This window comes from Burkholderia sp. Bp8984 (assembly GCF_003853755.1).
Taxonomy (GTDB): Bacteria; Pseudomonadota; Gammaproteobacteria; order Burkholderiales; family Burkholderiaceae; genus Burkholderia.
On sequence record NZ_QTQN01000015.1, the window covers coordinates 115,344 to 158,612 of the forward strand.

The following is a 43,269-nucleotide window of genomic DNA, read 5'->3' on the forward strand; positions in this document are numbered from 1 at the left end:
AAATAGAAGACTGGCTCGCACTTCTTTCAACATGTCCCGACGCATCATTCCCCTCGCCGACGTCAGCGGGATGCCGGATATCTCCGGCGTCGCGCATACCCCTGACGGCGCCCTGGCCGACACGTTCGCCAGGCCGCTGCGCGACCTGCGCATCTCGGTGACGGATCGCTGCAACTTCCGTTGCGTGTACTGCATGCCGCGGGACGTGTTCGACAAGGACTACCCGTTCCTGCCGCACAGCGCCCTGCTCACGCACGAAGAGATCGAGCGCGTGGCACGGCTGTTCGTCGCACACGGCGTCGAAAAGATCCGGATCACCGGCGGCGAGCCGCTGCTGCGCAAGAACCTCGAGTTCCTGATCGAGCGCCTCGCGCGCCTGACGACCCACGACGGCCGCCCGCTCGACCTGACGCTGACCACCAACGGCTCACTGCTCGCGCGCAAGGCGCGTGCGCTGAAGGATGCCGGCCTCACACGCGTGACGGTCAGCCTCGACGCGCTCGACGACACGCTGTTCAAGCGCATGAACGATGCCGACTTCGCGAGCGCCGACGTGCTCGACGGCATCTTCGCCGCGCAGGCCGCGGGCCTCGCGCCGGTCAAGGTCAACATGGTCGTGAAGCGCGGCACCAACGACCGCGAGATCCTGCCGATGGCCGAGCGCTTCCGCGGCACCGGCGTGATCCTGCGCTTCATCGAATACATGGACGTCGGCACGTCGAACGGCTGGAACATGACCGAAGTGCTGCCGTCCGCGGACGTCGTCGCGCGGATCGCCGAGCAGTTCCCGCTCGTGCCGCTCGAGCCGCACACGGCGGCGGAAACCGCGCAGCGCTGGGGCTATGCGGACGGCAGCGGCGAAATCGGCGTGATCTCGAGCGTCACGCAGGCATTCTGCGGCGACTGCACGCGCGCGCGGCTGTCGACCGAAGGCAAGCTGTACCTGTGCCTGTTCGCGTCGACCGGCCATGACCTGCGCGCACTGGTGCGCGGCGGCGCGAGCGACGCCGAGATCGCGACCGCGATCGCCCGGATCTGGCAGGCCCGCACCGACCGCTACTCGCAGCTGCGCGGCAGCGCGGCCGCCGACGCCGCGCCCGACGGCGCCGGCAAGCGCGTCGAAATGTCGTACATCGGCGGCTGACGCGCGCCGCCCGCCCCGCTTTCCCGCGATGTCCGCTTCCGCCTCGCCTTCCATCACCGGCCTGCTGCTCGCGGGCGGGCGCGCGACGCGCATGGACGGCGCAGACAAGGGCCTGCAGCTGCTCGACGGTACGCCGCTCGCGCTGCACGTGCTGCGCCGGCTCGCGCCGCAGGTCGACGAGACGCTGATCAGCGCGAATCGCAACGCCGCGCGCTACGCCGAACTCGGTGCGCCGTTCGATGCGCGCATCGTACCGGACGAAACCCCCGATTTCCCCGGCCCGCTCGCGGGCCTGCTCGCCGGCATGCGCGCGGCGCGCGCACCGCTCGTCGTGTGCTCGCCGTGCGATACGCCCTATTTGCCGGCCGACCTCGTCGCGCGGCTGCACGCGGCACTCGACGCGCAGCAGGCCGACATCGCGATGGCGGTGACCGTCGACGCGCACCACGCGCGTTCGCCGCAGCCGACCTTCGCGCTGCTGCGCGCGTCGCTCGCCGACGATCTCGCGGCCAGGCTCGCGGCCGGCGAGCGCAAGGTGCGTGCGTGGTACGCACGCCACAAGACGGTCGAAGTCGAGTTTCGCGACGAGCGTGCGTTTTACAATGCCAATTCCTGGCAGGAACTTGCCGCGCTTGCCCGCCGCTGACGGCACCGGCATCCGTTCCCGCCCGCCGCATGCGCCTTCGCGCTTCGGCGCCCTCCGCGGGCCACCGGCCACGAACCCGATACGCCTCGCGGCGCAGTCCGACTGATGATCACGCAATCCTCGCCCGCCTCCCGAACCGCACCCGATTCCGCGGCCCCGCTGTCGCTCGCCGATGCGCAGGCGCTCGCGTGCCGGTTCGCGGTGCCGGTCGACGCGTGCGAAACGGTACCGCTGCATGACGCCCTCGACCGCGTGCTCGCGGCCGACGTGAATGCGCCGTTCGACATTCCCGCATACGACAACTCGGCGATGGACGGCTACGCATTCGACGGCAGCGCAGTCGCGCTGGCAGCGGCCGCCGACATCGCGCTGACGGTCGCCGGCACGGCACTCGCCGGCCATCCGTTCGATGGGGCCGTGGTGCCCGGCACGTGCATCCGCATCATGACCGGCGCGGCGATGCCGGCCGGATGCGACACGGTCATTCCGCAGGAACGCGTGCGCGTCGACGGCGACGTCATCCGCTTCGCCGCACACGAGGTCGCGCGCGGCGCAAACTGCCGCCGGGCCGGCGAAGATCTCGCGCGCGGCGCCTGCGCGCTTGCCGCCGGCCGCATCCTGCGCCCGTCCGATCTCGGCCTGCTCGCATCGTTCGGATTGCGCGAAGTCACGGTGCGCCGCCGCGTGCGCGTCGCCGTGTTCTCGACCGGCGACGAACTGCGCGAACCCGGCGAGCCGCTCGGCCGCGGCACGCTGTACGACAGCAATCGCGGGATGCTGGTCGCGATGCTCGAAAGGCTGCACATCGACGCACTCGATCTCGGGATCGTCCGCGACGATCCGGCCGCGCTCGAACGCGCATTGCACGATGCGATCGCCGCACAGGCCGACGCGGTGATCACGTCCGGCGGCGTATCGGTCGGCGAAGCCGATTTCACGCGCGACGTGATGGCGCGGCTCGGCGACGTGACCTTCGCGAGCATCGCGCTGCGGCCCGGCCGGCCGCTCGCGTGCGGCACGCTCGCGCGTGCGGGCGACGGCCGCGTGCTGTTCTTCGGGCTGCCCGGCAATCCGGTCGCCTCCGCCGTGACGTTCTACGCGATCGTGCGCCCCGCACTGCTGACGCTGGCCGGCGCGCACACGCCGCCGCCGGCGATGTACACGGCACGCAGCACGCAGGCGCTGAAAAAGCGTCCGGGCCGTACCGAATACCTGCGTGCGATCGCGACGCGCGCAGCCGACGGCCAGTGGCACGTCGCGCCGGCCGGTTCGCAGAGTTCCGCATCGCTGAGCGGCCTCGCGGCCGCCAACTGTTTCATCGTCCTGGGCCACGATTCCGCGGCAATCGACGCGGGCGCCCCGGTCGACATCCTGCCGCTCGACGGCCTGATCTGAATTCCAATCGGTATATTTCTACGGGGGCAATCCGCACATGAAGAAACAAATCTCGTCGATCGCCGCGGGGCAGACCGCGAAGGCGCTGATCCTCGTCTACCTGACGTTCAGCGTGCCGATCGTGCTGCTCGGCATCCTGGTCGCGTACATCCGCTACGGGATGGTCGAACTGAGCACGATCCTGAGCGCGCTGCTGCTGAACGCGATCCTCGGTTTCGTGCTGCTGTGGATCGCCTGCCACGCGTACAACTGGGTCGCGTCGCGCTTCGGCGGCATCGAGATCGTGCTGTCCGATCCGCCGGAGGAAGCGTGAGCGGCACACCGCTGATCCGCGCGGCGCAAGCGCGCGACGTCGGCGCGATCCTCGCGCTGATGCGCGAGCTGGCCGAGTTCGAAAAGCTCACGCACATGTTCGTCGCGAGCGACGCCGACCTGGCCGACGCGCTGTTCGGCGAACGCCCCGCCGCCGAAGCGCTGGTGGCCGAGCGCGACGGCGCGATCGTCGCGTATGCGCTGTTCTTCCACAACTATTCGACGTTCCTCGGCCGGCGCGGGCTGTATCTCGAGGATCTGTACGTGCAGCCGTCGCAGCGGGGCACGGGCCTCGGCACCGCGATGCTGCAGCACCTCGCGGCACTCGCCGTCGAGCGCCGCTGCGCTCGCTTCGAATGGTCGGTGCTCGACTGGAACCAGCCGGCGATCGACTTCTACGAGAAGATGGGCGCGACCGTGCTGCCGGAGTGGCGCATCGTGCGCGTCACCGGCGACGCACTGGACGCGCTCGCCGCACGCTGAACGCGCGCCGGCTACGCCGGTCGCCGTGTCAAAGGAAAACGGGCGCCGCGGCGCCCGTTTTTCGTTCCAGCCGGTTTCGGCTGGGTGCATCATGCGGGATGCGTCATGCGTCGTCCGCATCGGCGCCGTCGGCGGCTTCCGCGCCGAGCAGCCCGGCCGCCGTCTCGCCCGGCAACGCCTCGACCTGTTTCAGCTTGCGGTTCATCACACGGGTGCGCTGCTCGGCAGCCTCGATCGAACGCGTGACCGTCTCGAGCTGCGCCTTCGTGCGTGCGAGCACGTCGCCAAACTTTCCGAATTCGGTCTTCACCGCACCGAGCACCTGCCATACCTCGCTCGAGCGCTGCTCGATCGCGAGCGTGCGGAAGCCCATCTGCAGGCTGTTCAGCAACGCGGTCAGTGTGGTCGGCCCGGCCACCGTCACGCGATAGTCGCGCTGCAGCAGGTCGGTCAGCCCCGGGCGGCGCAGGATCTCCGCATAAAGCCCCTCGGTCGGCAGGAACAGCAGCGCGAAATCGGTCGTATGCGGGGGCGCGACGTACTTCTCGGCGATCGTGCGCGCTTCCATCCGCACGCGCGCCTCGAGCGCACGGGCCGCCTCCTCGACCGCCACCGAATCGGCACGCTCCTGCGCATCGATCAGGCGCTCGTAGTCCTCACGCGGAAACTTCGCGTCGATCGGCAGCCACACCGGCGGCGCGTCGCGCGTGCCCGCGTCGCGTCCCGGCAGCCGGATCGCGAACTCGACGCGTTCGCTGCTCTTCGGCACCGTCGCGACGTTCTTCGCGTACTGGTCGGGCGTGAGCATCTGCTCGAGCAACGCCTCGAGCTGCACCTCGCCCCAGGTGCCGCGCGTCTTCACGTTGGTCAGCACCTTCTTCAGGTCGCCGACGCCGGCCGCGAGCGTCTGCATCTCGCCGAGCCCGCGGTGCACCTGCTCGAGCCGGTCCGACACGAGCTTGAACGATTCGCCGAGCCGCTGCTCCAGCGTCGCATGCAGCTTCTCGTCGACGGTGCGGCGCATCTCCTCGAGCTTCGCCGCGTTGTTCGTCTCGATTTCCTTCAATCGCTGTTCGAGCGTCGCGCGCACTTCGCCGATCCGGCGATCGTTGGCCTCGGTCAGCTGTGTGAGCTGCCGGTTCAGCGTGTCGCCGAACAGACGCAGCGCGACCGTCTGCTCTTCGCGCGCCTGCTGCGCCTGGCGCTGCACGCTCTCGCGCATCGCGTCGAACTGCTGCGCGTTGCCCGCGACCAGCTTGCCGAGCTGTTGCGCGAAACCGTCGATCTGGTTGTTCTGCACGGTCGCGATGCTCGTCAGCTGCGTCGCGAGCGTCTGCTGAAGCTGCGAGAAACTGCCGGCCAACTCGGTGCGCGAACCACGCGCGTTCTCGACGATCTCGCCGCGCAGCTCGCGTTCGAGCCGCTCGACCGCAAGCGCCTGCGCGTGCGCGGCGTCCTCGATCTGGTCGCCGAGCACGGCCGCGTCGTCGTGGCGGCCGCCGCCGCGCACGATCGCGACGATCGCCACCGCCAGCGCGACGGCCAGCACGACGACCGCCGCCAGCAACAACATCGTCGTCATGCGCGCGGCTTCCCGATCACGTCAGGGTTGATCGGATTCGGCGGCTGCCCCGCGCGCGGCCCTTCGCCCAGCGCGGCGATCAGGTTGTCGGCCGCGAGGTTCGCCATCGCGCGGCGCGTCTTTTCGGTCGCGCTCGCGATATGCGGCGTCAGCACGACGTTCGGCACCTCGAGCAGCGCCGGGTGCACGCTCGGCTCGCCTTCGAACACGTCGAGGCCGGCCGCGGCGATCGTCCCGTCGCGCAGCGCGACGGCCAGCGCGGCGTCATCGACGATGCCGCCGCGCGCGATGTTGGTCAGCGTCGCGGTGGGCTTCATCTTCGCGAGTTCGGCCGCGCCGATCGTATGATGGTTCTCCTTCGTGTATGGCAGCACGAGCACGACGTGATCGGCGCGCGTGAGCAGCGCATCCTTCGACACGTATTCGGCGTTCAGCTCGGCCTCGATCTCGGGCGCGACCCGCGACCGGTTGTGATAGATCACCTGCATCCCGAAGCCGCGCGCGCGGCGTGCGAGCGCCTGGCCGATGCGCCCCATGCCGATGACGCCCAGCGTCGAGCCGTAAATGTCGCCGCCGAGGAAACCGTCGTACGCCCACTTCTGCCAGTGCCCGGCGCGCAGCCAGTGCTCGGATTCGGCGATCCGGCGCGCGGCGGCCATCATCAGCGCCCAGCCGAAATCCGCGGTCGACTCGTTCAGCACGTCGGGCGTGTTGGTGCCGAGCACGTTCGCCGCGTTGAATGCGGCCATGTCGAAGTTGTTGTAGCCGACCGCCATGTTCGACACGACGCGCAGGCGCGGCGCCGCCGCGAGCGCAGCCGCGCCGACCGGGTCGCCCGCCGTCAGCGCGCCGTCCTTGTCCGCGAGACGCGCGGCGAGCGCATCGGGGGCGAGCGCGTCGCCGTTGTTCCAGTCGACTTCGAAATACTGCTCGAGCCGTTCGATCACGTCCGGAAAGATCGGACGTGCGACCAGGATCTTCTGCATCGCCATCTCCGCATGCCGCGGCCGGAACGCGGCGCATCGTGCGCCGCCCGAACCGTCCGCGCTTGGTTGAAAATCGTCAGCCTACGCCGTGAAGAAGATCCACGACGTCAGCAGGAATACAGGTACCAGTATGGCGAACGCCCAGCCGAGATACGCGAAGAAGCTCGGCATCTTCACGCCGCGCGATTCCGCGATCGCCTTCACCATGAAGTTCGGCGCGTTGCCGATGTAGCTGTTCGCGCCCATGAACACCGCTCCCGCGGAGATCGCGGCGAGCGTCGTCGCGCCCGCCGTCATCAGCGCTTGCGCGTCGCCGCCCGCGAGGTTGAAGAACACGAGGTAGGTCGGCGCGTTGTCGAGGAACGACGACAACAGGCCGGTGGCCCAGAAGTACATCGCATCGATCGGCTTGCCGTCCGACCCCGTCACGAGATGGACGATCTGCGCGAACGCACCGTCCGCCCCCGCGCGCAGGATCACGATCACCGGCGCGATCGTCACGAAGATTCCCGCGAACAGCTTCGCGACCTCCTCGATCGGCGCCCAGTTGAACGCGTTGCCTTCGCGCGCGGAGCGCGGCGTCAACGCAAGCGACGCGAGTGCCACGACAACCAGCGCGACGTCGCGCACGAGATTCTGCAGCGCGACGTGCGTGCCCCACACGTCGAACGTGATGCCCGGCTTCCAGATGCCGCTCATCAGCACGAGGCCGATCACGGCCGCGAGCAGCACGAAGTTGACCTTGCCGTCGATCGACAGCGCGCCATCGTCAGGTGTCGGGTCGAGCACGACCGGCCGCTCCTCGCCGCCCTTCCGGTAGAAGTACGTATCGAGCACGAAGAACAGCGTCAGCAGCACCGCGCAGATGAACAGCATCGGCAGCGCGAGATGCGTGGTCGTCCAGAAGAAGCTCACGCCGTTCAGGAAGCCGAGGAACAGCGGCGGATCGCCGAGCGGCGACAGCGAGCCGCCCGCGTTCGCGACGAGGAAGATGAAGAAGATCACGACGTGCACGACGTGCTTGCGATTGTCGTTCGCGCGCAGCAGCGGCCGAATCAGCAGCATCGCGGCGCCCGTCGTGCCCATCACGCTCGCGAGCAGCGTGCCGAGCGCGAGGATCGCGGTGTTCAGCTTCGGCGTGCCGTGCAGATTGCCGTTGACGCAAATGCCGCCGGCGACCGTATACAGCGCGGTCAGCAGCACGATGAACGGGATGTACTCCTCGAGCAGCGCGTGCACCAGCGTTCCGAACGCCGTGCCCGCGCCGAACGCGACCGCGAACGGGACCAGAAACGCGATCGCCCATGCCGCGGCGATCTTGCCGAAGTGGTGATGCCAGAACACCGGCGCGACGAGCGGGAACACCGCGATGGACAGCAGGATCCCGGCGAACGGGATGCCCCAGAGTGCGGACAGCGTGGCACCGTCGAGCGTGGCGGCCGATGCGAGCGCGGGAACGGCGCCAAGCGCGGCTCCCGACGCCATGCCCGCCCAGGCGGCATGTCGTTTCATGCAGAACTTCCTTGTGCGAGTGAGTCGAGTGAGGATCGAGCGGACGCGATCGTCATGCACCGCGCACGACGATCGCGTGAACGCGGTACGGGCCGTGTGCGCCCAGCACGATGGTCTGCTCGATATCGCCGGTGCGCGACGGGCCCGATACGAAATTGACCGCGCGCGGCAATTCGCCGCGCTCCGCGCGAATCAGCGCGAATGCGTCTTCATGGCCCGCGACGATCCGCGACGCCGGCACGATCGCGATGTGGGTTTCCGGCAGCAGCCCGGCCGATGCATAGGTGTCGGGGCCGGACAGCAGCACCAGCGAGCCCGTTTCGGCGGTGGCGCAAAAGCAGCCGGTGAGGCCGACGAGATCGCCGTCGCGCGGCTTGCGGCATTCGACCGACAGGCCGGCGCCGGCCCAGTCGAGCTCGGCCAGCGTGCGCCATGCGACGGCCTGTAGCGGCAAGCCGTGAGCGGAAAGATAGCGGGCAGCGGCGGCGGGCGCGTCGGCCAGCGTCGCGACTTCGTCGACCGTCGTCGACAGGCGCGCCGCTTCATCGACGAATGCGGCGACGAGGTCGGCCGGCATCGGCGGCCGCGGCCCCTCGGGATGGCGGGCGAGATAGTCGGCGACGCCGTCGCGCTCCGCTGCATCGGGTTCGGGCGCGCGTCCTTGCGCCGCGCGAATGCGTGCGAGGATCTGGCGACGGGCAGCGGAAGTGTCCATGAACGGTCCTCGTGACGTTGGCGTGCGATACCGTCGGATTATACCGGCCGCCCCCGCCGCGACGCACCTCGCCGGACGGCCGACGCTTGCTACGATGCGGCGTCGTCGGCCGGCTGCGCGATGCCGAACACCTGGCGCAGGTACGCGAGATACGCCTTGTCGTCGCACATGCTCTTGCCCGGCGTATCCGACAGCTTCGCGACCGGCTGCCCATTGCAGCGGACCATCTTGATCACGATCTGCAGCGGCACGTAACCGAGATCGTTCGTGAGGTTGGTGCCGACGCCGAACGCGAGCTTGCAGCGGCCGCGGAACCGTTCGTACAGCTGCATGACCTTCGGAATGTCGAGCGCGTCGGAGAACACGAGCACCTTGGTGCGCGGATCGCAGCGGTTCGCCTCGTAGTGGCGCAGCATGCGCTCGCCCCACTCGAACGGATCGCCCGAATCGTGGCGCGCGCCGTCGAACAGCTTGCAGAAGTACATGTCGAAGTCGTTCAGGAACGCGTCCATCCCGTAGACGTCCGACAGCGCGATCCCGAGGTCGCCGCGATACTCCTTCGCCCACATCTCGAAACCGTAGGTCTGCGAATCGCGCAGCCGCGGGCCGAGTGCCTGGCAGGCCTGCAGGTATTCGTGCGCCATCGTGCCGAGCGGCGTCAGGCCGTGCTTCATCGCGTAGAACACGTTGCTCGTGCCCGCGAACTGCGGCCCGAGCCCGTCGCGCAGCGTCAGCGCGACCTCTTCGTGCCAGACCTTCGAGAAGCGCCGGCGCGTGCCGTAGTCGGCGATCTTGCAGTCGGCGAACTCGGGCTTCGCGCCGAGCAGCTTGATCTTCTCACCCAGCCGCTCGCGGCCTTCGCGATAGTCGGGCTCGCGCTGCGTGTTGCGGAAATAGACCTCGTTGACGATCGCGAGCACCGGGATCTCGAACAGGATCGTGTGCAGCCACGGCCCTTCGATCACGATGTCGATCTCGCCGTTGCCCTTCGGCGAAGGCGTGATCGAGATGTACTTCTCGTTCAGGTGGAACAGCGCGAGGAAGTCGACGAAGTCGCTCTTGATGAAGCGCATGCGCCGCAGGTAGTCGAGTTCGTCGTCGGTGAAGCGCAGCGCACACAGGCCGCGCACCTCGTCGCGGATCTCGTCGATGTACGGCACGAGATCGACGCCGGGCGTGCGACACCGGAACCGGTACTCGACGTTTGCGGCAGGAAAGTGATGCAGGACGACCTGCATCATCGTGAACTTGTAGAGATCCGTGTCGAGCAGCGAAGTGATGATCATGTTTACGGCACCGCCAATATCGTGACAGGGCCCCGGCGCACCGCGCGCCGCCCGGTCTGTCGGCCATGTTACCCGAATGCGGGCCCGACCATCGTGAAACCGCCCTGCCCGACGCGCCGGGCGCGCGGCCGCACGCGCCGCGCCCGCCGCCAGCCCCATAAACTAATCACGAAACGATATAAGCCGGAAAGCCGACCACGCCATGCGGGTTTTGCGCTTCAGTTACAATGCCGCTTTTGGCGCACACGCCACCCCATATATACCGCCAAGCAGGAGCGTTTTAATGACTCACGTTGTGACCGAAGGCTGCATCAAGTGCAAATACACGGATTGCGTGGATGTGTGCCCGGTGGATTGCTTCCGTGAAGGTCCCAACTTTCTCGCCATCGATCCGGACGAGTGCATCGACTGCGCCGTGTGCGTCGCCGAGTGCCCGACCAATGCGATCTATGCCGAAGAAGACGTTCCGGGCGACCAGCAGCAGTTCACCGCGCTGAACGCCGAGCTGGCGAAGGACTGGCCGTCGATCACGAAGACCAAGCCGGCACCGGCCGACGCGGACGAGTGGAAGGACGTGCAGGACAAGCTGCACCTGCTCGAGCGCTGATCGCGCAGCGGCGCTGCAAAAATTTTTTGGTGCGCCGCCGCTCAAAAGTGTTGACAGGTTAGCGAACACTCCATATAATCTCGTTTCTCTGCTGTTGTTGTTTGTTCCCCGATAGCTCAGTCGGTAGAGCGCCGGACTGTTAATCCGTAGGTCCCTGGTTCGAGCCCAGGTCGGGGAGCCAAAAAACAAAGGCCCGTTGAAAGTGGACGGGTTTTTTGTTGGTTACCGAACACGCAAGCAGATGTACCGATTTATTCCCCGATAGCTCAGTCGGTAGAGCGCCGGACTGTTAATCCGTAGGTCCCTGGTTCGAGCCCAGGTCGGGGAGCCAGACAGCGAAAGGCCCGTCATTCGACGGGCCTTTTGTTTTTCCGGCGCCCGCCGGTCACCGCCGCGCATGCTAGAGTTTCTGTCCCGCATTCGCATCCGGTTCCGTCGATGAAGCACCGCCTCCTTTCCGCCGCGTCGCTCGCCCTTCTGCTCTCCGCCTTTGCCACCGCGCCGCTCGCGCACGCGGAGGAAGTCGGCAGCGTCAACACCCATTTCCGCGTGACGGGCTCCGACCGCGTGGTCGTCGAAGCGTACGACGATCCGCTCGTGACGGGCGTCACCTGCTACGTGTCGCGGGCGCGCACCGGCGGGATCAAGGGCACGCTCGGCGTCGCCGAGGATCCGAGCGAAGCGTCGATCGCGTGCCGGCAAGTCGGCCCGCTCAGCTTCAAGGAGCCGCTCAAGCAGCAGACCGACGTGTTCAGCGAACGAATGTCGTTCATCTTCAAGACGCTGCACGTCGTGCGCGTGGTGGACAAGAAGCGCAACACGCTCGTCTACCTGACCTACAGCGACCGCATCGTCAGCGGCAGCCCGAAGAACGCCGTGACCGCCGTGCCGATGCCGGCCGGCACGACGATTCCGGTCAAGTAAGCCCGCGCCGGCCGGGCGCGCGAGCGCTACACTGTCGATTCGACCGCCCTCGCGCCCGACCATGTCCGCCCCCCGCCTTCTTCCGGACTCCGCACGTTACTGGCGCACGCCGCTGCTACCGGACGCGGATCTGCTCACCGCCACCTATCGCGACCATACGTTCGCGCCGCACTGGCACGACGCGTACACGATCCCCGTGATCCTCGAGGGGGCGGAGCGCTACACCTGTCGCGGCAGCGGCCATGTCGCCGAAACGGGCACCGTGCCCGTGATCAATCCCGGCGAAGTGCACACCGGCTCGCGCGCGACCGACGAAGGCTGGTGCTATCGCGTGAGCTACGTGCCGGTCGACTACATTCGCGCGCTCGCGAGCGCGATCGCGGGGCGGCCGCAGGATGCGCCATGGTTCCCGTCCGACGTGATCCGCGACACCGATCTCGCGGCACGGCTCGCGCTGGCCCACCGGATGATGGAGGCCGGCAGCGAACGCATGCCGCCGTTCCACCCCCACGAGCAGCCGGCCGCCAATGATCCGGCCGCCGCGGCACCGCGCGTCTACGATCCGCTCGCCGCCGAAACGGCGATGCTCGATGCGCTGTCGACACTGATCGCGCGCCATGCCGACGCGCGGCTGCAACCGGCGGCGCTCGCGGCAGACGAACCGCGCGTCGACGCGATGCGCGAACGGCTGGCCGCCGATCTCACGGGCACGGTCACGCTCGACGACGTCGCGCAGGCCGCCGGCCTGTCGCCGTTTCACGCGGCGCGCCTGTTCACGCGCACGACCGGGATGCCGCCACATGCGTGGCGCAACCAGCTGCGGCTGCAGCGCGCGCTTGCGCCGTTGCGCGCGGGCGTGCCGATCGCCGATGTCGCCGCGGCCAGCGGCTTCGTCGACCAGAGTCACTTCACGCGGCATTTCAAACGAATGTTCGGCGTGCCGCCCGGACGCTGGCAGGCGCGCTGACGCCCTTCCCTGCATTCGACGACGGACGGCAACCCGCACGCACGCAGCGCCATCGGCACCCGCGCGGGCGCAAGAACATACAAGCCGCCGCTGCATCACCCCGCTATCCTCCATTTCATGGAGACGCGCCCCTTGAACCCCACACCCACACCTACGCCCCCGCCTCGCCGCCCGCTCAACGAGTGGCTCGACGGCGCACGCGACACGATCCCGATGATGATCGGCGCGGCACCGTTCGGCGTGATCTTCGGCACGCTCGTCGGCGGCGGCCCGCTCGCCGCATGGCACGGCGCGCTGATGTCGCTCGCGGTGTTCGCGGGCTCCGCGCAATTCATCGCGCTCGGCCTGATCGCGGGCAGCGCGAGCTTCGTCGTCGTGCTCGCGACGACGCTGATCGTGAACCTGCGTCACCTGCTGTACAGCGCGACGCTCGCGCCGTACGTCGCGCACCTGCCGCTGCGCTGGCGCGCGACGCTCGGCGCGCTGATGACCGACGAGGTGTTCGCGGTCGCCTACGCGCACTACCGCCACTTCCCGCCCGGCGCGATCGGCCCGCACTACTTCTTCGGCTCGGGCCTCGCGATGTACCTGAACTGGCAGGTCTGGACGCTCGCGGGCATCGGCTTCGGCGCGGCCTTCCCGGGCCTCCAGTCGCTCGGCCTCGATTTCGCGATGGCGGCCACCTTCATCGCGATCGTCGTCCCGCAGCTCGGCACGCTGCGCTATCTGGCGGCCGCCGCGACGGCCGGCACGCTCGCGTACTTCTGGCAGGGCTGGCCGTACAAGCTCGGGCTGCTGGGCGCGGTCGCCGCCGGCGTCGTGGTCGGCGTCGCGCTCACGCTGCTGCACGAGCGTTCGCGCACCGCTTCACGCACGGAGGCCGCATCGTGAGCTACGCGCTGCTGATCCTCGGGATGGCCGTGATCACCTATGCGATCCGGACGACGCTGTTCCTGTTCGGCGAGCGGCTGACCTTCCCGCCGCTCGTGCGAACCGCGCTCGGCTTCGTGCCCGTCACCGTGCTGACTGCGATCATCGTGCCGATGACCGTCTCGCCGCACGGCGGCACGGCCGAGCTGACCTGGCGCAATCCGCAGCTGGTCGGCGCGCTCGCCGCCGTGCTCGTGTCGGCGACGACACGCCGGCCGCTCGTGACGATCGCGGTCGGGCTCGCGGTGTTCTTCTTCTGGCAAGGGGTCGTGATGCCGCACTGGCTGCCGGCCTGAGCGGACCTCGCCGGCCGCGCTCAAGTTTCCGCCCGGCGCGCCGATATAGGAAGTGAAGACCCGCCATCGGCCTCGGCGCGAACCGGTCCGTCGACGCCGCGCCCGCACCGGTGCGCGATGTCGGCCGCCGGCCCGCGCGGGCCGCCATCGAGACGATTCATGGGCCAGATCACCCTTTCCCTCAAGGACGACACGCTTGCGTCCCTGCGCAAGGACTACGACGCGTTCGTGCGCGTGTCGCTGAAACTCGACCCGCAGTTCGCGACGCCGTCGTTCGAGGATTTCCTGCGCGCCAAGCTGCTCGACAACATGGTGCCGCTGACCGAGCACGCCGTGCAGCGGATGCTCGAGGGCGGCCAGTACGCGTGGGCGAAGCGCACGCTCGACAAGGAATTCCCGGACGTCGTCGCGATCCTGATGCGGCAGGCCGGCGAATTCGGCTTCGGCTTCGCGTCGCGCTCCGAATGGACGCCCGACGAGCTAGCGAAGGCGTGCCGCGACTGGGCCAAGGCGATCGTCGCCGAAGCGCAGGGCGATGCGTCGCTGGTCGATCCGCTCGCGGCGCAGATCAAGAGCGCGGTCCACGACATCCAGGCGCTCGAGGAATCGATGCAGACGCCCGCGTGGCGGCTCGCGGAATCGCTGCGCCAGCGCATCTACGAGGCGAAGCTCGCGTGCGAGATGAGCGTCGGCAGCGCCGCGCGCGACAAGCTCGGCGAACTGCGCGGCCTGCTGCGGCTCGGGCTCGCGCACGGCTCGTTCCAGAAACAGGAAGCGCAGCAGATCATGGAATATCTGCGGCTGCTGAAGCCCGAGATCTTCGTCGACGAGCCATACGACGTATTCACGCGGCTCGCCGCGTGGCTGCGCAGCGTATTTACCCCGTCCGCGGCACGACCGGCACACGGACCGGGGCCGGAGCAGCGCCGGCCGTGACGGCCCGCGTCCACGCATGAAGAACGGCCCGGTTCGCGCGAAGCGAACCGGGCCGCCGGTCGATCGCCGTCACGACGCGCCGTCCGGGGCGAGCGTCGTGCGACGTCGGGGTGCCGCTTACTGCGCGGCGCCCGAGGCCGATGCACCGCCCTGCACGCCGGCCGACGCACTGCCTTCGACCGCTTCGTCGCCCACCTTCGACTTCGCCGAGCCGGCGTGATGCTTGGCCGACTTCGCCGCATGCTTCGCGTGCTTCTTGGTCGAGTGGACCGACGACGCCGCCGTATCCTTCGCGCCGTCGGCTGCCGCGCCAACCGCATCGGTTGCGCCGCCGACCGCGTTGCCCGACGCATTCGCGCCGGCACCACCCTGCATACCCGCGTCTGCGCCTGCCCCCGCTGCCGGCGCCTGCGTCTGCACGCCGGCGCCTGCGGTGCCCTGCGCCGCGACGCCGGTCTGCGCGAATGCGGCCGAAGTGGCGAACGCCGTCAGCGCGGCACCAATCAGCATCGTACGAATCTTGGACATGACAATCCTCCTCAAGAAGTTGTGGGCGCGGAGCGCATCGATACGCTCCGTCGCGTCCCCTGCCGCGACACGCAGCAGGTACGATGAAAGACCCGCGGGCGGCACGGCCGGTTCTCGAATCTCTCAGACTGTTACCCACCGTTTCATTTGCTGACGAATCGCTCACAGTCCTTAACAGCTACGGTGCGCAAACATGCGCGCGCGGCCGCACTCGCGCGCGGGCCCGCGGTGCCGTATGATGCGGGGCGATTCCTCCCGCGCGTCGCGCGCCTCCTTCGTCATGCCCAACCTGGATTTCACGCTGACCGGCGAATACGTCGAGCTGCACAACCTTCTCAAGATCACCGGCCTCGCCGACAGCGGCGGCACCGCGAAGATGTTCGTCGCGTCCGGCGCGGTGAAAGTCGACGGCGTGGTCGAACTGCGCAAGACCTGCAAGATCCGCGCGGGCCAGGTCGTGCTGTTCGGCGATACGCGGATCGCGGTTCACGACGCATAGCGGTTCCCCCTCACCGTGACATGGCCATCGGCGCGCGCGTTCGACACCGTTCGAATAAAGCCGTAAGCTAGCCGTCTCTCAAAATAAATACAGACAGCGCGGGCCCGCACCCGCGCGAGCGCCCATTCCATGTCGCATTCCGGTCTTACGCGGACGGCCGCCGCGCCGCCGTCGCTGTCCAGTCACGCCGCCGATACCGCGCGCCTCGCCGCGCCGCTCGCGATCGCACAACTCTCGCAAATGGCGATGAGCGTCACCGACACGGTGCTGCTCGGCTCGCTCGGCCCCGATTCGCTCGCGGCGGGCGGCCTCGGCGCGAACTTCTTCTTCGTCATCGTGACCGTGCTGCAGGGTGTGCTGTCGTCGGTCAGCGTGAGCGTCGCGCATGCGCGCGGCGCGCAGGCGGAACACCGCGTGCCGCACATCTACTGGACCGGCTTCGTGCTGTCCGTGCTGCTCGCGATTCCGGCGATCGTCGCGCTGTCGCTGTCCGAGCCGATCCTGCTGATGTTCCACGAGCCGCCCACGCTCGCGCGTCACGTCGGCGAGTACACCGGCATCCTGCGGTTCGCGGCGCTCGGCAGCCTGATCGGCGTCGGGCTGATGCGCGCCTTCCTGCCCGCGATCGGCGCCGCACGGCGGCTGCTGTGGGTGTCGATCGGCGGCGTCGGCGTGAACGGCGTGCTGAACTACGGGCTGATCCACGGCGCCTTCGGCTTGCCGCGGCTCGGCTTCCTCGGCTCGGCGGTCGCGACGACCATCACCATCTGGCTCACCGCGCTCGCGCTGATCTGGCTGCTGCACGGCCGCCAGCGGTTCCGCCATTTCGTGACCGCCGCCCGCCCGAAACTGCCGATGATGGGCGAGCTGATCGGCATCGGCTGGCCGGTGGCGATCACGTACGGGGTCGAATCGACGCTGTTTCTCGCCACGGGCCTGACCATCGGCGTGCTCGGCGCGACGTCGCTTGCCGCGCACCAGATCGCGCTGAACGTCGCGTCGGTGGCGTTCATGGTGCCGCTCGCGATCGGCCAGGCCGCCAACGTGCGGGTCGGCTACTGGGTCGGCGCCGGCCAGCCGGTCGCCGCGCGGCATGCGGGCTTCGTCGCGCTCGGCCTCGGCGTCGCGTTCATGTCGCTGTCGGGGCTCGTGCTGATCGTCGTGCCGCATGCGATCGTCGGCCTGTACCTCCAGCTCGACGATCCGGCCAACGCGGCGACCGTGTCGCTGGCCGCGTCGCTCCTCGGCATTGCCGCGGTGTTCCAGATCGTCGACGGCATGCAGACCGTCGGCTCGGGCGCGCTGCGCGGACTGCGCGATACGCGCATCCCGATGCTCGCGGCGACCCTCGGCTACTGGGGCATCGGCTTCCCGACCGGTTACTGGCTGGCGTTCCATGCAGGCCTTGGCGCACGCGGCCTGTGGTGGGGGCTCGCGGCCGGCCTCGCGAGCGTCGCCGCGCTGATGGCCTGGCGCTTCCATTTGAAGAGCGCATCGCTCGTCGCATCGACGCGCTAAGCGCGACGACACGACGCAAAATCGCGGCCGGCGCTATGCTTGTCGGTTGAAGACCCAACGCGTCGCGCCAGCGGCGCGACTGCCTCACGATACGCCAGACGCCGCGCGACGCGCGGCCTTTCCCCTTCCCAAGAGGAGTGCATCATGAACGAAGCAGTTCGGATGGAACGCGACACGTTCGGCGAGATCGCCGTGCCGGCCAACCGGCTCTGGGGCGCGCAGACGGAACGCTCGCTGCAGAATTTCCGGATCTCGACCGAGAAGCAGTCGCCCGAGCTGATCCACGCGCTCGCGATCGTCAAGCGCGCCGCGGCCGCCGTGAACCAGTCGCTCGGCGTGCTGGCCGACGACAAGGCGCGCGCGATCATCGACGCGGCCGACGAGATCATCGCGGGCAAGCATCCGCGCGAATTCCCGCTCGCCGTGTGGCAGACGGGCTCCGGCACGCAGACCAACATGAACCTCAACGAGGTGATCGCGAACCGGGCGAGCGAACTGCTCGGCGGCGAGCGCGGCGAAGCACGCAAGGTCCACCCGAACGACGACGTGAACCGCGGCCAGTCGTCGAACGACGTGTTCCCGACCGCGATGCACGTCGCGGCCGCGTACGCGATCGTCAACCATCTGCTGCCCGCGCTGCGCACGCTGCGCGCGACGCTCGACGCGAAGTCGAAGGCCTTCGCCGATATCGTGAAGATCGGCCGCACGCACCTGCAGGACGCGACGCCGCTCACGCTCGGGCAGGAATTTTCCGGTTACGTCGCGCAGCTCGACCAGGGCATTCGGCACGTCGAATCGGCGCTGCCGCACCTGTACGAACTCGCGCTCGGCGGCACTGCCGTCGGCACCGGGCTGAACGCGCATCCGGAGTTCGCGGTGCGCGTCGCCGACGAGATCGGCCGGCTGACGACGCTGCCGTTCGTGACCGCGCCGAGCAAGTTCGAGGTGATGGCGGCCGCCGACGCGCTGGTGTTCGCGCACGGCGCGCTGAAGACGGTCGCGGCCGGCCTGATGAAGATCGCCAACGACGTCCGCTGGCTCGCGAGCGGGCCGCGCTGCGGGCTCGGCGAACTGTCGATTCCGGAAAACGAGCCGGGCAGCTCGATCATGCCGGGCAAGGTGAACCCGACGCAGTCGGAAGCCGTGACGATGCTGTGCTGCCAGGTGTTCGGCAACGACGTCGCGGTAAACGTCGGCGGCGCGAGCGGCAACTTCGAGCTGAACGTGTTCCGCCCGATGATCGCGCACAACGTGCTGCAGTCGGTGCGGCTGCTCGCCGACGGCGCGCAGAGCTTCAACGACCACTGCGCGGCGGGCATCGAGCCGAACCGCGCGCGCATCGATCTGCTGCTGAACGAATCGCTGATGCTCGTGACGGCGCTCAACCCGCATATCGGCTACGACAAGGCCGCGCAGATCGCGAAGAAGGCGCACAAGGAAGGCACGACGCTGAAGGCCGCCGCGCTTGCGCTCGGCTACCTGACCGAGGCGGAATTCGACGCGTGGGTGCGCCCCGAGGAAATGATCGGATCGCGGTAATCGCGGGGGCGACGCGATGATGCGACGGGCGCGGCGCGAACGCTGCGCCCGTTGTCGTCAGACGGTGCCCTTCGCCACTTCCTCGGGCTTCATCTCGACGATCTTGTCGAGCGCGGCGCGCACGTCGGCCGCATACTTCGCGAGCACCTTCTGCTCGTCGGTCTCGGGCACGAACGGCGGCACCGGCACCGGGTTGCCGTTCTCGTCGACGGCGACGAACACGACGAGGCAGTCGGTCGTCTGGCGCAGCACGCCGCCCTTCGGATCGCCGGCGTGCACGGACACATGGATGTGCATGCTGGTGCGGCCCGTCGCGACGACGCGCGCCTTCAGCTCGACCAGGTTGCCGACGAGGATCGGACGCTGGAAGCGGATGTTGCCGACGCTGACCGTCACGCAATAGCGGCTCGACCAGACCGCCGCGCACGCATACGCGACCTCGTCGATCCACTTCATCAGCGCGCCGCCATGCACCTTGCCGCCGAAGTTCACGGACGACGGCTCGGCGAGGAAGCGGAATACGGTTTCGGTGCGGTCGAGGGCGGCCGGTACGGGGGATGGTTGGGACATCGTGGTAGCTCCAGGCGGCGGGGGTACGGCAATCGGCGCATTATACGTTGCACTGCGGCAACACGTCGCAGCGCCCGCCGCACGGCCGGCCGCGGCCGTGCGCCGAACCGGCATCGGCACTGGCGATCGACGTCCGTCAGCGGCGCACCGTGATGCCCTGATCGATCGTCCCGTACATCTCGAGGCTGCCGCCCCGCTCGCCGGCGGCGCCTGCACCGCCCTGCGCACAGGCCGCGCAAAGGAACGCGGCGGCCAACAGGCAGAAAATCGTCTTCATCGTTGCATCGTGTCGCATCCGGCGGCCCACTGCCGCCGCGTCCGGCCATTCTACGCGTGCGCGGCCGGCGACCGCGGGTCGCGCACCGCCCCGCCGCATCCGACATTTCACCCGAACACGAAACATCGAATGTGCGCAGCACCTACACTGCAGTCATTCCGCCTGACGAGACACGACGATGACCGATCAAGACGACCACCACTTTCCGGGCCTGAGCCGAATCGGAGCCCTGATCGCCGATCCGGGGCGCGCCGCGATGCTGTGGGTGCTGATGGACGGCAGCGCGCGGCCGGCCGGCGAACTGACGATGATCGCGGGGCTGTCGCCGTCCGCGGCGAGCGCGCACCTCGCGCGCCTGACCGAAGGCGGCCTGCTCGCGCTCGACGTGCGCGGCCGGCACCGCTACTACCGGCTCGCGTCGGCCGACATCGCGGCGTCGCTCGAGGCGCTCGCGAACGTGGCCCGCGCGGCCGCGCCGAACCGTCCGGTGCCGCCGCCGTCGCGCGCGGTGCCGGCCGAACTGCGCTACGCACGCACCTGCTACGACCACATGGCCGGCGAACTCGCGGTCCGCATCTTCGACGGGCTCACCGCACGCGGCTGGCTGCAGGCGGACGGCGACGCGATCGAAGCCACCGAGCTCGGCACCCGGGCGCTCGCGCACTGGGGCATCGACGTCGCGCAGCAGCGCATGCGCCGCCGCCGCTTCGCATGCGGCTGCCTCGACTGGAGCGAGCGCCGCCCCCATCTCGGCGGCGCGCTCGGCGCGGCACTGCTCGACAGCTTCTGCGCCCACGGCTGGATCGAGCGCACCGCACGGCCGCGCGTGCTGCGCGTCACCGTGCCCGGACAGCAGGTTTTCGACGACTGGCTTACGTCCGCTTGACGCGTACATTGCGACGGGACGACAACGGCGCGCGATGGACAGGTTTTGTTACATCGCGTGCCATCCGACTTACAAAACACCGAGCACTGAAACAGGCCGAGCGGATATCGTGAATTCAACGGCACGAATCGACGCGCCGCGATAACGACGAAGACGCTCATCATGGCTTCCCTGTTCACGCTCAAGCGAACCGCCCGCTGCTCGCTGCTCGCGTTCGCCGCGCTGGCGACCGTGCCCACCGCATTCGCGCAAACGACCGAGGCCGCCGCGTATGCGGCCGCCGCCCGGCAACCGGGCGGCGATCCGCCGAGCCGCGTCGCGCGGCTCAACTACAAGTCGGGTGCCGTGACGACGGAGCCCGCCGGCACCGATACGTGGTCGTACGCCGCCGTGAACCGGCCGCTGACGACCGGCGACCAGTTGTGGAACGATGCCGGCGCGCGCTCGGAACTGCACATCGGCTCGACCGCGGTGCGACTCGGCGAATCGACGAGCCTGTCGGTGCTGAACCTCGACGACACCACGACGCAGCTGAAGGTCGGGCTCGGCACCGTATCGACGCACGTGCGCGATCTGCCGTCCGGCGGGTCGTACGAAATCGACACGCCCAATCTCGCGCTCGGCATCTCGGGCCCGGGCGACTATCGCGTCGACGTCGCGCCGAACGGCGCGAGCACGACGGTCACCGTGCGCAGCGGCAGCGCGACCGTCTACGGCAGCAACGGGCAGTATCCGCTGTCGCCCGGACAGCAGGTCGTGTTCACCGGCACCGACCTGCAGGTCGCGCAGCAATCGGCCGCGCCGGCTCCCGATGCGCTCGACCAGTGGGCCGCCGGCCGCGATGCGGCCGAGCAGCGCTCGGTGTCGGCCCGCTACGTATCGCGCGACGTGCCCGGCTATCAGGATCTCGACGCGAACGGCACGTGGCGCGAAACCCCGAATTACGGCGAGGTCTGGGTGCCGAACGACACGCCCGCCGACTGGGCGCCGTATCACGACGGTCACTGGATCTGGCAGGCGCCGTGGGGCTGGACCTGGGTCGACGATGCGCCGTGGGGCTTCGCGCCGTATCACTACGGCCGCTGGGCCTATGTCGACGACAGCTGGGCGTGGGTGCCCGGCCCGATGGTCGTCAGCCAGCCGCCCGTCTACGCGCCGGCGCTCGTCGCCTTCGTGGGCGGCGGCGGCGGTCCCGACTGGAGCGTCGCGCTGACGGTCGGCGGCGTCGCGGCGGCCGGCTGCGCATGGTTCGCACTCGGTCCGGGCGAACCCTGGCATCCCGGCTGGGGCGGCTGGAGCCCGCATTACTACGATCGCGTGAACCGGAACATCGTGGTCAACAACGTGACGGTCAACAAGACCGTGAACGTGACGAACATCACCAACATCACGAACATCAACAAGACGTACGTGAATTTCCGCGCGCCGCATGCGATCACGGCCGTGCCGGCGTCCGCGTTCGTGCACGGCCAGCCGGTCGCGCACTTCGCGCAACGCGTCGATCCGCAGCAGTGGCGCAACGCGCACGTGATGCCGGGCACGCCCGGCATTGCGCCGGTACGCCAGAGCTTGACCGGCGGACTGCGCACGGCCAGCTACCGTCCGCCGGCGGCGCTCGGACAGCACACGTTCGTCGCGACGCGCAATCCGGCCGTGCCGGCCGCCTATCGTGACCAGGCGGCCGCGCATCTCGCGCGGCAGGGCCAGCACGTGCCGGGCGCAGGCGCACCGGTCGCGAGGACGAGCGTGCCGGCCGACTACCAGGCGCGCCCGGTCCGCGTTCCGGGCAACCCGAAAGCCGGTGCGTGGGCGATGCGCAACGTGCAGCTCGTGAATCCGCACGGTCCCGTCGTGCAACCGGCGCACGCGCCACGCGACAGCCAGCCGGCACCGGCCCAGGCCGCGCGGCCTGGTGTGCCGATGCCGGTCGTAGCGGACGGCGCACGACCGACGAACGGCGAAGCCCCCAATGCGCCGCGCTTCGCCAACGGTGCGATGCCGCAGGTGCCGGGCAATCCGGCTCCGCATCAGGCGTTGAGTCCCGGAAATGGCGTCCCGCATCCGCCGGCGGCCGCCAACGGGGCGGCCGGGCGCGACAACACGCATGCGGCCGCGGCACCCGCGCCCGCGTGGATGCTGCCGCACACGCCGATGGAGCGTCAGCGCCCGACGCCGCCGACGGCACTCCACGCAGCCGGACAGAACGCGCTGCCGCCCGTGCGCAGCGCGGCGCCGGTCCCGCATCCGGAAGCCACGCCCGGTACGCAGCCCGGCCGTCGGCAGGAAACGCCGCGCGCGTTGCCGCAACCGCGACTCGACATGACCGCGCAGATTCCGCAGCAGCGTCCGCGCCCCGATTTCGCGGCACCGGCCCAGCATGCGCAGCCGCGGCCCGAGCGGACCGCTCCGGCACCGCAACCGCGCCCCGAATTCGCGCAACCGGCACCGCGCCACGAAGTCGCGCCGGCGCACGTGAACGAGTACCGTCCGCCCGCGCCCGCCGTGCATGACATGCCGCGACCGCAGCCGCAGGCCCCGCGCATGGAGCCGCGGCCGTCGATGCCCGCGCCGCGCATGGAGCCGCGGCCGTCGATGCCCGCGCCGCACATGGAACCGCGGCCGTCCATGCCCGCGCCGCGCATGGAACCGCGGCCGCAACCGGCGCCGCACGTCGAGGCGCCGCACCCGGGCAATCCGCCGCCCGGCGGCCACGACGAGCGGCGCCACCAGTAACCCGACCGCTGAAACGGCAAGGCCCGACCCGGCGAGTACCGGTCGGGCCTTCTTCATGCTGCCTGGCGCGGGTCGCGTCACCCGCCGCCGTCGCACGCCGGGCTCAGACCGCCATCGGCGCGGTCAGCGGCTCATGGTGACGGTAGCCGACGAGCGAGAAATCCGACGGCTCGATCTGCTCGAGCCATTCGGGCGCATAAACACCGGTCTTCGCGTAGTCCGGCACGCGCTCGGCAATTTCGAGCCGCGGGCTGTCGTACGGCTCGCGCGTGAGCTGCTGCTGCAGCATGTCGAGCTGGTTCTCGTAGATGTGCGCGTCACCGATGAAGTACGTGAACCAGCGCGGCGTGTAGCCCGTCAGCCGGCCGACGAGCGACAGCAGCGCGGCCCCTTCCGTCAGATTGAACGGCGTGCCGAGCCCGACATCGTTGCTGCGGATGTACAGGCACAGCGAAATCTCGCGCTTCGTGACGTTCGGCAGGAACTGGTACAGCAGATGGCAGGCGGGCAGCGCGATCTGGTCGAGTACGGCCGGATTCCATGCGTGAAACAGGATGCGGCGGTCGGCCGGGTTCTCCATGATCGTGTCGAGACACTGGCGCAGCTGGTCGATTGCCTTGTACAGCAGCACCTTCGGCACCCCGTCCTCGTCGAAACGCGTGACGATCCGGAAACCGCGGCGCGTCGCGTCGGCGATCTGCGCCTCGGCGCCTGCGTCGAGCACCTTGTAGCCGGGCCACTGGCGCCATTGCACGCCGTACACGTCACCCAGATCGTCGACGCCCTGGCGGTACGGGTTCGCGAGCCACTGTGCGTTGTCGTTCGCGTTCGCGTCCCACACCTTGCAGCCGAGCGCGCGGAAATCGGCCGCGCTGCGCGATGCGCGCAGGAAACCGACCAGTTCGCCGATCGCGGACTTGAACGCGAGCTTCTTGGTCGTGACCGCCGGGAAACCTTGCTGCAGGTCGAACCGCAGCATCGCACCGGGCATGCTGATGGTGCGGATGCCCGTGCGGTTCTCCTGCCAGGTGCCGGTGTCGAGGATGGTGCGAACGAGGTCGAGGTACTGTTTCATGCGGGTTCCTTCGGCCGCGAGGGCGACCGTTACCCGCCAATTCTAGCAAGCGTGATGCTGAACCTCCGGCAACGGCGCCGAAAACCCGCCCAGCGGGTCGCCGCGATCGCGCATGCCATGCGCGCACATCAGCCGGTACAGCGTGACGCGCGACACGCCCAGTTCGCGCGCCGCGTCGGCAAACCGGCCGCGGTGACGCAGCAGCGCCTGCTCGATCACCTGCCGTTCGGCCGCTTCGCGCGCCTCGGTGAGCGAGACGGGCGCCAGTACCGCGAATTCGTTGAGTTCGAGATCGGCCGCGGTAATCATCCGGCCCTCCGACATCACGATCGCGCGGCGCACGCGATTGATCAGCTCGCGCACGTTGCCCGGCCACGAATAGCCGTACAGCGCGGCGATCGCGTCCGGCGAAAAGCCGCGCAGGCGGCGATGCGCATCCCCCTTGAAACGCTCGAGCATGTGGCGCGCCAGCAGTTCGATATCCTTGCCGCGCGCGCGCAGCGGCGGCTCCTCGATCTTCAACACGCACAGCCGATGAAACAGGTCTTCGCGGAACCGCCCTTCGCGCAGCGCCGTTTCCATGTCCACATGCGTCGCGCAGATCACGCGCACGTCGACCGGCACCGATACATGCGCGCCGAGCCGTTCGATCTTGCCTTCCTGCAGGAACCGCAGCAGGCTCGCCTGGCTCTCGAGCGGCAGGTCGCCGATCTCGTCGAGAAACAGCGTACCGCCGTTCGCGGCCTCGACCCTGCCGATCTTGCGCTGGTTCGCGCCCGTAAACGCGCCGCGCTCATAGCCGAACAGTTCGGCCTGGAGCAGCGTCGACGGAATCGCACCGCAATTGATCGCGACGAACGGCGCTTGCGCGCGCGCCGAGCGCTCGTGGATCGCCACGGCCGTCAGTTCCTTGCCGGTACCCGATTCGCCGGAGATGAACACCGGCGCATCGGTCGTCGCCACGCGCCGGATCGTCCTGAACAGCCCGAGTATCGCGTCGCAGGTGCCGACCATCTCGCCTTCGGCGCGTCCGGCACCGACGGGTGCGGCTACCGGCTCGGTCAGCGCGATCATGCCGTGCGCGTGGCCGATGGTCTCGACGATGCGCGCCGCCTCGTACGGCATCGTGACGTAGTCAAAGCAATAGTCACGAATGAGATGCCGCAGCGTGGCGTCCTGCAATTGGCCGCGCCGGGTCGCCGCGATCCAGCCGATGTGCTGGATGCTCAGACACGCTTCGAGTTCGCGCAGATCCGCGGGCCGAAAACCCGGCGAGAAATCGAGCAGGCCGGCCGTTGCCACGCCGTGCTGCACGACACGCCGCACGTCGCGTGCGCTTTCCGCAAGATCGACGCGCCACCCGCATTCGTCGAAATGCCCGCGCAACGCGTCGTTCGGCTCGCGCGAGAAGTAGATCACATGCCGCTGCTCGGCTCCCATATGCTCACCCCGTTCATCAACCGTCTAACGATTGCCGTACACGCCAAGTCGCGTGCAAAAGGATCGAACCGGGTCAGCCGAAGCGGCTCGATTCGCCATGCCGATGCGCGGCGACGACAGGCCTCGCATGATGGCGCTCATCTCGCGTCCAGTTATTTTTTTGATCAAGACAGCTTAGTTATAGGCGCCGAATACGACAAACCGATTGCAGCGCGGATGAGCGAACGGTCGAATCGCTCAGTGGTCGACGTTGATCAATCGTCTGCACATAGAAACGCGCAGCGACGCGTACCTGCATCGACACACGCGCAAATTTTCATCCTTGACGCGTATCGATTGAATCCGCAGTATTCCCGAGCCCCCTCGTTTCACGCCTGAAACATTTCCCGGCGTTTTCGATCGCAAGTCACGACGCTTCCCCGCAAATCGCAGACGCGGCAATGCGCTTCGCCCGATGGCATGCATTTCGCTGAACGCGTAACGGATCGGGAGAAGGCGGCCATGCGAACAGTTTTTTTGCAGTCTTGTGTGCAGATGACGATTGCATTCGCACTCGCCTGCCATTTCATGCCGGCACGCTCGGAAGAAAGCACGAGGCCCGAACGCGCGATGCCGCTTGCCGATAACGCGCCGCGCATGCAACAGGACCACCGCTTCCGCATCATGCCCGTCGCCGCGCCGCGAGCGCGTTCGTCAGACAAGTCGTCGGTGACGCTGTGGGACGAGCTCGTCCCGCCGGCCCGGCTGCCGATACCGATTCCTGTGGCGCTCCCCGGCAACGCGCAGCATGCTATGGAAGGACACGCAGGGAACCGCATGCATCAATAATCCGCACACGACTCCATCATGCCGCTTGATCGATGAGGATTGCAGAATAAAATGAACGGCGCAGGTCCTTTCCTGTAGCGTCGACTTCGCGACGCGAACCGTTTTTTGTGTCCGTCCCCCGGCGGGCACTCTTTTTATTCAGGACATCACGGAGCAAACGCCGCACCTACGCCCGCGCATCCGCCCCGGCGCGGTCTCGCGCCGCCATTCCGGTAGAATCGGCGCCATTCCGGTTCTCCTCTTCCCCCGATCTTCATGACGACGTTGACCCTGATCGTCGCGCGCGCCCGCAACGGCATCATCGGCCGCGACAACCAGTTGCCCTGGAAACTTCCCGAGGACCTCGCGTTCTTCAAGCGCACGACGATGGGCGCGCCGATCGTGATGGGCCGCAAGACCCACGAGTCGATCGGCCGGCCGTTGCCGGGCCGCCGCAATATCGTCGTCACGCGCGACGCAGCGCGCCGCTTCGACGGCTGCGACACGGTCACGTCGCTCGCCGACGCGCTCGCGCTCGCCGCGCGCGACGGCGCGGCCGAAGCATTCCTGATCGGCGGCGCACAACTCTATGCGGAAGGCCTCGCGCTCGCCGACAAGCTGGTCGTCACCGAGATCGATGCCGACTTCGACGGCGATGCGTCGTTCCCGGCGCCCGATCCCGCGCACTGGCGCGAAGTCTCGCGCGACCCGCACCAGGCCGCCACGCCCAACACGTTCGGCTATGCGTTCGTCGTGTACGAGCGCAAGCGCGGCTGACACTCGGCACTCGGCACGCGACAAAAAAGCCCGACCGGCTCATGAACACCGGTCGGGCTTTTCGTTTCCTGGCGGCCAATGCCGCGCCGCTTACTGCCCGGCGATCGTCATCTGCTCGATCAGCACCGAGCCCGTTTCCTTCGTACCGCGCACGATCGAATCCGCGCCGATCGCGACGATATGCCGGAACATCTCCTGCAGCGTGCTCGCGACGGTGATTTCCTCGACCGGATACTGGATCACGCCGTTCTCAACCCAGAAGCCGGCCGCGCCGCGTGAATAGTCGCCGGTCACGTAGTTCACGCCCTGTCCCATCAGCTCGGTCAGCAGCAGGCCCGTGCCGAGCTTCTTCAGCATCGCGTCGAAATCGTCGCCCGGCTGCGTGTTCGAGCTGCGCAGCGCGAGGTTGTGCGAGCCGCCCGCGTTGCCGGTGGTCTGCGTGCCGAGCTTGCGCGCCGAATAGGTCGACAGGAAGTAGCCTTCGACGACACCGTCGTTGACGACGCTGCGCGCACGCGTGCGCACGCCTTCCTCGTCGAACGGCGCGCTGCCCATCGCGCGCGGCACGTGCGGATCCTCGACGACCTGCACGTGCGGTGCGAACACCGGCTTGCCGAGGCTGTCGACGAGGAACGACGTCTTGCGGTACAGCGCGCCGCCGCTGACGGCCTGCACGAACGCGCCAAGCAAGCCGGCCGCGAGCGGTGCCTCGAACAGCACGGGCACCTTGCGGGTGTCGAGACGGCGCGCGCCCATCCGCGCCAGCGCACGCTCGGCCGCATAGCGCCCGACGGCTTCCGGCGCCGCGAGATCGACCGCGCTGCGCTTCGACGAATACCAGTCGTCGCGCTGCATGTGGCGGCCGGTGCCTGCGATCGGCGCGCACGCGATGTAGTGGCGCGAGTACGGGTAGCCGGCGAGGAAACCGCGCGACGTCGCGAGCACGAACTGCGAATGCTGCGCCGACACGCTCGCGCCTTCCGAGTTGCGGATCTGCGGGCTGACCGCGAACGCGGCGTCCTCCGCGCGGCGGGCGAGCTCGACGGCCTCGTCGGCCGTCAGCGCCCACGGGTGATAGAGGTCGAGGTCGCGCGGGTCGGTTTCGAGCAGTTCGGCCTCGGCGAGGCCGGCCGCGTCGTCCTCGGCCGTGAAGCGCGCGATGTTGTACGCGGCGGCGACGGTATCCTTGATCGCGGCCGGCGAGAAATCCGACGTGCTCGCGTTGCCGCGCTTCTTGCCGATGAACACCGTCACGCCGACCATCTTGTCGCGGTTGTGTTCGATCGTCTCGACCTCGCCCCGGCGTACCGACACCGACAGGCCGTCTCCTTCGGAGATTTCGGTCGCGGCGTCCGTCGCGCCGAGCGCCTTCGCATGGCGAAGGATGTCCGAGGCAATTTCTTTGAGCTGGTCCTGCGTGTGCGGGAAATAGCGCGCTTGTACGTCGAGATTGGCTGCCATCGTCGTGATATCCGGTGGCGGGCGATCCGCCCGCATGGTCAAAATGTTGCGTATCCCGCGATCATAGCAAGGTCCGGGGCCATATACCGACAAGCTTGGGGCGTCCGCGCCGCGATACAATGCCGCCCATGACACGCAAAACCCGAATCCAGCCGATCGAGCACGCCGACGACGACGCCGGCAATGGCTACGATCGCCCCAGCAAATCCCAGTTGAAACGCGAGATGCACGCGCTGCAGGAGCTCGGCCAGGCCCTGGTCGACCTGCCGAAGGACGCGCTCAAGCGCATGCCGATGCCCGAGGACCTCGCGGACGCCGTGCGCGAGGCACGCCGGATCACCGACCACGAAGGCAAGCGCCGCCAGCTCCAGTACGTCGGCCGCGTGATGCGCTCGCTGACCGACGACGAAACGGCCGCGCTGCGCACCGCGCTCGACGCCCAGCGAGGCGTGAACAAGGCCGCGACCGCCCGCCTGCACTGGATCGAGCGCACGCGCGACCAGCTGCTCGCGAACGACGACGCGCTGACCGAGTTCCTCCGCCAGCACCCCGAAGCCGACATCCAGGAAGGCCGCACGCTGATCCGCAACGCGCGCAAGGAAGCGCAGCAAGGCAAGCCGCCGCGCTATTTCCGCGAGCTGTTCCAGTGGATCAAGACCGCGAGCGGCACCGACGAGGCGGAGGCAGACGAAGCGCCGGACGACGCCGGAGACGACCATGACGACGAAGCGTAACCACCCGGACGAACTCGTGGTCGGCCTCGTGTCGATCAGCGACCGCGCCAGCACGGGTATCTACGAGGACAAGGGCATCCCGGCACTCCAGGAATGGCTCGCCGGCGCGCTGCGCTCGCCATGGCGCGCCGAAACCCGGCTGATCCAGGACGACGCGCCGACGATCTCCGCCACGCTGGCCGAACTCGTCGACGTCGCCGGCTGCGATCTGGTGCTGACGACGGGCGGCACCGGCCCGGCGCGGCGCGACGTGACGCCGGAAGCCACGCTGGCCGTGGCGACGAAGGAAATGCCTGGATTCGGCGAACAGATGCGGCAGATCAGCCTGAATTTCGTGCCGACCGCGATCCTGTCGCGGCAGGTCGCGGTGATTCGCGAGACGGCCGACCACGCGGCGCTGATCATCAACCTGCCCGGCCAGCCGAAGTCGATCCGGGAAACGCTCGAAGGGTTGCGCGACGCCGACGGCGCGTCGACCGTGCCCGGCATTTTCGCGGCGGTGCCCTACTGCATCGACCTGATCGGCGGCCCGTACATCGAGACCGACGCCGCGGTGGTCGCGGCGTTCCGGCCGAAGAGCGCGCAGCGCGCGCCACGCTGAGCGCGTGCCGGCCCGCTCAGGCGGCCGGCGCGGACTCGCCTGCCGGCGCCGACGCGGCCGGAATCAGGAAATGCTCGCGGTAGTACTTCAGTTCGTCGATCGACTCGTGGATGTCCGCGAGCGCCGTGTGCATCGCACGCTTCTGGAAGCCCTTGTAGATCGCCGGCTGCCAGCGGCGGCACAGCTCCTTGAGCGTGCTGACGTCCAGGTTGCGGTAGTGGAAGAATCGTTCGAATTCCGGCATCCAGCGCGCCATGAAGCGGCGATCCTGGCAGATCGAGTTGCCGCACATCGGCGACTTGCCGGGCGACACGTACTGCGAGAGGAACGCCTGCAACTGCGCGGCGGCGTCCGCCTCGGTCACGGTCGACGCGCGCACGCGGTCGATCAGCCCCGAACGGCCGTGCGTCGACTTGTTCCAGTCGTCCATCTTCGCGAGCGTTTCGTCGCTCTGGTGGATCGCGAACACGGGGCCTTCCACCGCGATGTCGAGCGTCGAGTTGGTCACGACGACCGCGATTTCGATGATGCGGTCGTTATCCGGGTCGAGGCCGGTCATCTCCATGTCGAGCCAGACGAGGTTCAACTCGTTGCGCACGAGCGCGGGCTGGCTGGCGGAAGCGGCGGTATCGGTCATGAGTCATCCTGGAAAATGGCGGACGGCGCATGGCGCCGCCCGGGCGGCCGGCATCGCGTGAGCGGGCCCGGTCCGCAAGAACATATAATTCTCGCATAGAACCCTTTGGCGCCTTCGATGTCACCCTTTTCGTTCACCCTGCTGTTCGCGATCGCCGTGCTCGCGATGGTCGTCACCAAGCTGTGGCTCGCGTCGCGGCAGATCCGCTTCGTCGCCGCACATCGCAACAGCGTGCCCGCGCAGTTCAGCGCCACCATTCCATTGACCGCCCATCAGCGTGCGGCCGACTACACGGTCGAGCGCACCCGGCTGGCGATGTTCGAGATCGTCGTCAGCGCGGCCGTGCTGGTCGGCCTCACGCTGCTGGGTGGCGTCGGCGCCCTCGACACGCTGCTGACGGGCTGGTTCGGCCGCGGCTACGGGCAGCAGGTCGCGCTCGTCGCCGCCGTGCTCGCGATCACGAGCGTAATCGACGTGCCGTTCGAGTATTACCGCCAGTTCGGGATCGAGCAGCGGTTCGGCTTCAACCGGATGACCAAGCGCCTGTTCTTCACCGACATGCTGAAGAACACGCTGCTCGGCGCCGTGCTCGGCCTGCCGCTGCTGTTCGTCGTGCTGTGGCTGATGAACCAGGCCGGCAGCCTGTGGTGGCTGTGGACCTGGATCGTCTGGGTCGCGTTCCAGATGCTCGTGCTGCTGATCTATCCGACCTTCATCGCGCCGATCTTCAACAAGTTCGAACCGCTGAAGGACGAAGCGCTGCGCACGCGCATCGAGTTGCTGATGAAACGGTGCGGCTTCGCGGCGAAGGGCCTGTTCGTGATGGACGGCAGCCGCCGTTCCGCGCACGGCAACGCGTACTTCACGGGCTTCGGCGCATCGAAGCGGATTGTCTTCTTCGACACGCTGCTCGCGCGGCTGACGGGCCAGGAAATCGAGGCCGTGCTCGCCCACGAGCTCGGCCACTTCAAGCGCCGCCACGTGATGAAGCGGATGCTCGTGTCGTTCGTGCTGAGCCTCGTGCTGCTCGCGCTCCTCGGCTGGCTCGCGCAGCGCACATGGTTCTATACGGGCCTTGGCGTCACGCCGTCGCTCGACACGAGCAACGCGGGCGCCGCGCTCGTGCTGTTCTTCCTCGCGATCCCCGTGTTCCTGTTCTTTGCAACTCCGTTCAGCAGCCTGACGTCGCGCAAGCACGAATTCGAGGCCGACGCGTTCGCGGCCAGCCAGACCGACGCGCACGATCTCGTCAGCGCGCTCGTGAAGCTTTATGAGGACAACGCGTCGACGCTCACGCCGGACCCCGTCTACACGGCCTTCTACTACTCGCATCCGCCCGCGTCGCAGCGGATCGACCGCCTGATGCAGCACGCATGAGCCGGCCGACCTCCCGCAAGCCGGCCCCGCGCGCGTCGGGCGCGCCGCGTGTCGAAGGCCGCGTGATCGCGGCGCACGGCCGCCACTACATCGTCGCGCCCGACGACGGCGGCCCGATGCTGCAGTGCTTCCCGCGCGGCAAGAAAAGCGAGATCGCGGTCGGCGACCGCGTCGTGTACGAGCAGGCGTCGGCTGACCAGGGCGTGATCGTCGAGATCGGCGAGCGGCGCAACCTGCTGTACCGCTCCGACCAGTTCAAGTCGAAGCTGTTCGCGGCCAACCTCGACCAGCTGCTGATCGTGCTCGCGACCGAGCCCTATTTCAGCGAGGACCTGCTCGGTCGCGCACTGATCGCGGCCGAAGCGAACGAACTGAAGCCGCTCGTCGTGCTGAACAAGATCGACGTCGAGGCCGCGCTGCCGGTCGCCCGCGAGCGCCTCGCGCCCTACCGCGCGCTCGGCTACGACGTGCTCGAGCTGTCGGTGAAGGGCGCGCCCGACGATGCGCGTGCGCAGCTGATGCCGCATCTGGCCGGCCATTCGACCATCCTGCTCGGCCAGTCCGGGATGGGCAAGTCGACGCTCGTGAACCTGCTCGTGCCCGATGCCGAGGCCGCGACTCGCGAAATCTCGGCCGCGCTCAACAGCGGCCGCCACACGACGACGTTCACGCGCCTCTACCCGCTCGACGGCGGCGGCGCGCTGATCGATTCGCCGGGTTTCCAGGAATTCGGCCTCTACCACCTGACGGAAGGCCGCCTCGAGCGCGCGTTCCCGGAATTCCGCCCGCTGCTCGCGGACTGCCGTTTCTATAATTGCCATCATCTGCACGAGCCGGGCTGCGCGATTCTCGAGGCCGTCGCCGACGGCCGAATTGCACCGTCGCGGCATGCGCTTTACGCACAGCTCGTGCACGAGGCAAGCCAGATCGTCCGCTGACCGCGCGGCGGGCAGAAGACGGCCGGTGCCCCGCCCGGCCTTCACCGACAGGAGCCGCGATGCGTTTCAAGGCCCCCGATCTCGCCACCGCGCAGCATTGGGCGAACGTGCTGCAGGTGGCCGGCATCGGCTGCGAGTTGCACAACTGCTACGCGACCGGTGCGCTCGGCGGCCTGCCCGCCGACGCGTGCACGCCCGAGCTGTGGCTCGACGACGAGCGCGACGATGCGCTCGCGCGGCGGCTTCTCGATGCCGCGTCGCACGGCCCGTCGGCCGGCGCCGCGCCGTGGCGCTGCCGTCAGTGCGGCGAGGCGCTCGAGGCCCAGTTCACCGCCTGCTGGCAATGTGGCGCCATACGCGATCCGCTCGACGACTGAGCGAATGGGTCACACACAGCAAAAAGGCCGGCATGAAGCCGGCCTTTTCGTTTCGTCGCGCACTGCGCTGCCGCGTCACGATACCCAGACGGCCAGCGTCAGCATCAACAGCAGGATCATCCACAGGATCACGGCGCGCCACACCAGGCCGACTGCGGACTGCAGCGTGCGCGGCGTGCAATCGTCACCGACCGTCAACGGACCGCTGTCGCCGACCGCCAGTGCGTCGAGGCTCGATGGTTCCGCGAGCGGCCCCGCGAGACGCGCGCCGAGCGCGCCGCTGCCGGCCGCGAGCAGCACGCCGTCGTTCGGGTCGGGCCACTGACGCGTGTGATTGCGCCACGCGTAGATCGCGTCCTCGAAGTTGCCGACGATCGCGAAACCGAGCGCGGTCAGCCGCGACGGAATCCAGTCGATCACGAAGAACGCGCGCTGCGCGAACGTCGAGAACGCGGCCGTGCGATCGTCGCCCGGCGTCGACCAGCTGCGCGCGAGATATTCGGAGATGCGGTACAGCACGGCGCCGGCCGGACCGATCGGCAGCACGTACCAGAAGAACACGCCGAACACGTGACGATGCGACGCAACGACCGCATGAATCAGCGTATGACGGACGATTTCGCCGACCGGCATGTCGACCGTGTCGAGGCCCGTCCACTCGTGCAGGATTTCACGCGCGCGCGGCACGTCGTCGTTGTTGAGCGCGAGATGGATATCGGTGAAGTAGTGGCTGAACTGGCGAAAACCGAGCGTGAAATACACGACGGCGACGTTCCAGATGAACGCCAGCACGAAGCTCACCTTGTACAGCAGGAAGTAGATCAGCGCGACGATCAACACCCACGGCAGCACGACCGCGAGCCATGCGAGCACGCCATGCTTTTGCTTGCCGGCGTCGAGGCCATGCGCGACGGTTTCCGCGTGAAACTGGAACAGCGCGAACACCGGATTGCTCGGCGACAACGCGCGGACCTGTTCGATGATGAGAGCGAGGAGAACCGAAAAGAAAGTCATGCGTGCGCCGTCTTCGGAGTTATGTCATTTTTTGCATAACGATAGCACAGCGTAAGCGACGCATGGCTGACGATGCGATCGCCCGGCGGCCGGCCGCGCGCGCCGCACAGCGCGGGAAGTCAGCCGGCTGCCAAAAAGCGGTAGAGATTGCGCAACATGCCGGCAGTTGCGCCCCAGATGAAGTAATGCCCGGCTGATTCGCCACTGGGATAGGGCATCGCAAAAAAACGACGCTCGCCGCCTTCCCAGCGGAACACGCGCACCTGGTGGTTCGCGGGGCTCATCAGGAACGCGAGCGGCACCTCGAAAATCTCGGCGACTTCGAACGTGTCGGCCTGCACGGTGAACGGCGGATGCACGAGCGCCACGACGGGCGTCACGCAGAAACCGGTCCCCGTCAGGTAGTCGGGCAGCGCACCGAGAATCTCCACCGGCTCGGCGGCCAGTCCGATTTCTTCCTTCGCCTCGCGCAACGCGGTTGCCGTCGCATCGCGATCGAACGGCTCGCGACGGCCGCCGGGGAAGCTGATCTGCCCGGCATGGTCGTTCAGGTGATCGGCGCGCTGGGTCAGCAGCACGGTGAGGCCGCTCTCGCGAACGACGAGCGGGATGAGGACGGCGGCGCTGCGCGGGTCGACGCCCTCCTGCAGCCGCGCCTCGCCGGGCTCGACGCTCCATTCGAGCGTGCGCGCAAAACGCGCGCGCAGCCCGGGCGGCGTCATCAGGCGGGACTCGATGGACGGCAGGCCCGCGCCGGTGCCTTCAACCGGCAGCACTTCGGGATCAATGATGGGGCGGCGATTCAATGGGGCTCTCGTGTTCGTGACATAACGAGCATATTGTCGCGCCAGAATGAAAAAAGCACCCGGGTGGGTGCTTTTTCCTTACAGCTCTTACTCTTGGGAAGCTGCTGCGGCGCGATCCTTCGACACCAGCTTTTCCTTGATACGAGCCGACTTGCCCGAACGCTCGCGCAGGTAGTACAGCTTCGCACGACGCACATCACCGCGACGCTTCACGACGATGCTCGCCAGCAGCGGCGAGTACGTCTGGAACGTACGCTCGACGCCTTCGCCCGACGAGATCTTGCGGACGATGAAGTTCGAGTTCAGGCCGCGGTTGCGAATCGCGATCACGACGCCTTCGTAAGCCTGAACGCGCTTGCGGTTACCTTCAACCACGTTCACGTTCACGATCACCGTGTCGCCCGGGGCGAAATCGGGGATCGTCTTGCCGGCGAGCGCGCGCTCGATCTCTTCCTGCTCAAGTTTTGCGATCAGATTCATTACTGACTCCTTATGCCATCTTGTCGGCGTTTGCACCCGCCCGTTTCCAGGCCTGGCCCCGATAGAGGATGGATTCACATCAGGCACCGCACACACATGCACGGCACCGCCATTTCCCGTCCGCGACGCCGCCTCAGGAGGCGTTCTTCGCTTCGCGTGCGAGGTTCGCAAGCCACGCCTCGTCGGCACGACTCAGCAACTTCTCGCGGCGCGCCCGGACGATCAGGTCCGGCCGCTTCCGCAACGTATTCTTCAATGCTTCCTGCCGCCGCCACTTCTCGATCTCGGCATGATGCCCGCCGAGCAGCACGTCCGGCACACGCATTCCCTCGTATTCCTCGGGGCGCGTGTAATGCGGGCAATCGAGCAGCCCGTCGGCGAAGCTGTCCTGCACGGCCGACTGCGCATCGTTCAGCACGCCGGGCAACAGGCGCACGACGGCATCCATCATCGCCATCGCCGGCAGTTCGCCGCCGGACAGAACGAAATCGCCGAGGCTGATTTCCTCGTCGACACAACGGTCGAGCAGACGCTGATCGATCGCCTCGTAGCGACCGCACAGCACGATGACACCGGGCTCCTGCGCCATCCGCACCGCACGTTCGTGCGTGAACGGCGCACCTTGCGGCGACATCATCACCACCCGCGTGCTCGCGACGCCCTGCTCTGCCTGTGCGGCTTTCGCAGCACCGATCGCGGCCTCGAGGGGCCTGGCCAGCATCACCATGCCCGGACCGCCGCCGTACGGACGATCGTCGACCGTGCGGTAGTTGTCCGTCGTGAAATCACGCGGATTCCAGGTGCGCAGCCCGAAGCGTTCCTGCTTCACGGCCCGGCTGGTGATTCCCCAGTCGGTCAGCGCGCGGAACATTTCGGGAAAGAGCGTGACGACGTCGAACTGCACCGCGCTCTCCGTAACCTGGTTCATTAGTAATCGGCTTCCCAGTCGACGACGATGCGACGTGCCGCCTGATCCACCGTCTTGACGTAGACGCCGACGAACGGAATCAGCCGCTCGTCGGTGGTCGGCCGACCATCCTTGCCGACTGCCGGATACTCGACGCGCATGATCGAATGCACGCCGTTGTCGATCATCCCGCTCACCGTCCCGAGCGCCACCGATTGCTCGTTGACGACCTCGAGGCCGATCAGGTCGACCCAATAGAATTCGTCCGCGGCCAATGCCGGGAAATCTTCCCGGCGCACGAACACGCGAAAGCCGCGCAAAGCCAGTGCGGCATCGCGGTCGCTGACACCCGCGGTATGCGCGACGACCGTGTCGCCGTGCGTCTTCGACTGCAGGATGCGGGCGGACAACCGCTCCCCACCCCGTTCCAGCCACCAGCGGCGCGCCGTGAGCAGCGCATCGCCGCCGCGACCGGCGTCGGCATGCGTCGCCACCTTGACCCAGCCTTTCAGGCCGTAGGCGTCGACCACTGCCCCGACCTCGACAGCATCGTCGGGCCAGGCTTGCACCGCTTCGAGACTGCCCTGCTCGGCAGCCGTACCGGCGCTCGCGACAGTGTCGCGCTCGACCGGCTTGCGGACGAATGCGCCAAACGACGCTCGCCCGCGCCTTGCGTTACCGGAATCGTGACCGGACATCAATGCTCCTTGCAGCCGGCACGACCGGCACACCGCGCCATGTTAGGCAGCCGGTTGCGCCTTTTGCGCTTCCTTCACGAGACGCTGGACGGTCGGCGACAGTTGCGCGCCAACGCCTTGCCAGTACGTCAGGCGGTCCTGAGCGATACGCAGCGATTCGCCCTTCGTAGCGACCGGGTTGTAGAAGCCGACGCGCTCGATGAAGCGGCCGTCACGACGGTTGCGCGAATCGGTAGCAACGATGTTGTAGAACGGGCGCTTCTTCGAGCCGCCGCGAGCCAGACGGATGATAACCATATGAAATCCTTCGGGAAAACCGGGTTCGAAACTACTGAAACGTGCGATTATAGCCGGAAACCAAAGCCACAACAAACACTTACGCGCAAAAATTCCGCAGACGCCCTGTTCGCCGGGCATACAATCGTCGTGTCCACGACGCTCCCCGCCGCCATGCCGCTATTTCGCGTCACCCCGGCGCGCCGCGCGCAGCACCGCCTCCCAGGCTTGCTGACAGGCCTCGTCACCTGTCTCGCATCCGCCGCGGCTTGCGCCGCACCACCGGTGGACGAACTCGTCGTGCCGCCCGGCTTCCATGTCGACGTGCTGACCAACGCCGTGCCGACCGCCCGTGAAATGGCGTGGTCGCCGCGCGGCATCCTGTATGTCGGCTCGCGGGAAGGCCGCGTACATGCCTTCGTGATGCAGGAGGGCCGGATCACTGCCCGCCATGTAATCGCGTCGGGGCTCGACACGCCCGTCGGCGTCGCATATCGCGACGGCGCCCTCTATATCTCCGCCGTGTCGCGCATCCTGCGCCTCGACCACATCGACGACCGGCTCGCCAGGCCGCCCGCGCCGGCGGTCGTGACGGACGCGCTGCCGACCGATCATCATCACGGCTGGAAATTCATCGCGTTCGGCCCCGACGGCAAGCTCTACGTGCCGGTCGGCGCACCGTGCAACGTCTGCCTCGCCGATCGCAGCCGATACGCGATCATCGCACGCATGCACGCCGACGGCAGCAACCGCGAAGTATTTGCCCGCGGCGTGCGCAATACCGTCGGCTTCGCGTGGCACCCCGATTCGGGCGAGCTATGGTTCACCGACAACGGGCGCGACATGATGGGCGACGACGTGCCCGACGACAAGCTGAACCGTGCGCCGCGCGCGGGCCTCGATTTCGGCTTCCCGTACTGCCATGGCGGCGACACGCCCGACCCCGAATTCGGGAGCCCCGACGTGTGCCGGCGCTACGCGCCGCCCGCGCTGAAACTCGGCGCGCACGTCGCGGCGCTCGGCATGCGCTTCTATACGGGGTCGATGTTTCCGGCGTCGTATCGCAACAACATCTTCATTGCCGAGCACGGTTCGTGGAATCGCAGCACGAAGGTCGGCTACCGCGTGATGCGCGCTGTCGTGTCGGCCGACGGCAGTCATACGCGCCAGACGCCGTTCATCACGGGCTGGCTGCGCGCGGACGGCAGCGTGTGGGGACGCCCGGCCGACGTACTGCCGCTACCGGACGGCTCGCTGCTCGTCAGCGACGACTACGCGGGCGCCATCTACCGTGTCACCTATGCGGCACCTTGACGCAGCCGAGGGGTGACCGGGCCCGACCGGGCATCGTAGAATGCGTGCCGGGCCCGAGCGCCCTGCGCCGGCCTGCCGGCCGCCCATGCCACCGATAATCCGCCGCCACCCATGTCCAGCAGCACCGCATCGCCCCGCCGCTTCCGCTCCAAGACGCTCACCGCCGCCCTCGCGTTCCTGTTCGGTTCGCTCGGCGCGCACCGCTTCTACCTGTACGGCTTGCGCGACGTGTACGGCTGGGCGCACCTGCTCGCGACGATCGTCGGGATCCCGGGTTTCCTGCTGCTCGCCGCGACCCAGCGCAGTGCCGGCCTCGGCTGGTGGCTCGCCGTGCCGGGTGCGATCTCGCTGCTGGCCGCGTTCCTCGCCGCGCTCGTCTACGGCCTGCGCCCCGACGAGAAATGGGACGCGCAATTCAATGCCGACACGGGCAAGCACAGCCGGTCAGGCTGGACGGTGATCTTCATCGTGATCTTCTCGTTGCTGATTGGCGCGTTCCTGCTGATGACCGCGCTCGCGCTGTCGTTCCAGACGTATTTCGAGTCGCAAGTCGAAGCGGCGAAGCAAATCTCGCAGTAAGCTGCCGACGCGGGTCGGTCAGAACAGGCTCAACTGCACGTCGTCGCGCGAGTTCGCGCCAGTTGCGCCCGCCAACGCGCGCTGCGCGGCCGCCCCGGCCGCCGGCGCACCGCGAAACTGCGACAGATCCAGAATGCCGTTCCTGCGCTCGTTCAACCCAAGCCGCTTCACGGCCTGACGGAAACGCTGCCGCAACAGGTCGGCCCAGATCCCCTCGCCCTTCATCCGTTTCGAGAAATCCGAGTCGTAGTCCTTCCCGCCGCGCATGTCGCGCACGCGATTCATCACGCGCTCCGCTCGATCGGGGAAATGCGCGGAGAGCCAGTTCTTGAACAGTGGCGCGACCTCCCACGGCAGCCGCAGGATGATGTAGCTCGCGTGCGTCGCGCCGGCTTCCGCACAGGCTTCCAGCACACGCTCCATGTCCGGCTCGGTGACGAACGGGATCATCGGTGCAATGCTCACACCCACGGGCACGCCCGCGTCGCGCAGTGCGCGGATCGTACGCAGCCGGCGCGCCGGAGTCGCCGCACGCGGCTCGAGCGTGCGCGCGAGATCGGCGTCGAGCGTCGTGATCGTGACTGCGGCCATCACCTGCCCGCGCTCGGCCATCGGGGCCAGCAGATCCAGATCGCGCTCGATCAGCGACGATTTCGTGATCGCGGCGAACGGCAGCCCGTGATCGTGCATCACCTGGATCACGCTGCGCGTGATGCGCAGATCGCGCTCGACGGGCTGGTATGCATCGGTGTTGACGCCGAGCGCGATCGGCTCCGGCACGTAGCGCTTGCGCGAAATCTCGCGCTCGAGCAGTTCGGCCGCGTTGACCTTCGCGTAGATGCGACTCTCGAAATCGAGCCCCGGCGACAGGCCGAGATAGCTATGGGTCGGCCGTGCGAAGCAGTAGATGCAGCCATGCTCGCAGCCGCGATACGGATTGAGCGACACGCTGAACGGAATGTCCGGCGACTGGTTGTGCGTCAGGATGCTCTTCGCGCGCTCCTCGAACACCTGGGTGCGCAGCGGAGCAGGCAGATCGACGTCGTCCGATTCGTGCGTCCAGCCGTCGTCGACCGCTTCGCGCAGCGCCGTTTCGTACCGCCCCTGGAGATTGTCGACCGCACCGCGCCCCTTGCGGGGCGCCGGCGGCGCTATCGGAAATTCGTTGTCGGACCGACCGTCCATGTGCTCACCCATTCGCCTGCACCCAATACTGTATATTTATACAGTATTGGGTGCAGCATGCCAAGGGCGAGATAGCGGAGCCGGCAGCGGGCCCCCGCCGCGCTCATTCGCCGACCGAAATCGTCAGCGTCTCCTTGATTTCCTCCATCACGACATAGCTCTTCGACTGCACCGCGCCGGGAAGTTGCAGCAGGATGTCGCCGAGCAGCTTGCGATAGTCGGCCATTTCGCCGATTCGCGCCTTGATCAGGTAATCGAAGTCGCCGGACACGAGATGACATTCGAGCACCTCGTCGATCTTCATCACTTCGCGGCGGAACTGCTCGAACATGTTGCCGCCCTTGTGGCCGAGTGTGATCTCGACGAACACCAGCAGCGCGGCATCCAGCTGGTGAGGATCGACGCGTGCGTGGTAGCCGGTGATCACGCCGTCGCGCTCCATGCGCCGCACGCGCTCGATGCATGGCGTGACGGTCAGTCCGACCTGTTCCGCGAGGTCCTTCATCGCCATCCGGCCGTCGTCCTGGAGCAGTTTCAGGATGCGCCGGTCGAGCTTGTCGAGCGAGCGTACTGGCTGGCGTTGCGTTCTCATTTGTTTATGCTGAAAACCTGAAAAATACGATAACAAAACCTACACATTCGACAATACCATAGCGCAAAAAACTAGATCAGCTAGAGGTTACACGGAGACGCAGGTGCGCCCGGCCTCGACCTGATCCCTTCCATCTGGAGCAGCTATGCGAGTCGTCATTCTGGGCAGCGGTGTGGTGGGCGTGGCAAGCGCGTATTACCTCGCGCGCGCCGGTCATGAAGTCACGGTGATCGACCGGGAAGCCGGCCCGGCGCTCGAGACGAGCTTCGCAAACGCAGGTCAGATCTCGCCCGGCTATGCGGCGCCGTGGGCCGCGCCCGGCGTGCCGCTGAAGGCCGTCAAGTGGATGTTCGAGAAGCACGCGCCGCTCGCGATCCGCCTCGACGGCACGCGCTTCCAGCTCCAGTGGATGTGGCAGATGCTGCGCAACTGCACGGCCGAGCGCTATGCGGTCAACAAGGGCCGCATGGTCCGCCTTGCCGAATACAGCCGCGATTGCCTGCAGGCGCTGCGCGCCGACACGAGCATCGAGTACGAAGGGCGCACGGGCGGCACGCTGCAACTGTTCCGCACGCAACAGCAACTCGACGGCGCGGCGAAGGACATCGCGGTGCTGCAGGAAGCGAACGTGCCGTTCGAACTGCTGTCGCCGGCCGAACTGAAAAATGCCGAACCGGCGCTCGCCGCCGTGTCGCACAAGCTGACCGGCGGCCTGCGCCTGCCCGGCGACGAAACGGGCGACTGCCAGCTGTTCACGACGCGCCTCGCGGCGCTCGCGGAATCGCTCGGCGTGAAGTTCCGCTACAACACGCCGATCAACGCGCTCGCGATCGCGGGCGGCAAGATCGCCGGCGTGCAGTGCGGCAGCGAGACGGTGCGCGCGGATGCGTACGTCGTCGCGCTCGGCTCGTACTCGACCCGCTTCGTCTCGAACCTGATGAAGATTCCGGTCTATCCGCTGAAGGGCTATTCGATCACCGCGCCGATCGTCGACGAGGCGGCCGCCCCCGTGTCGACGGTGCTCGACGAAACCTACAAGATCGCGATCACGCGTTTCGACCAGCGCATCCGTGTCGGCGGCATGGCGGAGATCGTCGGTTTCGACAAGAACCTGCGCGCAGCGCGCCGCGAAACGCTGGAAATGTGCGTGAACGATCTGTTCCCGGGCGGCGGCGACACGTCGAAGGCAACCTTCTGGACGGGCCTGCGCCCGATGACGCCGGACGGCACGCCGATCGTCGGCCGCACGCCGGTCTCGAACCTGTTCCTGAACACCGGCCACGGCACGCTCGGCTGGACGATGTCGTGCGGATCGGGCCAATTGCTCGCCGACCTGATCTCGGGCAAGAAGCCGGCGATCCAGGCCGACGACCTGTCGGTGCATCGCTACCTGAAGGACGTGGCCGGCCAGACGCGCCCGGCATACGCATAAGTCGGGACGGCCCGCGGCGACGCAGGCCGGTCGGTATCAGTGGAGAAGGCGCCCGTCAGGGCGCCTTTTTCGTTTCAGCGCATGCGATACCGGCTCGGAAAGGGGCTTGCGTCAACGCGCACGCGCGTTGCCCCTTCGCTCCGGCGATCGATGCTTCGGTCCAATCTGCTCGCACAAAAACTGTTCCGTACGGCATGGTGCGATGGCGATGCGCTGCATCGAAGACAGATGCGTCCCCGCCCCTTCTGCCATTGCACAAAAAAAGGGGCGCTCATCGCGCCCCTTTCGTACGACTTGCTGCCGAAGCATCAAGTCACGCAGCGTCAGCCCAGCTCGTTCACAAGCTCCGGCACGAGCGCGAACAGATCGCCGACGAGGCCGTAGTCGGCCACGCTGAAGATCGGTGCTTCCGGATCCTTGTTGATCGCGACGATCACCTTCGAATCCTTCATGCCGGCCAGATGCTGGATCGCACCCGAGATGCCCACCGC

47 protein-coding genes, 2 tRNA genes and 1 pseudogene are annotated in these 43,269 nt (G+C 67.8%); 29 read left to right on the forward strand and 21 right to left on the reverse strand.

Features of this window, described 5'->3' with window-relative positions; all coding sequences use genetic code 11:
* Nucleotides 1-31 precede the first annotated feature (31 nt).
* The 5 genes from moaA to DID98_RS17395 all read left to right on the forward strand — a co-directional run bounded on the left by moaA (nt 32) and on the right by DID98_RS17395 (nt 3,980).
* Nucleotides 32-1,144 carry a GTP 3',8-cyclase MoaA gene (gene moaA / locus DID98_RS17375; protein ID WP_124487465.1) on the forward strand — a complete coding sequence of 371 codons (1,113 nt, stop codon included), beginning with the start codon at nt 32-34 and terminating at the stop codon, nt 1,142-1,144.
* 28 nt (nt 1,145-1,172) lie between these two features.
* On the forward strand, nt 1,173-1,790 hold the full coding sequence (mobA, locus tag DID98_RS17380; RefSeq protein WP_124487466.1) for a molybdenum cofactor guanylyltransferase MobA: 618 nt from the start codon (nt 1,173-1,175) through the stop codon (nt 1,788-1,790).
* Between the two features lie 105 nt (nt 1,791-1,895).
* Nucleotides 1,896-3,185 carry a gephyrin-like molybdotransferase Glp gene (glp, locus tag DID98_RS17385; protein ID WP_124571080.1) on the forward strand — a complete coding sequence of 430 codons (1,290 nt, stop codon included), beginning with the start codon at nt 1,896-1,898 and terminating at the stop codon, nt 3,183-3,185.
* A gap of 37 nt (nt 3,186-3,222) precedes the next feature.
* Nucleotides 3,223-3,498, forward strand: a complete 276-nt coding sequence (locus tag DID98_RS17390) for a hypothetical protein (RefSeq protein WP_006476519.1) — start codon at nt 3,223-3,225, stop codon at nt 3,496-3,498.
* Nucleotides 3,495-3,980, forward strand: coding sequence for a GNAT family N-acetyltransferase (locus DID98_RS17395; RefSeq protein WP_124571081.1), 486 nt, complete (start codon nt 3,495-3,497; stop codon nt 3,978-3,980). The genes DID98_RS17390 and DID98_RS17395 overlap by 4 nt, the downstream gene beginning before the upstream one ends.
* Before the next feature lie 103 nt (nt 3,981-4,083).
* Here the strand turns inward: DID98_RS17395 and DID98_RS17400 are convergent, their stop codons facing one another.
* The 5 genes from DID98_RS17400 to pncB form a co-directional block, all read right to left on the reverse strand.
* Entirely contained in the window at nt 4,084-5,562 is a 1,479-nt protein-coding gene (locus DID98_RS17400; RefSeq protein WP_124487469.1) for a DNA recombination protein RmuC, read from the reverse strand.
* Complete coding sequence (locus DID98_RS17405; protein ID WP_124521900.1) at nt 5,559-6,548, reverse strand: D-glycerate dehydrogenase; 990 nt, start codon at nt 6,546-6,548, stop codon at nt 5,559-5,561. Before DID98_RS17405 ends, DID98_RS17400 begins: the two co-directional genes overlap by 4 nt.
* 81 nt (nt 6,549-6,629) lie before the next feature.
* Nucleotides 6,630-8,060, reverse strand: a complete 1,431-nt coding sequence (locus DID98_RS17410; RefSeq protein WP_124571082.1) for a sodium:proton antiporter — start codon at nt 8,058-8,060, stop codon at nt 6,630-6,632.
* A 52-nt stretch (nt 8,061-8,112) separates the two neighbouring features.
* On the reverse strand, nt 8,113-8,775 hold the full coding sequence (locus DID98_RS17415; RefSeq protein WP_124571083.1) for a lactate utilization protein C: 663 nt from the start codon (nt 8,773-8,775) through the stop codon (nt 8,113-8,115).
* A gap of 89 nt (nt 8,776-8,864) precedes the next feature.
* Complete coding sequence (gene pncB, locus DID98_RS17420) at nt 8,865-10,061, reverse strand: nicotinate phosphoribosyltransferase (protein WP_124521381.1); 1,197 nt, start codon at nt 10,059-10,061, stop codon at nt 8,865-8,867.
* 283 nt (nt 10,062-10,344) lie between these two features.
* Between pncB and fdxA the strand changes: the two genes are divergently transcribed.
* From fdxA to DID98_RS17465, 8 genes are all read left to right on the forward strand, one after another.
* Complete coding sequence (gene fdxA / locus DID98_RS17430) at nt 10,345-10,668, forward strand: ferredoxin FdxA (protein WP_011351384.1); 324 nt, start codon at nt 10,345-10,347, stop codon at nt 10,666-10,668.
* A gap of 105 nt (nt 10,669-10,773) precedes the next feature.
* Nucleotides 10,774-10,849 (forward strand) — tRNA-Asn (locus DID98_RS17435).
* A gap of 74 nt (nt 10,850-10,923) precedes the next feature.
* Nucleotides 10,924-10,999, forward strand: a tRNA-Asn gene (locus DID98_RS17440).
* Nucleotides 11,000-11,106: 107 nt separating this feature from the next.
* Nucleotides 11,107-11,592, forward strand: coding sequence for a CreA family protein (locus tag DID98_RS17445; RefSeq protein ID WP_044844793.1), 486 nt, complete (start codon nt 11,107-11,109; stop codon nt 11,590-11,592).
* A 61-nt stretch (nt 11,593-11,653) separates the two neighbouring features.
* Nucleotides 11,654-12,559 carry an AraC family transcriptional regulator gene (locus DID98_RS17450; RefSeq protein WP_124571084.1) on the forward strand — a complete coding sequence of 302 codons (906 nt, stop codon included), beginning with the start codon at nt 11,654-11,656 and terminating at the stop codon, nt 12,557-12,559.
* A gap of 117 nt (nt 12,560-12,676) precedes the next feature.
* Complete coding sequence (locus tag DID98_RS17455; protein ID WP_044844795.1) at nt 12,677-13,450, forward strand: AzlC family ABC transporter permease; 774 nt, start codon at nt 12,677-12,679, stop codon at nt 13,448-13,450.
* A complete protein-coding gene (locus tag DID98_RS17460) occupies nt 13,447-13,785 on the forward strand; it encodes an AzlD domain-containing protein (RefSeq protein ID WP_044844796.1) in 339 nt (112 codons plus the stop codon). Before DID98_RS17455 ends, DID98_RS17460 begins: the two co-directional genes overlap by 4 nt.
* Nucleotides 13,786-13,944: 159 nt before the next feature.
* A complete protein-coding gene (locus DID98_RS17465) occupies nt 13,945-14,721 on the forward strand; it encodes a DUF4088 family protein (RefSeq protein WP_044844797.1) in 777 nt (258 codons plus the stop codon).
* A gap of 117 nt (nt 14,722-14,838) precedes the next feature.
* Here DID98_RS17465 and DID98_RS17470 read toward each other — a convergent pair whose 3' ends face one another.
* Nucleotides 14,839-15,249, reverse strand: a complete 411-nt coding sequence (locus tag DID98_RS17470; protein ID WP_124487477.1) for a hypothetical protein — start codon at nt 15,247-15,249, stop codon at nt 14,839-14,841.
* A gap of 280 nt (nt 15,250-15,529) precedes the next feature.
* Here DID98_RS17470 and DID98_RS17475 point away from each other — a divergent pair, with 280 nt between their 5' ends.
* The 3 genes from DID98_RS17475 (at nt 15,530) to fumC (ending at nt 18,805) form a co-directional block, all read left to right on the forward strand.
* Nucleotides 15,530-15,748, forward strand: a complete 219-nt coding sequence (locus DID98_RS17475; RefSeq protein WP_006753074.1) for an RNA-binding S4 domain-containing protein — start codon at nt 15,530-15,532, stop codon at nt 15,746-15,748.
* A gap of 129 nt (nt 15,749-15,877) precedes the next feature.
* Nucleotides 15,878-17,266: a multidrug efflux MATE transporter NorM gene (gene norM, locus DID98_RS17480; protein ID WP_124487478.1), complete on the forward strand. Its 1,389-nt coding sequence runs from the start codon at nt 15,878-15,880 to the stop codon at nt 17,264-17,266.
* 144 nt (nt 17,267-17,410) lie between these two features.
* The gene (gene fumC / locus DID98_RS17485; RefSeq protein ID WP_044844800.1) at nt 17,411-18,805 is read left to right on the forward strand and encodes a class II fumarate hydratase; all 1,395 of its coding nucleotides are present in this window, start codon (nt 17,411-17,413) and stop codon (nt 18,803-18,805) included.
* Between the two features lie 57 nt (nt 18,806-18,862).
* Here the strand turns inward: fumC and DID98_RS17490 are convergent, their stop codons facing one another.
* Nucleotides 18,863-19,375: an acyl-CoA thioesterase gene (locus DID98_RS17490; RefSeq protein ID WP_014897688.1), complete on the reverse strand. Its 513-nt coding sequence runs from the start codon at nt 19,373-19,375 to the stop codon at nt 18,863-18,865.
* A 136-nt stretch (nt 19,376-19,511) separates the two neighbouring features.
* Entirely contained in the window at nt 19,512-19,652 is a 141-nt protein-coding gene (locus tag DID98_RS35845) for a hypothetical protein (protein WP_185500387.1), read from the reverse strand.
* A gap of 178 nt (nt 19,653-19,830) precedes the next feature.
* Between DID98_RS35845 and DID98_RS17495 the strand changes: the two genes are divergently transcribed.
* Complete coding sequence (locus tag DID98_RS17495; RefSeq protein ID WP_124571085.1) at nt 19,831-20,538, forward strand: helix-turn-helix transcriptional regulator; 708 nt, start codon at nt 19,831-19,833, stop codon at nt 20,536-20,538.
* 162 nt (nt 20,539-20,700) lie between these two features.
* Nucleotides 20,701-23,271, forward strand: a complete 2,571-nt coding sequence (locus DID98_RS17500; protein WP_124571086.1) for a DUF6600 domain-containing protein — start codon at nt 20,701-20,703, stop codon at nt 23,269-23,271.
* Between the two features lie 103 nt (nt 23,272-23,374).
* Here the strand turns inward: DID98_RS17500 and DID98_RS17505 are convergent, their stop codons facing one another.
* Nucleotides 23,375-24,346, reverse strand: coding sequence for a thymidylate synthase (locus DID98_RS17505; protein WP_044844804.1), 972 nt, complete (start codon nt 24,344-24,346; stop codon nt 23,375-23,377).
* A 42-nt stretch (nt 24,347-24,388) separates the two neighbouring features.
* A complete protein-coding gene (locus DID98_RS17510) occupies nt 24,389-25,786 on the reverse strand; it encodes a sigma-54 dependent transcriptional regulator (RefSeq protein ID WP_124571087.1) in 1,398 nt (465 codons plus the stop codon).
* Here DID98_RS17510 and DID98_RS35850 point away from each other — a divergent pair.
* The 3 genes from DID98_RS35850 to DID98_RS17520 all read left to right on the forward strand — a co-directional run bounded on the left by DID98_RS35850 (nt 25,766) and on the right by DID98_RS17520 (nt 27,370).
* Nucleotides 25,766-26,164 (forward strand): hypothetical protein, encoded by a 399-nt coding sequence (locus DID98_RS35850; RefSeq protein WP_185500389.1) that lies wholly within the window; start codon nt 25,766-25,768, stop codon nt 26,162-26,164. The two genes, DID98_RS17510 and DID98_RS35850, sit on opposite strands and share 21 nt — an antisense overlap.
* 123 nt (nt 26,165-26,287) lie before the next feature.
* Nucleotides 26,288-26,614, forward strand: coding sequence for a hypothetical protein (locus DID98_RS17515; protein ID WP_124571088.1), 327 nt, complete (start codon nt 26,288-26,290; stop codon nt 26,612-26,614).
* Between the two features lie 255 nt (nt 26,615-26,869).
* Nucleotides 26,870-27,370, forward strand: a complete 501-nt coding sequence (locus DID98_RS17520) for a dihydrofolate reductase (RefSeq protein ID WP_124571089.1) — start codon at nt 26,870-26,872, stop codon at nt 27,368-27,370.
* 90 nt (nt 27,371-27,460) lie between these two features.
* Here DID98_RS17520 and pmbA read toward each other — a convergent pair whose 3' ends face one another.
* Nucleotides 27,461-28,831, reverse strand: coding sequence for a metalloprotease PmbA (gene pmbA, locus DID98_RS17525; RefSeq protein WP_044844808.1), 1,371 nt, complete (start codon nt 28,829-28,831; stop codon nt 27,461-27,463).
* Between the two features lie 128 nt (nt 28,832-28,959).
* On the opposite strand from pmbA, the gene yjgA reads away from it, so the two are divergent.
* Together yjgA and mog are read left to right on the forward strand one after the other, a co-directional pair.
* Nucleotides 28,960-29,565 carry a ribosome biogenesis factor YjgA gene (gene yjgA, locus DID98_RS17530; RefSeq protein ID WP_311766850.1) on the forward strand — a complete coding sequence of 202 codons (606 nt, stop codon included), beginning with the start codon at nt 28,960-28,962 and terminating at the stop codon, nt 29,563-29,565.
* Complete coding sequence (gene mog / locus DID98_RS17535; protein WP_124571090.1) at nt 29,549-30,166, forward strand: molybdopterin adenylyltransferase; 618 nt, start codon at nt 29,549-29,551, stop codon at nt 30,164-30,166. Before yjgA ends, mog begins: the two co-directional genes overlap by 17 nt.
* Before the next feature lie 16 nt (nt 30,167-30,182).
* Here the strand turns inward: mog and orn are convergent, their stop codons facing one another.
* Nucleotides 30,183-30,803 (reverse strand): oligoribonuclease, encoded by a 621-nt coding sequence (gene orn / locus DID98_RS17540; RefSeq protein ID WP_044844810.1) that lies wholly within the window; start codon nt 30,801-30,803, stop codon nt 30,183-30,185.
* Nucleotides 30,804-30,920: 117 nt separating this feature from the next.
* Here orn and DID98_RS17545 point away from each other — a divergent pair, with 117 nt between their 5' ends.
* The 3 genes from DID98_RS17545 to DID98_RS17555 are packed head-to-tail and all read left to right on the forward strand — an operon-like array spanning nt 30,921 to nt 33,495.
* Nucleotides 30,921-32,180, forward strand: a complete 1,260-nt coding sequence (locus DID98_RS17545) for a M48 family metallopeptidase (RefSeq protein WP_124487485.1) — start codon at nt 30,921-30,923, stop codon at nt 32,178-32,180.
* Nucleotides 32,177-33,118, forward strand: a complete 942-nt coding sequence (gene rsgA / locus DID98_RS17550) for a ribosome small subunit-dependent GTPase A (RefSeq protein WP_040143718.1) — start codon at nt 32,177-32,179, stop codon at nt 33,116-33,118. The genes DID98_RS17545 and rsgA overlap by 4 nt, the downstream gene beginning before the upstream one ends.
* Before the next feature lie 59 nt (nt 33,119-33,177).
* Nucleotides 33,178-33,495, forward strand: a complete 318-nt coding sequence (locus DID98_RS17555) for a putative signal transducing protein (protein ID WP_044844812.1) — start codon at nt 33,178-33,180, stop codon at nt 33,493-33,495.
* A gap of 75 nt (nt 33,496-33,570) precedes the next feature.
* Here DID98_RS17555 and DID98_RS17560 read toward each other — a convergent pair whose 3' ends face one another.
* From DID98_RS17560 to rpsP, 6 genes are all read right to left on the reverse strand, one after another.
* The gene (locus tag DID98_RS17560; protein ID WP_044844813.1) at nt 33,571-34,509 is read right to left on the reverse strand and encodes a CobD/CbiB family protein; all 939 of its coding nucleotides are present in this window, start codon (nt 34,507-34,509) and stop codon (nt 33,571-33,573) included.
* Between the two features lie 119 nt (nt 34,510-34,628).
* Nucleotides 34,629-35,315 (reverse strand): CoA pyrophosphatase, encoded by a 687-nt coding sequence (locus DID98_RS17565; RefSeq protein WP_124487487.1) that lies wholly within the window; start codon nt 35,313-35,315, stop codon nt 34,629-34,631.
* Nucleotides 35,316-35,402: 87 nt separating this feature from the next.
* Entirely contained in the window at nt 35,403-35,795 is a 393-nt protein-coding gene (rplS, locus tag DID98_RS17570) for a 50S ribosomal protein L19 (RefSeq protein WP_006486838.1), read from the reverse strand.
* Nucleotides 35,796-35,928: 133 nt separating this feature from the next.
* Nucleotides 35,929-36,723 carry a tRNA (guanosine(37)-N1)-methyltransferase TrmD gene (gene trmD, locus DID98_RS17575; protein WP_124487488.1) on the reverse strand — a complete coding sequence of 265 codons (795 nt, stop codon included), beginning with the start codon at nt 36,721-36,723 and terminating at the stop codon, nt 35,929-35,931.
* The gene (gene rimM / locus DID98_RS17580) at nt 36,723-37,400 is read right to left on the reverse strand and encodes a ribosome maturation factor RimM (protein ID WP_124487489.1); all 678 of its coding nucleotides are present in this window, start codon (nt 37,398-37,400) and stop codon (nt 36,723-36,725) included. The genes trmD and rimM overlap by 1 nt, the downstream gene beginning before the upstream one ends.
* A gap of 42 nt (nt 37,401-37,442) precedes the next feature.
* Nucleotides 37,443-37,697, reverse strand: a complete 255-nt coding sequence (gene rpsP / locus DID98_RS17585) for a 30S ribosomal protein S16 (RefSeq protein ID WP_006476550.1) — start codon at nt 37,695-37,697, stop codon at nt 37,443-37,445.
* A 153-nt stretch (nt 37,698-37,850) separates the two neighbouring features.
* Between rpsP and DID98_RS17590 the strand changes: the two genes are divergently transcribed.
* Both DID98_RS17590 and DID98_RS17595 read left to right on the forward strand, forming a co-directional pair.
* Nucleotides 37,851-38,990, forward strand: coding sequence for a sorbosone dehydrogenase family protein (locus DID98_RS17590; protein ID WP_124571098.1), 1,140 nt, complete (start codon nt 37,851-37,853; stop codon nt 38,988-38,990).
* 111 nt (nt 38,991-39,101) lie between these two features.
* On the forward strand, nt 39,102-39,569 hold the full coding sequence (locus tag DID98_RS17595; protein ID WP_044844818.1) for an NINE protein: 468 nt from the start codon (nt 39,102-39,104) through the stop codon (nt 39,567-39,569).
* Nucleotides 39,570-39,587: 18 nt separating this feature from the next.
* Here DID98_RS17595 and DID98_RS17600 read toward each other — a convergent pair whose 3' ends face one another.
* On the reverse strand, nt 39,588-40,766 hold the full coding sequence (locus DID98_RS17600) for a PA0069 family radical SAM protein (RefSeq protein WP_124571091.1): 1,179 nt from the start codon (nt 40,764-40,766) through the stop codon (nt 39,588-39,590).
* Nucleotides 40,767-40,857: 91 nt separating this feature from the next.
* The gene (locus DID98_RS17605) at nt 40,858-41,346 is read right to left on the reverse strand and encodes an Lrp/AsnC ligand binding domain-containing protein (RefSeq protein ID WP_044844820.1); all 489 of its coding nucleotides are present in this window, start codon (nt 41,344-41,346) and stop codon (nt 40,858-40,860) included.
* Between the two features lie 145 nt (nt 41,347-41,491).
* On the opposite strand from DID98_RS17605, the gene DID98_RS17610 reads away from it, so the two are divergent.
* Entirely contained in the window at nt 41,492-42,778 is a 1,287-nt protein-coding gene (locus tag DID98_RS17610) for a D-amino acid dehydrogenase (RefSeq protein ID WP_124571092.1), read from the forward strand.
* 323 nt (nt 42,779-43,101) lie between these two features.
* Here DID98_RS17610 and DID98_RS17615 read toward each other — a convergent pair.
* Nucleotides 43,102-43,269 (reverse strand): annotated as a pseudogene (locus DID98_RS17615) (electron transfer flavoprotein subunit alpha/FixB family protein); the annotation flags it as partial.

Coding starts and splice junctions, on each gene's coding strand:
- moaA (WP_124487465.1), top strand. CDS start 32: ATGTCCCGACGCATCATTCCCCTCGCCGACGTCAGCGGGATGCCGGAT.
- mobA (WP_124487466.1), top strand. CDS start 1,173: ATGTCCGCTTCCGCCTCGCCTTCCATCACCGGCCTGCTGCTCGCGGGC.
- glp (WP_124571080.1), top strand. CDS start 1,896: ATGATCACGCAATCCTCGCCCGCCTCCCGAACCGCACCCGATTCCGCG.
- DID98_RS17390 (WP_006476519.1), top strand. CDS start 3,223: ATGAAGAAACAAATCTCGTCGATCGCCGCGGGGCAGACCGCGAAGGCG.
- DID98_RS17400 (WP_124487469.1), bottom strand. CDS start 5,562: ATGACGACGATGTTGTTGCTGGCGGCGGTCGTCGTGCTGGCCGTCGCG.
- DID98_RS17405 (WP_124521900.1), bottom strand. CDS start 6,548: ATGCAGAAGATCCTGGTCGCACGTCCGATCTTTCCGGACGTGATCGAA.
- DID98_RS17410 (WP_124571082.1), bottom strand. CDS start 8,060: ATGAAACGACATGCCGCCTGGGCGGGCATGGCGTCGGGAGCCGCGCTT.
- DID98_RS17415 (WP_124571083.1), bottom strand. CDS start 8,775: ATGGACACTTCCGCTGCCCGTCGCCAGATCCTCGCACGCATTCGCGCG.
- pncB (WP_124521381.1), bottom strand. CDS start 10,061: ATGATCATCACTTCGCTGCTCGACACGGATCTCTACAAGTTCACGATG.
- fdxA (WP_011351384.1), top strand. CDS start 10,345: ATGACTCACGTTGTGACCGAAGGCTGCATCAAGTGCAAATACACGGAT.
- DID98_RS17445 (WP_044844793.1), top strand. CDS start 11,107: ATGAAGCACCGCCTCCTTTCCGCCGCGTCGCTCGCCCTTCTGCTCTCC.
- DID98_RS17450 (WP_124571084.1), top strand. CDS start 11,654: ATGTCCGCCCCCCGCCTTCTTCCGGACTCCGCACGTTACTGGCGCACG.
- DID98_RS17455 (WP_044844795.1), top strand. CDS start 12,677: ATGGAGACGCGCCCCTTGAACCCCACACCCACACCTACGCCCCCGCCT.
- DID98_RS17465 (WP_044844797.1), top strand. CDS start 13,945: ATGGGCCAGATCACCCTTTCCCTCAAGGACGACACGCTTGCGTCCCTG.
- DID98_RS17470 (WP_124487477.1), bottom strand. CDS start 15,249: ATGTCCAAGATTCGTACGATGCTGATTGGTGCCGCGCTGACGGCGTTC.
- DID98_RS17475 (WP_006753074.1), top strand. CDS start 15,530: ATGCCCAACCTGGATTTCACGCTGACCGGCGAATACGTCGAGCTGCAC.
- norM (WP_124487478.1), top strand. CDS start 15,878: ATGTCGCATTCCGGTCTTACGCGGACGGCCGCCGCGCCGCCGTCGCTG.
- fumC (WP_044844800.1), top strand. CDS start 17,411: ATGAACGAAGCAGTTCGGATGGAACGCGACACGTTCGGCGAGATCGCC.
- DID98_RS17490 (WP_014897688.1), bottom strand. CDS start 19,375: ATGTCCCAACCATCCCCCGTACCGGCCGCCCTCGACCGCACCGAAACC.
- DID98_RS35845 (WP_185500387.1), bottom strand. CDS start 19,652: ATGAAGACGATTTTCTGCCTGTTGGCCGCCGCGTTCCTTTGCGCGGCC.
- DID98_RS17495 (WP_124571085.1), top strand. CDS start 19,831: ATGACCGATCAAGACGACCACCACTTTCCGGGCCTGAGCCGAATCGGA.
- DID98_RS17500 (WP_124571086.1), top strand. CDS start 20,701: ATGGCTTCCCTGTTCACGCTCAAGCGAACCGCCCGCTGCTCGCTGCTC.
- DID98_RS17505 (WP_044844804.1), bottom strand. CDS start 24,346: ATGAAACAGTACCTCGACCTCGTTCGCACCATCCTCGACACCGGCACC.
- DID98_RS35850 (WP_185500389.1), top strand. CDS start 25,766: ATGCCGCTGCTCGGCTCCCATATGCTCACCCCGTTCATCAACCGTCTA.
- DID98_RS17510 (WP_124571087.1), bottom strand. CDS start 25,786: ATGGGAGCCGAGCAGCGGCATGTGATCTACTTCTCGCGCGAGCCGAAC.
- DID98_RS17515 (WP_124571088.1), top strand. CDS start 26,288: ATGCGAACAGTTTTTTTGCAGTCTTGTGTGCAGATGACGATTGCATTC.
- DID98_RS17520 (WP_124571089.1), top strand. CDS start 26,870: ATGACGACGTTGACCCTGATCGTCGCGCGCGCCCGCAACGGCATCATC.
- pmbA (WP_044844808.1), bottom strand. CDS start 28,831: ATGGCAGCCAATCTCGACGTACAAGCGCGCTATTTCCCGCACACGCAG.
- yjgA (WP_311766850.1), top strand. CDS start 28,960: ATGACACGCAAAACCCGAATCCAGCCGATCGAGCACGCCGACGACGAC.
- mog (WP_124571090.1), top strand. CDS start 29,549: ATGACGACGAAGCGTAACCACCCGGACGAACTCGTGGTCGGCCTCGTG.
- orn (WP_044844810.1), bottom strand. CDS start 30,803: ATGACCGATACCGCCGCTTCCGCCAGCCAGCCCGCGCTCGTGCGCAAC.
- DID98_RS17545 (WP_124487485.1), top strand. CDS start 30,921: ATGTCACCCTTTTCGTTCACCCTGCTGTTCGCGATCGCCGTGCTCGCG.
- rsgA (WP_040143718.1), top strand. CDS start 32,177: ATGAGCCGGCCGACCTCCCGCAAGCCGGCCCCGCGCGCGTCGGGCGCG.
- DID98_RS17555 (WP_044844812.1), top strand. CDS start 33,178: ATGCGTTTCAAGGCCCCCGATCTCGCCACCGCGCAGCATTGGGCGAAC.
- DID98_RS17560 (WP_044844813.1), bottom strand. CDS start 34,509: ATGACTTTCTTTTCGGTTCTCCTCGCTCTCATCATCGAACAGGTCCGC.
- rplS (WP_006486838.1), bottom strand. CDS start 35,795: ATGAATCTGATCGCAAAACTTGAGCAGGAAGAGATCGAGCGCGCGCTC.
- trmD (WP_124487488.1), bottom strand. CDS start 36,723: ATGAACCAGGTTACGGAGAGCGCGGTGCAGTTCGACGTCGTCACGCTC.
- rimM (WP_124487489.1), bottom strand. CDS start 37,400: ATGTCCGGTCACGATTCCGGTAACGCAAGGCGCGGGCGAGCGTCGTTT.
- rpsP (WP_006476550.1), bottom strand. CDS start 37,697: ATGGTTATCATCCGTCTGGCTCGCGGCGGCTCGAAGAAGCGCCCGTTC.
- DID98_RS17590 (WP_124571098.1), top strand. CDS start 37,851: ATGCCGCTATTTCGCGTCACCCCGGCGCGCCGCGCGCAGCACCGCCTC.
- DID98_RS17595 (WP_044844818.1), top strand. CDS start 39,102: ATGTCCAGCAGCACCGCATCGCCCCGCCGCTTCCGCTCCAAGACGCTC.
- DID98_RS17600 (WP_124571091.1), bottom strand. CDS start 40,766: ATGGGTGAGCACATGGACGGTCGGTCCGACAACGAATTTCCGATAGCG.
- DID98_RS17605 (WP_044844820.1), bottom strand. CDS start 41,346: ATGAGAACGCAACGCCAGCCAGTACGCTCGCTCGACAAGCTCGACCGG.
- DID98_RS17610 (WP_124571092.1), top strand. CDS start 41,492: ATGCGAGTCGTCATTCTGGGCAGCGGTGTGGTGGGCGTGGCAAGCGCG.